General features: G+C 49.2%; 43 protein-coding genes, 1 tRNA gene and 3 pseudogenes. 23 read left to right on the forward strand and 24 right to left on the reverse strand.

The genetic code is table 11. The features are described 5' to 3' along the window. Positions 1–488: 488 nt before the first annotated feature. Entirely contained in the window at positions 489–1,271 is a 783-nt protein-coding gene (locus BZG77_RS09485; protein ID WP_077647060.1) for a winged helix-turn-helix domain-containing protein, read from the reverse strand. A gap of 190 nt (positions 1,272–1,461) precedes the next feature. On the opposite strand from BZG77_RS09485, the gene BZG77_RS09490 reads away from it, so the two are divergent. Then, positions 1,462–2,511: a hypothetical protein gene (locus tag BZG77_RS09490; RefSeq protein WP_077647061.1), complete on the forward strand. Its 1,050-nt coding sequence runs from the start codon at positions 1,462–1,464 to the stop codon at positions 2,509–2,511. A gap of 122 nt (positions 2,512–2,633) precedes the next feature. Continuing rightward, complete coding sequence (locus BZG77_RS09495; RefSeq protein ID WP_077647062.1) at positions 2,634–3,689, forward strand: hypothetical protein; 1,056 nt, start codon at positions 2,634–2,636, stop codon at positions 3,687–3,689. A 28-nt stretch (positions 3,690–3,717) separates the two neighbouring features. Here BZG77_RS09495 and BZG77_RS09500 read toward each other — a convergent pair whose 3' ends face one another. Next, the gene (locus BZG77_RS09500; protein ID WP_077486300.1) at positions 3,718–4,611 is read right to left on the reverse strand and encodes a LysR family transcriptional regulator; all 894 of its coding nucleotides are present in this window, start codon (positions 4,609–4,611) and stop codon (positions 3,718–3,720) included. A 180-nt stretch (positions 4,612–4,791) separates the two neighbouring features. On the opposite strand from BZG77_RS09500, the gene budA reads away from it, so the two are divergent. From budA to BZG77_RS09515, 3 genes are all read left to right on the forward strand, one after another. Beyond that, complete coding sequence (budA, locus tag BZG77_RS09505) at positions 4,792–5,568, forward strand: acetolactate decarboxylase (protein WP_077647063.1); 777 nt, start codon at positions 4,792–4,794, stop codon at positions 5,566–5,568. A gap of 41 nt (positions 5,569–5,609) precedes the next feature. Next, positions 5,610–7,292 carry an acetolactate synthase AlsS gene (gene alsS, locus BZG77_RS09510; protein ID WP_077647064.1) on the forward strand — a complete coding sequence of 561 codons (1,683 nt, stop codon included), beginning with the start codon at positions 5,610–5,612 and terminating at the stop codon, positions 7,290–7,292. 138 nt (positions 7,293–7,430) lie between these two features. Further along, positions 7,431–8,540 carry a glycerol dehydrogenase gene (locus tag BZG77_RS09515; protein ID WP_077647065.1) on the forward strand — a complete coding sequence of 370 codons (1,110 nt, stop codon included), beginning with the start codon at positions 7,431–7,433 and terminating at the stop codon, positions 8,538–8,540. Positions 8,541–8,968: 428 nt separating this feature from the next. On the opposite strand, the gene BZG77_RS09520 is transcribed toward BZG77_RS09515, so the two are convergent. After that, on the reverse strand, positions 8,969–9,844 hold the full coding sequence (locus BZG77_RS09520) for a U32 family peptidase (RefSeq protein ID WP_077647066.1): 876 nt from the start codon (positions 9,842–9,844) through the stop codon (positions 8,969–8,971). A gap of 9 nt (positions 9,845–9,853) precedes the next feature. Next, positions 9,854–10,849 (reverse strand): ubiquinone anaerobic biosynthesis protein UbiU, encoded by a 996-nt coding sequence (ubiU, locus tag BZG77_RS09525; protein ID WP_077647067.1) that lies wholly within the window; start codon positions 10,847–10,849, stop codon positions 9,854–9,856. 219 nt (positions 10,850–11,068) lie between these two features. Here ubiU and ubiT point away from each other — a divergent pair, with 219 nt between their 5' ends. Next, a complete protein-coding gene (gene ubiT, locus BZG77_RS09530; protein WP_158011432.1) occupies positions 11,069–11,575 on the forward strand; it encodes a ubiquinone anaerobic biosynthesis accessory factor UbiT in 507 nt (168 codons plus the stop codon). 156 nt (positions 11,576–11,731) lie between these two features. Here ubiT and BZG77_RS09535 read toward each other — a convergent pair. Further along, positions 11,732–12,364, reverse strand: a pseudogene (locus tag BZG77_RS09535) (cation transporter); the annotation flags it as partial. Between the two features lie 270 nt (positions 12,365–12,634). Here BZG77_RS09535 and BZG77_RS14840 point away from each other — a divergent pair. Then, positions 12,635–12,781 carry a hypothetical protein gene (locus BZG77_RS14840; protein ID WP_158011433.1) on the forward strand — a complete coding sequence of 49 codons (147 nt, stop codon included), beginning with the start codon at positions 12,635–12,637 and terminating at the stop codon, positions 12,779–12,781. A 21-nt stretch (positions 12,782–12,802) separates the two neighbouring features. Here the strand turns inward: BZG77_RS14840 and BZG77_RS09540 are convergent, their stop codons facing one another. From BZG77_RS09540 to BZG77_RS09560, 5 genes and pseudogenes are all read right to left on the reverse strand, one after another. Next, positions 12,803–13,729, reverse strand: a complete 927-nt coding sequence (locus BZG77_RS09540) for a YeiH family protein (RefSeq protein WP_077647069.1) — start codon at positions 13,727–13,729, stop codon at positions 12,803–12,805. A 232-nt stretch (positions 13,730–13,961) separates the two neighbouring features. Continuing rightward, positions 13,962–14,840 carry a LysR family transcriptional regulator gene (locus tag BZG77_RS09545; protein WP_021023944.1) on the reverse strand — a complete coding sequence of 293 codons (879 nt, stop codon included), beginning with the start codon at positions 14,838–14,840 and terminating at the stop codon, positions 13,962–13,964. A gap of 86 nt (positions 14,841–14,926) precedes the next feature. Beyond that, entirely contained in the window at positions 14,927–16,876 is a 1,950-nt protein-coding gene (locus BZG77_RS09550; RefSeq protein WP_198532406.1) for a methyl-accepting chemotaxis protein, read from the reverse strand. Between the two features lie 312 nt (positions 16,877–17,188). After that, a tRNA-Leu gene (locus BZG77_RS09555) sits at positions 17,189–17,275 on the reverse strand. 198 nt (positions 17,276–17,473) lie between these two features. Next, a pseudogene (locus tag BZG77_RS09560) lies at positions 17,474–18,851 on the reverse strand (multidrug transporter). Between the two features lie 787 nt (positions 18,852–19,638). Between BZG77_RS09560 and BZG77_RS09565 the strand changes: the two are divergent. Beyond that, positions 19,639–20,787 carry an efflux RND transporter periplasmic adaptor subunit gene (locus BZG77_RS09565; RefSeq protein ID WP_077647071.1) on the forward strand — a complete coding sequence of 383 codons (1,149 nt, stop codon included), beginning with the start codon at positions 19,639–19,641 and terminating at the stop codon, positions 20,785–20,787. Continuing rightward, complete coding sequence (locus tag BZG77_RS09570; protein ID WP_077647072.1) at positions 20,780–23,908, forward strand: efflux RND transporter permease subunit; 3,129 nt, start codon at positions 20,780–20,782, stop codon at positions 23,906–23,908. The genes BZG77_RS09565 and BZG77_RS09570 overlap by 8 nt, the downstream gene beginning before the upstream one ends. Before the next feature lie 18 nt (positions 23,909–23,926). On the opposite strand, the gene BZG77_RS09575 is transcribed toward BZG77_RS09570, so the two are convergent. The 3 genes from BZG77_RS09575 to sohB all read right to left on the reverse strand — a co-directional run bounded on the left by BZG77_RS09575 (position 23,927) and on the right by sohB (position 29,078). Continuing rightward, positions 23,927–24,850 carry a TIGR01212 family radical SAM protein gene (locus tag BZG77_RS09575; protein ID WP_077647073.1) on the reverse strand — a complete coding sequence of 308 codons (924 nt, stop codon included), beginning with the start codon at positions 24,848–24,850 and terminating at the stop codon, positions 23,927–23,929. Positions 24,851–24,984: 134 nt separating this feature from the next. Beyond that, positions 24,985–27,615 carry a type I DNA topoisomerase gene (topA, locus tag BZG77_RS09580; protein ID WP_077647074.1) on the reverse strand — a complete coding sequence of 877 codons (2,631 nt, stop codon included), beginning with the start codon at positions 27,613–27,615 and terminating at the stop codon, positions 24,985–24,987. Between the two features lie 410 nt (positions 27,616–28,025). Next, entirely contained in the window at positions 28,026–29,078 is a 1,053-nt protein-coding gene (gene sohB, locus BZG77_RS09585) for a protease SohB (protein WP_077647075.1), read from the reverse strand. Positions 29,079–29,203: 125 nt separating this feature from the next. Here sohB and BZG77_RS09590 point away from each other — a divergent pair, with 125 nt between their 5' ends. Next, entirely contained in the window at positions 29,204–29,947 is a 744-nt protein-coding gene (locus BZG77_RS09590; protein WP_077647076.1) for a YciK family oxidoreductase, read from the forward strand. 95 nt (positions 29,948–30,042) lie between these two features. Here the strand turns inward: BZG77_RS09590 and rluB are convergent, their stop codons facing one another. The 3 genes from rluB to rnm form a co-directional block, all read right to left on the reverse strand. Next, positions 30,043–31,020 (reverse strand): 23S rRNA pseudouridine(2605) synthase RluB, encoded by a 978-nt coding sequence (gene rluB, locus BZG77_RS09595; protein WP_021023931.1) that lies wholly within the window; start codon positions 31,018–31,020, stop codon positions 30,043–30,045. Positions 31,021–31,308: 288 nt separating this feature from the next. Further along, positions 31,309–31,929: an L-threonylcarbamoyladenylate synthase gene (locus BZG77_RS09600; RefSeq protein ID WP_077577260.1), complete on the reverse strand. Its 621-nt coding sequence runs from the start codon at positions 31,927–31,929 to the stop codon at positions 31,309–31,311. Between the two features lie 90 nt (positions 31,930–32,019). Further along, complete coding sequence (rnm, locus tag BZG77_RS09605) at positions 32,020–32,922, reverse strand: RNase RNM (protein ID WP_077647077.1); 903 nt, start codon at positions 32,920–32,922, stop codon at positions 32,020–32,022. 569 nt (positions 32,923–33,491) lie between these two features. Between rnm and aroF the strand changes: the two genes are divergently transcribed. The 7 genes from aroF (at position 33,492) to trpA (ending at position 41,323) form a co-directional block, all read left to right on the forward strand. Continuing rightward, complete coding sequence (aroF, locus tag BZG77_RS09610) at positions 33,492–34,505, forward strand: 3-deoxy-7-phosphoheptulonate synthase (RefSeq protein ID WP_077461176.1); 1,014 nt, start codon at positions 33,492–33,494, stop codon at positions 34,503–34,505. Then, positions 34,502–36,106: an anthranilate synthase component 1 gene (locus tag BZG77_RS09615; protein WP_077647078.1), complete on the forward strand. Its 1,605-nt coding sequence runs from the start codon at positions 34,502–34,504 to the stop codon at positions 36,104–36,106. Before aroF ends, BZG77_RS09615 begins: the two co-directional genes overlap by 4 nt. Further along, positions 36,103–36,726 (forward strand): aminodeoxychorismate/anthranilate synthase component II, encoded by a 624-nt coding sequence (locus BZG77_RS09620; protein WP_077647079.1) that lies wholly within the window; start codon positions 36,103–36,105, stop codon positions 36,724–36,726. Before BZG77_RS09615 ends, BZG77_RS09620 begins: the two co-directional genes overlap by 4 nt. A gap of 102 nt (positions 36,727–36,828) precedes the next feature. Beyond that, positions 36,829–37,848, forward strand: a complete 1,020-nt coding sequence (gene trpD, locus BZG77_RS09625; RefSeq protein WP_443216240.1) for an anthranilate phosphoribosyltransferase — start codon at positions 36,829–36,831, stop codon at positions 37,846–37,848. Then, entirely contained in the window at positions 37,845–39,233 is a 1,389-nt protein-coding gene (trpCF, locus tag BZG77_RS09630) for a bifunctional indole-3-glycerol-phosphate synthase TrpC/phosphoribosylanthranilate isomerase TrpF (protein ID WP_077647080.1), read from the forward strand. The genes trpD and trpCF overlap by 4 nt, the downstream gene beginning before the upstream one ends. Positions 39,234–39,308: 75 nt before the next feature. Further along, positions 39,309–40,499 (forward strand): tryptophan synthase subunit beta, encoded by a 1,191-nt coding sequence (gene trpB, locus BZG77_RS09635; RefSeq protein WP_077461030.1) that lies wholly within the window; start codon positions 39,309–39,311, stop codon positions 40,497–40,499. Further along, complete coding sequence (gene trpA / locus BZG77_RS09640; protein ID WP_077647081.1) at positions 40,499–41,323, forward strand: tryptophan synthase subunit alpha; 825 nt, start codon at positions 40,499–40,501, stop codon at positions 41,321–41,323. The genes trpB and trpA overlap by 1 nt, the downstream gene beginning before the upstream one ends. A 74-nt stretch (positions 41,324–41,397) precedes the next feature. Here trpA and cls read toward each other — a convergent pair whose 3' ends face one another. Beyond that, positions 41,398–42,858 (reverse strand): cardiolipin synthase, encoded by a 1,461-nt coding sequence (gene cls / locus BZG77_RS09645; protein WP_077647082.1) that lies wholly within the window; start codon positions 42,856–42,858, stop codon positions 41,398–41,400. Between the two features lie 517 nt (positions 42,859–43,375). Here cls and BZG77_RS09650 point away from each other — a divergent pair. Then, the gene (locus BZG77_RS09650; RefSeq protein ID WP_077647083.1) at positions 43,376–44,719 is read left to right on the forward strand and encodes a sodium-dependent transporter; all 1,344 of its coding nucleotides are present in this window, start codon (positions 43,376–43,378) and stop codon (positions 44,717–44,719) included. Positions 44,720–44,833: 114 nt separating this feature from the next. Further along, positions 44,834–45,232, forward strand: coding sequence for an acyl-CoA thioester hydrolase YciA (gene yciA, locus BZG77_RS09655; RefSeq protein WP_021024595.1), 399 nt, complete (start codon positions 44,834–44,836; stop codon positions 45,230–45,232). A 53-nt stretch (positions 45,233–45,285) separates the two neighbouring features. On the opposite strand, the gene BZG77_RS09660 is transcribed toward yciA, so the two are convergent. Then, positions 45,286–45,573, reverse strand: coding sequence for a YkgJ family cysteine cluster protein (locus tag BZG77_RS09660; protein WP_021024594.1), 288 nt, complete (start codon positions 45,571–45,573; stop codon positions 45,286–45,288). A 105-nt stretch (positions 45,574–45,678) separates the two neighbouring features. On the opposite strand from BZG77_RS09660, the gene BZG77_RS09665 reads away from it, so the two are divergent. After that, complete coding sequence (locus BZG77_RS09665) at positions 45,679–45,876, forward strand: hypothetical protein (RefSeq protein WP_077647084.1); 198 nt, start codon at positions 45,679–45,681, stop codon at positions 45,874–45,876. Positions 45,877–45,951: 75 nt separating this feature from the next. Here the strand turns inward: BZG77_RS09665 and BZG77_RS09670 are convergent, their stop codons facing one another. From BZG77_RS09670 to BZG77_RS09690, 5 genes are all read right to left on the reverse strand, one after another. Continuing rightward, positions 45,952–46,215, reverse strand: coding sequence for a Txe/YoeB family addiction module toxin (locus BZG77_RS09670; RefSeq protein WP_077647085.1), 264 nt, complete (start codon positions 46,213–46,215; stop codon positions 45,952–45,954). Next, positions 46,208–46,468: a type II toxin-antitoxin system Phd/YefM family antitoxin gene (locus tag BZG77_RS09675; RefSeq protein ID WP_021024591.1), complete on the reverse strand. Its 261-nt coding sequence runs from the start codon at positions 46,466–46,468 to the stop codon at positions 46,208–46,210. The genes BZG77_RS09670 and BZG77_RS09675 overlap by 8 nt, the downstream gene beginning before the upstream one ends. Before the next feature lie 159 nt (positions 46,469–46,627). Further along, positions 46,628–47,125: an ASCH domain-containing protein gene (locus BZG77_RS09680; RefSeq protein ID WP_077647086.1), complete on the reverse strand. Its 498-nt coding sequence runs from the start codon at positions 47,123–47,125 to the stop codon at positions 46,628–46,630. A gap of 75 nt (positions 47,126–47,200) precedes the next feature. After that, positions 47,201–47,587 (reverse strand): hypothetical protein, encoded by a 387-nt coding sequence (locus BZG77_RS09685; protein ID WP_077461021.1) that lies wholly within the window; start codon positions 47,585–47,587, stop codon positions 47,201–47,203. 187 nt (positions 47,588–47,774) lie between these two features. Continuing rightward, on the reverse strand, positions 47,775–48,257 hold the full coding sequence (locus tag BZG77_RS09690) for a DUF1456 family protein (RefSeq protein WP_077461019.1): 483 nt from the start codon (positions 48,255–48,257) through the stop codon (positions 47,775–47,777). Between the two features lie 647 nt (positions 48,258–48,904). Between BZG77_RS09690 and BZG77_RS09695 the strand changes: the two genes are divergently transcribed. The 3 genes and pseudogenes from BZG77_RS09695 to BZG77_RS09705 all read left to right on the forward strand — a co-directional run. After that, the gene (locus BZG77_RS09695) at positions 48,905–49,147 is read left to right on the forward strand and encodes a type II toxin-antitoxin system ParD family antitoxin (protein WP_077647087.1); all 243 of its coding nucleotides are present in this window, start codon (positions 48,905–48,907) and stop codon (positions 49,145–49,147) included. Further along, positions 49,144–49,443, forward strand: a complete 300-nt coding sequence (locus BZG77_RS09700) for a type II toxin-antitoxin system RelE/ParE family toxin (RefSeq protein WP_077577371.1) — start codon at positions 49,144–49,146, stop codon at positions 49,441–49,443. The genes BZG77_RS09695 and BZG77_RS09700 overlap by 4 nt, the downstream gene beginning before the upstream one ends. A 50-nt stretch (positions 49,444–49,493) precedes the next feature. Beyond that, positions 49,494–49,829 (forward strand): annotated as a pseudogene (locus tag BZG77_RS09705) (transposase); the annotation flags it as partial. Between the two features lie 249 nt (positions 49,830–50,078). On the opposite strand, the gene BZG77_RS09710 reads toward BZG77_RS09705, so the two are convergent. Then, on the reverse strand, positions 50,079–50,996 hold the full coding sequence (locus BZG77_RS09710; protein WP_077647088.1) for a hypothetical protein: 918 nt from the start codon (positions 50,994–50,996) through the stop codon (positions 50,079–50,081). Positions 50,997–51,340: the final 344 nt, after the last annotated feature.

Raw genomic sequence — 51,340 nt, forward strand, 5'->3', positions numbered from 1 at the left:
CCTTTATGTTGATTATTATATCTATTTAAATTTCAGATGCATAGTTGAACATCTAAAAGTGATTCTATCAAGGTAGGCTTTCACCCGAGCTGCCCACTCACTAATGAGCACTGCGACGATAGAAAGATTCATGATTGTTGTACGTATGATTGTCGCTATTTTATGTCTCTCTTTTTTCCGTATGATTAGACCCCGCCAGCTATTCGAAAGCTGACCCTATTAACTTTCTCATAGCCAACAAAAAAACAAAACAAAACAATATGATTTAATTTCCCTACACTTTTCATATATTTAAGTTACACCCGAATATATTTTCATAACGTAAAATGTGCTATTTATTCAGGAGTGAACGCCCCAAAAAAGAAAAAAATAATTAGAGTTAATACTCTATTATTTGAATAGCGGTTGCTATGATAGGAAGTTAACGTGATAACACGTCGGATGTGGCGTTAGGTAAAGCTGATTAAAATAAAGCAAATACTCTTTTTTTATTCCTCAGCAAGAAATTGCTCAATTTTACTAGTGGCATGCTTGATATTAAAAGGCGAATAGCGGATAGACACACTGCGTTTGGTCTTTCTTGATACAAAAATCATCTTTGTTAACTTATGCCTGTTTTCTACATATACAAGGCAATCACACTGGCTGTGGCTCAAAAACTGCTCCATCGGAAAGTCAAGTCGTGTTTTTTGAGGATAAAAAACATAAAGGCTACCGACACGTTTCTGTGTCAGCTCGCCTCGCTGTACCAGATCACTCCAAAACCAGCCATTGATTTTTCCTACCACAAACACGCTGCTCGCCACACAGGCCAATAACATCAACGCCATCATGACACACTGGCGTATCGGTTTACTCGATACTGCCTTATTGTCAGCATCATGCCTCGACTCAGCAGCAGAGAGACCCGTTACCGCATTCGTCTTGACGGGGGCTACCTTAGTTTGCTCTACGGTTGTTAGTGACTCGCCGACAGTCTTGGTTTCTACCATGCCCGCGACCATGCGATAGCCTTGCTTCGGCACGGTGACTACCAAAGTCGGATCTGCGCTAATCGTCATTAAGCTTCGTCTTAGCGCACTGATCGATTTGGCTAACGATGTTTGACCAATGTATTCATTTCCCCATGCGTAACAAATCAAAGTTTGCTTACAAACGGTCTTAGGGGCATGCCGTAACAGGCACTCCAACACCAAGGCTTCGCGGAAGCCAAGTCGGGTGGATTTGTTGTGATGATAGAGCTTCCTCGCAACGACGTCGAAGTAAATCATAGGCTTTTTCTTTTGATTATAAAAAAATCAATAATTCATTGCGATAGTAAACGTTTTAATTAGAAACAAGATCACACTTTACATAAAATTATGATCCAATCTATTAATAGAAAAAATTATCATTGTGGCACTTATTGTACAATCCGCTACATAATACTGAGTGTTTACTCAAAACAACTTGGCTACAACAATGAAAAATATATATCGCGCATTACTCATGCTGGCGGCCATATTTTCCGCTTCTGCCTTCGCCGCAATCGGCCCCTATAAAGTGGTACTGATTCACGGTTTTCAGCCTGATCAACTACAAAGCCGCCCCGATCACGATCAAGTCGTGCAAGATGGCGCTAACTATTGGCAAGATTACTGGCTGCAGTACGCCGAAGCACGTATAGATTGGCCGGCCAATGAGCGTATTGAAGGAAAAATCGCCTCAGATTACCTTTGGCCTGCGCTAAAAGCCCTTTCAGAGCAAGAAACCTGTTTGTCCGGCTGCCTTTTAGTCACCCACTCTACCGGTGATTTGGTTGCACGCTACCTGTTAGATAACCAAGAAAATTGGTTGATTAACGCAGGTCTTGAGCCGCTCAATATTGTAGGGACTTTCGATTTTGCCGGTGCAGGTGGTGGTGTCGAAATGGCAAACATTGCTGTCAATGTGGCACAGGGAGGCGGTTGGCTTAATCACGCAATGAAAAAAGCGGTATCGCTTTGGATAGGTCAGTTACCGAACAAAGACAATATTGGCGTTCTGAACGATTTAAAAGTCGCCAACGCACGCCAATTATCGAACTGGCCCGACAACCGTGTCCCTCGTATTCGCTTTGTTGGCAATGGCTCTGACTTCTTGGGGGCGACATCTCCCTTTATTCCAGGCAGTGATGACGGTGTGGTTGCCGCGCATTCTGCATGTGGCGCTGCCGATGTCGATGCATTTGATAGCTGTTCGACCGCGATTGAGTTCGATGGCAAGTTAGATTATGTCCATAAAGGAGTGAGACGCTTTATCCCCATGCACTACCCGTTGCTAATGGGGAATAAATACAGCCACCTCACGATCTTTAAGTCAGCGCATCGAGGTAAAGTTACCGCCACCGATCCAGAGCTCAAGCTTGACGATCAATCACGCATCTCAGTTGAAACCTTTGATAAGGATGGTTGGTTTGGCAAAAAATATCGATATGTCCGTGATTCGGACCGTGACACATTGTCAGAGATCGTGTACGCCCTACCGCAATAAGCACAACACACTGTGACAAAATCGGCAAAGCTGCTTTTTTATGGTGAGGAAGCAGCTTGTCGGATTTCTTCACTTTTCTCACTCATGATAGTTTGTTCGTTACACGTTAATTAGGGGTTACAATGACAAGACTGATCCTGGCAGTCACTCTGATAAGTGCTATCGGCATTACCGGCTATTTGTGGCTTGATACACCAGAACCAGCGTCTATGGCGCTGGCGACCAACACGATAGTGCGTACCAACGAACAGAGTGCGTCATCATTGAGCCAAACAACAGACGAAGAGGTCACAACGTTCGCACAACAAACCCAACCCACTGAGCCAGATATTGTACCGGTTAGCATGCGAAACTCGCTTAGCTACATTGCATCGGATTATGCAGAAAAAATCCAACACCCGCCTTATTCAATGCCCATCGCCTCGCCGCAAAGCCCTTATTTGCACTGGAATCGGCATATCAGTACACCCGTTCCTATACTTGATGGCACCGAGAAAGCCGCGCTCAAATTAAGTCAATACCGCTATTTTTATCCCAATCCGATACAAGCGTCATTGGTTGCCTCTTTACCTGTTAATCAAACCGTCTTAGAGATTATTGATGTCAGGACCAACCAGGTGATTAAGACAAAGACCGTGTCGGGAGACACATGGCAGATTGAGCCAGACGAAAGCTGGCCGATGGAGTTACGTCTCAAGGCGATCCTAGACTTTGATTCTGGGCATGATGTGCTCACTGCCGATTTTAGGCTATATCAGCCGATTGCCCAGTTAGCGCAAGTAAAACCCGTCTTTGGTCGTGATGCCGATATGATTATCCCTTTACAACTTAATGTCGATAAGGGCGGAATCTATCGTTTTCGCGCCAATCTGTTCACCCAAAACGACGAACCCGTTGCGTTTCTCACCACCAAAAAACGGCTTCAGGAAGGCGATCACACTGTTGAATTAAAAGCGTTTAAGCAAACGTTACTCGGCTTCGATAAGCAGTGGCAGCTAAAAAATATCGTGATTGAACGCATGTCAGGCTCCCCCGGCGAGCGAGCACAATTTGGTATCACTCCGAAAGACACCTATTCATTGGGCGTCTTTGACATTGACCAATTGTCGGACACACCCTATCAAATGTCCGAGCAAGAGCGTATGCAACTCGAATTTTTACAACACGCCGCACGTTAGCGTTGAACACGATGACGATCTGGGTGGCTTACTGAGCATTCGCCCATTCGCGTGCCGTTGCAATACAGCGACGCACCACTTGGGCAGTATTCGTGCGTTGCCAAGCCAGCACCACTTGGCTACTCAAAGGCATCTGTACCAGCGACAGCACAGACACGTGGTCGCTCAACTGGGTGGTTAGCGAAGCGGGAACCAAGGCTACGCCAAAACCCGCGGATACCATTGCGGTTGCGGAATGGAGTTGTGGCGCAAGCGATGCAGAAGATGGTGTCAATCCTGCGCTTTTTAATGCATCAGATAACGCGTCATGGAGCCCAGGCCCGATATCACGAGGGAAGAGAATGATCGGATCATTGCCGAGCTGTGACAACGTCACGCTGTGACATGTCGCGAGAGGATGGTCAGCCGCGACAACCAGTTTAAAGGGATCATCAAATAAGGCGGTATGCGCCACATGTTCACTGGCATAACAAGGCAAACGTAAGAAAGCTAAATCCACCTCTTGTTGACGAAGTGTCTCCACTAATGATGGCATGGGCTGCTCGACCGGCTGAAAATCAATATCGGGATGATGTTCTTGTAACCCTCGCACCAGCGCTAACACTTGTTGGCTGACGACCGTCGAGCTGGCAAAACCGAGGCGTATTTGATTACGTTCCCCGCGGGCAACCTGCTTTGTGCGCTGCACGGCTTGATCTAACTGACTGAGAATTTTTACCGCATCTTGATAAAGCACCGCTCCTGCTGGTGTCAACGACACACCTCGCGGTAGGCGCTCTAATAAGGGCACACCTATCTCTTGTTCTAGCTTTTTAATTTGCTGGCTCAGTGGCGGCTGAGCAATACCTAGTTTCTCAGCCGCGCGCGTAAAGTGCTGACACTCGGCCACTGTGACGAAATACCGTAAATACCTAAACTCCATCGTCATGCCTTAATGCTGCGCATTATCAACTGTTTGGATTCAATATCTTACCACGTTTTCCATGTGCCATATCTTTTAGATATCAAAACCAACGTTATTTGTATTGGTGTCTCCTTCTTCAACCTCGCATCATCAATATTCGGTTTTAACCTAACTGACTTCGGTTTATAAGGACGCTTTATGAGCACCCAAACCTGCCACTGTGCAGAACATGTCGCCGCCGCCTATCTCAAGCATCACCAACAAACAGGAGAAGGTGAGGTTTATCAAACCTCATTGATGAGTGCCTTGATTGATGGCGTGTATGAGGGCGAGACCACCATGGCCGACCTGCTCGAGCATGGCGACTTTGGCCTAGGGACCTTTAACCAATTGGACGGTGAACTCATCGCCTTTGATCAGACGATTTTTCAACTACGCGGCGATGGTTCGGCAAGGCGCGCGGATCCTGAGCAAAAAACACCATTCGCCGTTATGACCTTTTTCAAACCAGACATTACACAACAGTTTGATCATCCCATGTCGCGCCAAGAGCTGCACGACGTAATCGACACACTGGTGCCAAGTGACAATCTGTTCTGTGCCGTTCGAATTGATGGTGCCTTCGAGCATGTGCGTACGCGCACCGTGCCCAAGCAAACACAGCCATACAAGCCCATGCTCGAGGCCATCGATGCCCAACCAGAATTTCGTTTTGATCACGTTAATGGCGTAATTGCTGGTTTCCGTAGCCCGCAATATACCCAGGGCATCAATGTCGCAGGCTATCACGAGCACTTTATCACTGACACTCGCGCAGGCGGCGGCCATGTCCAAGACTACGAGTTGGCATGCGGCACCTTGCAAATCGGCCGCGTCTCCAAGTTGGTGATTGACCTCCCCACCAATGCGGAATTTTTGGGCGCGAACTTAACACCAGACAATATTCACGCCGCTATCGAAAAAGCAGAAAAATAATATCACCTCCCATAGGGAGCTAACCTCACGAGGAGCCCAACATGACAACAACAACGCATTGGGACACAGGCGCACAACTGGTCGCAACCCACTTAGAACGTCAAGGCGTCGAGTATATTTTTGGTATACCGGGCGCAAAAATTGATCGCCTCTTTGATGCGATTGAAGATACCAATATCAAAATGATCCCGGTCCGCCATGAGGCGAATGGCGCCTTTATGGCCGGTGTTATTGGCCGCTTAACCGGTAAAGCGGGCGTCACCATGGCAACGTCCGGCCCGGGCTGCACGAACCTGGTGACTGGACTGGCGACTGCTAATTCTGAAGGCGATCCTGTGGTTGCTTTAGGTGGTGCGGTGAAACGTGCCGATCAACAAAAACAAACCCACCAAAGCCTAGATACCGTCAGCATTTTCAATTCGGTTACCAAATACAGTGCCGAAGTCCAAGCCGGTTCAGCGACCTCTGAAATCCTTGCCAACGCTTTTCGTGCAGCGGAAAGCGGTCGCCCGGGTGCCGCGTTTGTCAGTTTACCTATGGATATTCTTAACCAACCGGTCGACAGTGGCGTGCTTGCGCCTTCATTTCCGGCACCATTAGGGATGGCTGATACGCGCGCTATCCGCGAAGCGGCCAACAAAATCAAAGCGGCGCATAATCCGGTATTCTTACTGGGGTTACAAGCCAGCCGTCCTGAAAATGCCGCAGCCATTCGCGCCCTACTCAATCGTACCCAGCTTCCCGTCATCGGGACCTACCAAGCCGCTGGTACCGTCGACATCACCTACTATCAGCGCTTTGCGGGTCGGGTCGGCTTATTTAATAATCAACCCGGTGATCTCTTGTTAGCGAACGCTGATCTGATCGTCACTATTGGTTTTGGCCCAATTGAATATGATCCAGAGCTTTGGAACACGCAACACACCGATATTATCCATATCGATGTGGCACCAGCAGAAATTGAGCACTATTACCGCCCTAGCGTGGAACTCGTTGGCCAGATTGAGCCCACTCTTAATGCGCTCACCGAACAACTCGACCATCAATGGCTGATGCCCGCATCAACAGTTGATTTACTTGAAGAAGTGGCCCACCAGCGCCAAGCTATTCGAGCATACAGTCGTTCACACCAAGATTTTGCCATGCATCCACTGCATTTGATTAAAGCCATGCAGGATGTGATCACGCCAGACACCACCTTGTGCTTAGACATGGGCAGCTTCCATATTTGGATTGCGCGCTATCTTAATTGCTTCCGCTCTCGGCAATTATTGGTCTCTAATGGCCAACAAACCATGGGCGTCGCCTTGCCGTGGGGGATTGGTGCGAGCTTGCTCAACCCCGACCGTAAAGTGGTGTCCGTATCCGGAGACGGTGGATTTATGCAATCAAGTATGGAGCTAGAAACGGCAGTGCGTCTCAAGTGTAACTTGCTGCACATCATCTGGGTCGATAACGCCTATAACATGGTGGAAATGCAGGAAGTTAAAAAGTACCAACGTTATTCAGGGGTGAAATTTGGTCCGATTGATTTTAAAGCCTATGCCGAATCCTTTGGCGCCAAGGGCTATGCAGTCACACGACAAGAAGATTTAGTCACCCAACTTAAACAAGCCATGGATACCCAAGGCCCAGCGGTTATCGCTATTCCCGTGGACTACAGCGACAACTTTAAGCTAATGGCCCCACGCGAGGCCGGCAGCATGGATCCGGTATTTGCGTAATAGATAACGCATTGGATAAAAAAGGCCGCTCGGGAATTTATCAATAATCGATTTAGATCATATACTTATTCTATAAAACTGCGTAAGATTATATCTTTCTTAGCATAAAGAAACTTTACGATAACAATGGAGCTCATTATGGCAACGACCCCTCGCACGGTAACGTCTCCGAAACAATTCATCATTGGTACAGGCTTACTCGCACAATTGCCGGAAAGCGTTCAAGACTTTGGTTCTAACGCGTATATTATTTGTGATGAGTTCTTTCTTAATCAGGTTAACCAAACCTCAGTGCCTGCCATTGAGCGCGCAGAGGGCTTGGCGGCCCATGTCGAGAAATTTCAGTACGAATGTACCCAGCAAGAAATCGATCGTAACCTTGGTATCGCTGAGCAACAAAAAGCCAATGTGATCGTCGGTATTGGTGGAGGTAAAACCCTCGATTGCGCCAAAGCCGTCGCTTACGAGCGAAAAGTGCCGGTTATTTTATATCCCACTATTGCCTCAACCGATGCTCCTTGCACCGCCTTGTCAGTGATCTACAAACCTGACGGTGAGTTTGATCGCTACTTATTCTTGCCACAAAACCCGGACGCAGTGATTGCCGATACAGGCATTATTGCCGGAGCACCTGCACGATTTTTTGCTGCGGGGGTGGGCGATGCGTTGGCGACTTATTTTGAAGCACGCGCCTGTTATCGTGCCGACGGCGTTAACTTGGTCCAAAAGCGCCCTTCACGTACTGGCCTCGGCCTTGCTCAGCTTTGTTATGAGCTGCTCAGCGAAAACATTGATGCCGCCATGGATGCACTCGCCAGTAAAGTGAGCACGCCAGCACTGGAGCAGATGATCGAAGCAACGATTTATCTAAGTGGTGTGGGCGCAGAAGCTGGCGGTCTCGCCGCCGCGCACGCCGTAAATAATGGGATGACCGCCGTGGCTGATTTGCACCATGCCCAGCACGGTGAAAAAGTCGTCTTTGGGTTGTTGACGCAATTGGTACTGGAAAACGCCCCTAAAGATGAAATTGATAATGTGGTTAGAATTATCAAAACAGCGGGTTTGCCACTCACGCTAGAGCAAATGGGACTAAAAACCTTTATTGAAGAAGAGTGGCGTGAAGTTGCGCGTATCGCTTGTGCAGAAGGTGACACCATGGGCAATATGCCAATGACGGTCAGCGAAGAGGATGTCTATCACGCCATGTTAGCCGCGAATAATATGGCAAAACGTTACTCAGCGGCCTAAACCTATCAGTCAACTGACTCACCAAGCGTCCGTTTATCGGGCGCATTTTTAATGGCGCGCTACGATTAAAAACGCCCGCGAGCACTTGCACGCGTCAGTTGGCCGCGCAACCCGCATCACGGTATGTTTATCAATCATGATGTTGGCTCCTTTGGCTTAAAACGCCCGACCGCTTGGCCAGGCGTTGCAAACAGATGCGGCGCATGTTGATGATGCATGTCACCAATTTGTACATTCAGGCAAAATTCACATCCAAGCCCTCAACCGAGGTACGCCCCACCTGCATCCTTGTGTTCCTATCCGAGTGTTGAGTCGCCCTAATTCCCGATAGCCCGATGCAACCATTTAGCTAAGCGATAATAGTAGACAATGCCTTAAAAACCATGTTGATGAAGTGATTCATCCCGCACCTTGAAAGGAAAAGTCAACTACCCGATGACTTGTGCCATGCCCGCCAAATGGTGCCAATAGCCATTGCAATCGTGGTTGAGCGGTTGCGGCTGGGTGCCTGCTTGGTTAGCACGGAATTTGTCTACCCATTGCAAGGTGTCAAGCGACAGTGGGCTTAATCGCACCACGTCCACCAGCCCTTGCATCGACGGTAAATCGTTAACGAGATTGGCGCATTGCCCGGACTGGGTTTGAATGCCATTCAGCACAAATACCGCTTGACCCTCTTGGGATTCCGTTAACCGTCCATTGGGGTATTTTAGGCAGCACAGCTCGCAGTCATCTTTGGCACGGTTTTCTGAGCGCGCGGTAAAACAGCGTGCCGAATAAGCCAGTGGCAAGTAACCATAGCCAGTGACCTCCACCTCAAACTGGTCGCGAATACCCAGTGCATCACAGCCGTTCAACATATTCACCAACCAATCGCGCGAAAGCTCCACCGGCATCACCCAGCGTGTCATGCCAAGGTCAACAAATTGCTTTAATGTTTGCGGGTTATAGCAATTGATGGCCGCCCCCACCACAAAGGGCTGCCGACGCTCGCTTAAAAACTGCACCGCGCTCACGTCATTCGCTTCAATGCGAATATCATCATTGTCACAGTAGCGTTTTAGCATGGTCAGCTCTGAGGGCGCTTCAATCAGCGCCATGGTCGAGAGCACCACTTGTTTACCAGACTCAGCCAGCTCACGCGCGAGCCCGATCCAGTCTTTGGTTTTCAGCTCTCGCCGCTTAGCACAGACGGTTTCGCCGAGATAAATCACATCGGCTTGGCTGTCTGCCGCCGCTTGATAAAAGGCTTCAACCTCAGCCTTGGGCCAGTAATACAGGATTGGCCCGAGAGAAAATTGCATCATAATTCCTTATTGCCACTTGCGATGGTAAGCACCCAAACTGGTTTGCACCCCTTCAGAAAGACTATCGAGCGAATGCGCCCAATCCGGTGCAATATCAAACGCCTCGGGGTTTGCGACACAGCGATCAATCGCTTGACGCCATACCCGTGCAACTTGCTCCACATATGCAGGGCTGCGCTGACGACCTTCGATCTTGACCGATTTGATCCCGGCGCGATAAAGCTCAGGCAGGACACTTAAGGTGTTCAAACTGGTGGGCTCTTCCAGTGCGTGATAGCGATTGCCGTCGACACAGAAACGGCCTTTGCAGAGGGTGGGATACCCCGCTTTTTCGTCGGCTTGATACCGATCAATCAAGACACCATTTAAGCGCGACTCCAGCCCTTGCTCAGTATCTTGCCAGCGCACGAATGCCGCCGGTGAGCAAGCGCCCACGGTATTGGGCGACTGGCCGGTAAGATAAGACGATAAATAGCAGCGCCCTTCGGCCATAATGCACAGGCTGCCGAAGGCAAATACCTCTAAGTCAACATCGGTATCGCGTGCTAGTTGTTTAACCTGATGAATAGACAGCACCCGTGGCAATACCACTCGCTTAACGCCATATTGCTGCTGATAGAAACGGATCGCCCCAGAGTTAGTGGCGGATGCTTGAACAGAAAGGTGTATATCCAAATCGGGATAAGTGTTGGCGGCGTAATCTAAACAGGCCATATCAGCAAGGATCAGTGCATCAGCGCCATTTCCGGCGGCGCTATCAATCGCATATTGCCAGCGGCGCCAACCATCGGGGTGAGCAAAGGTGTTAATGGCAACGTGCAAGTCTTTGCCGTGGTCATGCACATACTGACTGGCACGCTGCAATTTGCTGTCGGTGAAGTTCAGCCCAGGAAAATGGCGCGCATTGGTATCATCTTTTAAGCCGACATACACCGCATCGGCGCCATGCTCGATCGCTTTTTTAACCGCCGGAATATTGCCCGCCGGACAAAGGAGCTCCATAACATTGCATTCCATTTTATGATTGTCCGGCTAAGATAAGGGCGTTGCCAGTGTGGGGGGTTGATATGTATCAAGCTCACTTCCCCATGAGGATAAAAATCGCGATAAATGACGCTGTTGCCACAAAAATCCTCCTCATTTTTGACTCGGATCCAATGGCAGCGCCTCCAACCTCGCTACTCTAGTGGCACTCAACCATTGGCACCAAAGGAAAGCCAAATGCTCGTTAACCCAATCACACAACAACCCCTTGCTCTGCCACTGCCTCAGCCCAATCTGATTACACCAGGCCTAAAAGCGATCACTCAGTTACCACAAGGGCTACAGGCCCAGGTGTTGACTAAATTGATGAATACCGCTTTTGCCGTGCCGCTGGCGGAGGAAGAGTTCGACTTTCTTGCTGGCCGTACCATTCGCATTGGTTTGCGCGATCTCAACGCCAATTGGTTCGTGTCGCTGAACGAAAGCAACCAATTATTAGTGGGTTTATCGGGGGAAGAAGACGCCAGTATCGAGGGAGATTGGTTAGCGTTTTTAAAAATGGCGACTCACTATTGCGATCCGGATACGCTGTTTTTCCAGCGTCAACTCAGTATCAGTGGTGATACCGAACTCGGGCTGCATGTGAAAAACCTGCTCGATAGCCTCGAAATCGACACCCTGCCCAAGCCGCTGGCACGCTCACTGACGTTAAGCCATCACTACCTCACTAAACTCGCGTTGTAGTGACTTGGCTATTCGGACGGGTGCACGACAGGCTGTTGATAACGGTGCGATAGATATACCGCCTAGATGGCATAAAGAGGCGGCTAAATGCCGCCATATGTATTGCAGTCAAACTGTCATCGTTCGGGTGCGATACCACTTTACCGTGACAGGTGCGAGCTCTTTTAACGCGTTACGCACCATGATGAACGGCACTTTGATAAAGTAGAACGACATCAATACCATCATCATAGGGTCCGCATAAACCGCATAATCCGACCAAGGTGAATGCGCCACTAACCAAGCACCTAAAAAGCCTAAGGTGACTGCGAGACTTAATAAGGTGTCCATTTGCCACTGGCGCGATTCCGCCTCCACCAACTGGCTTTGCCCTGCTTGATTTTTACGCGCAATCATCCACCATCCGTAACCGCAACCCACCACGTTGACGATACCAAATAACACCGCCAATGACGGATTAACCGCACGTCCGCCCTCGACCAAGGATGATACCGCTTCGTAAAGGGAATAACTCACCAACAGCATAATCACGGCACCTTTAATGGCGACAACAAGCGGAGTGAGCAGCGCACGTGTGATCGGCCTTGCATAGCGCGAGTGGATATACCATGACGCGCCCAGTGACAACAAAGTTAACACTAGGCTAATCAACGAGTAGATACCGTCGAACATAATCACTAAAGAGCCAGCAAACCACCCCACGGCCAGGCCGGTGATGGCAAACCCTAATGCTAAAAGGGCTGAAAACACTAAGACTGACTTTTCATTGATCACGTTTTGAGGAGACATAAAACACCAAAAGTAGAAAACACGCACACATTCTTGGTGCTACTGCGCCGCTTTACAAATGCGAACTTGCTGGCGCTTTCATCATCCCGTTAGGTGGAAAATGAAATGCATTTAATTTCAATAATTTATAACACAAATCAGCTGTCAGCATTTCTGACACTCAGTGTCCCAAACACATTTTAGTTATGAGATAGCGCAAAATCGCATTTTGCTCTTATATAACTATTGCGCATACTAAACGCACATTTATATTCTTTATGGACTAAGAAGATGAGGAAAGGTATTTTGCTTGCTGCCATTACCTTGCAGCTTTTTCTCGCAATGACCAGCACGGGATGGTGGCAGTTTGCTGCGGCACTCAGTGCTTTTTTATTGGTCGCGGTACTCCGTTTGCCTCAGGACACACCGCACGAGTGATCCTGAAGCAAAACCGGACAACTAAGCAGCAAAGAGCAGCCAAGCAAGCGACGAGCAAGAGATAATCACCCATAGCGCAATGCCAAAAAACAGGGGCTTGGGGCCTGCGGCACGTAGCTGGGCGATAGAGATACTGCAGCCTATCAAGAACAAGCACACCACCAACACTTGCTTAGCCACCGCGAAAATCACATCGTAAATCGGTTGTGCTTGCACAAACACATCACTGATGCCGATAGCTAAGCAATAAAAGATAATAAAAAATGGGATAGTGATTTTTTTGGCGTGACTACGAAACATCAGTGCACTGACAAAGGCGACAGGCACAATCCATAATGCACGTGCAAGCTTGAGTGTCGTGGCGGTGGTTAATGCTTGCTCACCATAGGCAGACGCCGCCCCCACCACCGATGATGTATCGTGAATCGCGATCGCCGCCCAAGTCCCAAAGGTATGCTGATCAAGCCCTAACGCATGCCCAATCATCGGAAATACAAACAGCGCTAGCGAGTTCAGTACAAACACGGTGCCCAGCGCGAGGCCAATTTGTTCATCATCGGCATTGATGGCGGGCGAGACGGCCGCGATGGCACTGCCGCCACAAATAGCTGTTCCCGAGGCAATTAAATGACCCGTTTTTCGATCCAACCCGATCAGCTTGGCCAGTATCGTGCCAAACACCAGAGTGCCCGTAATGGTGGCAATAATCAGCCCTATCCCGTCGCCGGTAACCGCCAACGCCTCTTGCAAAGGAATACCAAACCCCAGTCCAACGATAGAGTACGCGAGGAGCTTTTTAGTGATCTTAGTGAGCGGTAATCCGCTGGGTACCCCGCCCAAAGACGTAAGTAAAAAACCGAGTACTAAAGCGATGGGCGAAGTGACCCAGGGGGTTAAGCACGCGAGGACCGCGAGAGAAAAAGGCAGATAACGAGGATAGGCAGTCATAATTAGGCTCGATGACAATAAGTGGGCTAGATGAAAATAAGTAGGCTCGATGAAAACAAGTAAGCTCGATGACAATCAGCCGGGTTGATGAAATCAAGTGCAAGCATTCTAGCGCTATGTGTGCGCTCAGAAAATCTTAAACTTTTTCGAGTCAGTTAAAAACGCCCGAAAAAGCAGCCTAAGACAATGATATAAATCACTTTTAATAGACGATTTAGAAATTAAACAAGATCTAGAAATCAAACAAATAGTTAGTAATGCTATCGTTCAGCCATTGGATCCCAGGGTGTTCGGCCATACCAGACGCCGTAAACAGGCAATAGTCTTCTTGCGTGAGGCCGTAAGTATGCTTGATCACAGCCAAGCGCTGCTCGCGGAGGTGTTTGCGGATCAGCGGCTCAGGTAGCACGCCCCATGCCTCTTCTTGCAAAATAGTATTGAGCATATATTCAAAGCTAGAAAAGCCAATATAGCGGCGTGAGAAGGGTTGAAGCTCGGGATTGTCTTTTTCGTTGAGGTAGACCATTACCGCTTGCATGGCGTTACGTAGTTGATCATCACTGACCCGACGTAGTCGACTCAACGGATGCTCACTGTTACATACAGACATCATGCGAATTTTACCCAGCGGTTGGTAGTTGATACGTGGGTCGTCAATACGCTCGTAATCGACCCCAAACGCAAAGTCGACTTGTTGGGTTTCAACCAAGTTGGCCAAATCACCGCTCGAGGCCAGCACAAGGTTAAAGGAGGTCGCGGTAAAGCGCTTGTTAAGCTGATGGGCCCAATCCTGCCAAAGTTGATCGGGAATGGCATCATCACGCGCGATCCATACCTCGGCATTAAATCCCGCGTTCGCTTGCTCGCAAGTACGGCGAATACGCGCCGCCGTGACCGATATGCTCTCGAAATCTTTGTACACAGCTTTGCCGATTTCCGACAGTGTTAGACGGTTACCGGTGCGATAGAACAACTCGGCGTTAAGTGACTGTTCTAGCGCTTTAATTGCCATACTTAAACGTGAGCGATTCACATCCAGTTGACGTGCTGCTTCAGACACTGATCCGGTGTCTGCCACTGCACAAAACGCATCAATTTGGGTTAGATTCATGCCGCCCTCCTCGCGCTATCCTACCGGAGCACGGCAAAGACACAAGCAATAAAGGCGTTAGCATTTGTGTGCGACACCTCGTATAGTTACTTGCTCAACCCATTAAAAGCACTGACTTTTTTGGTTAACTCCTTCATGCGTTGATCAAAACTGGTCACTGCTTGTTCACTTTGTTCAAATACCTCTTGGGTGCGACTTCCCTGCTGCGCTAACTCTTCAATACTTTGATTAATCTCATTCACGGCGCTGCTTTGTCGATTAGCACCATCAGCGATCCGCGCATTGTGCTCAAATAATTTTTGTAGGTTGCTATCCAAGGTGTCCATATTCGCAACCGCTTTTTGGTGAGTATCAAGACTATTCTGACTATCTTGGCTCACTTGATTAATTTGTCCGGTTACATTGTCGGATGCAGCACGAAGCTGATTGATGATTTCTTGGATCTCACTGGTCGACTCACCGGTACGTTGTGACAGCGAGCGCACTTCATCAGCAACCACCGCAAAGCCGCGGCCATGTTCCCCCGCGCGTGCGGCTTCTATCGCCGCGTTAAGTGCCAGTAAATTGGTTTGTTCGGAAATGGCACTAATCACTTCAAGCACTCGAAGAATATTCTCAATATGGTGATTGAGCTCATCCAAGCTAGTTTGGCTCGAGGTCATGTTTTCACCCAGTTGCTCAATATGCCGCAAACTGGTATGCATACCACTTAAGGCCTCTTTAAGCGCCGCATTCCCAGCTTGGGACAGCTCGCCGGCGTGATTTGCCGAATCCGTCACCTCAGTGGTAATTTCAGTAATATCTTGGCTGGCCGCAGAGATAGTTTGCAGCGATTGTTGCTGCACCATCCCTGCCTGATTCACTTCGTGGGCTTGTTGTTTTAGTACCCCAAATGCGGATTGCGACTCGTCAACGGTATAGTTCACTGCCTGCAATGCGTCACGAATACGCGCTAATAGACCGTTAATTTTATTGGCAAGACGTCCGACTTCGGCCTGATCTTTTACTGATATCTGATGACCCAAATCGAGTTTATTGGCAATTTCATCGACTTCAGCTGAGAGTTGCTTGATCGGTTGGGTCAAATTACTGATCACCCAGTGCGTGACAAGCAACGCAATGGCAATAAACACCAAGGTTACTAACAAAGACTGGATAAACTGATTCAAGATGGGTTCCGTAATTTGTGCTTTAGGGATTTCAACCACCACAAAGCGATCTAAGTCTGCTAGCCAGTAAGATCCAACAAAAAATGCTTTATCATCAATAGTTACTTCGCTAATAACCGGTTTATTGGCTCCTTTCGTCACCGCTTGCTGAAAGCGATTGGCGTTGTCTGCATTCAGTGCGGAGTCCGTTGGTGCCACCTCTACGCTGCCGTCGCGCGCGGCTAACATCGCACGCCCTTGCTCTCCAATGCGAAAACCCTGCACGAGATTAACCAAACTGCTGACATTAAAGCCGACACCCGCCACCACATAAGGCTGACCGGTAGCAGCGTTGACAGGGACACTCCGATAATTAATAAAAATCACATATTCGCTGTTATTCACATCGCGATTCATATTCAGCTCATAAGGTTGATTTTTATTCAAAAAATTGGGGTAGAAATCACGATAAGGGTAGGTCTGCATCGAGCTGCTCCGATGCTCACCATCATAGGTAAAAATATACTTGCCTTGCTCTGTGTCTATCGTCGCAAACGCATTATCTGCACCAAGACGCGTTTTCGCGTTGGAAAGTGCCTGATGAATTGGCGCGAGATTAGATAAGTCTCCGCCATTATCCACCCAATCGATTAGCCCCGAATGGTGAGCAAGAAAGTTAGAGCCCGTAATTGCTGGCTGCAGTTCATTACTGATCTCAAATGCCAACCCACGTAACTGACTAGGCAGAATGATATTTTTTAAATCTTCAAGCTGTTTGTTTGCTGATAACATCGCTTGTTGCACCATCGCAATCAGCGTGCTGAGCACTAAAATGGTGGAGAGAACGATATAAATCCGCTTTCTGATTGAAAGAGTTTGCCAACGCATACACTGTCCCTTTTTATTATCACTACTAACCAACATATCAATATTAGTCAGCAATCTAGACAGCGGTGCCGATTATGATAGAAAAAATAGAATATATCGCTTAATGAGCGTATGAGGCTTCTTTTTAACTAGTTTACGGGAGAAAATGGAGTAATAAGGAACGATAAAAGCGAATAAGAAGCACAATTAATGGCCTAACAACATCATGGCAATACAGCTGATTTGTTGCTTAATATGAATGAGTGCTTCGATAAAACAGAAATGGAACTTGGAAGGGATGTGACATGATGATGTCACAGGCTATGAGTGCTATGGTGCCCCGGGCCGGACTTGAACCGGCACAACGCGAACGTCGAGGGATTTTAAATCCCTTGTGTCTACCAATTCCACCACCGGGGCGCACCTCATAGACGCGGTTTAATTTAATGATTTGCCAATATAAATCAATCTTTTTTTTGCTAAATCGATATCAGGCGAAGACAAAAGCAGCAAACTGTTCAAACAGCCACCAAATCGAATGTCCTATGCGGTGGTTTTGTGCGCCAATGAAAAAAGCTGAGTACAGGGCTCAGCTAAAAGGCAGTATTAAAAAAGACGTTATTTAATTGAAAAAGGAATCGCTAATGTTAGCTTAAAGTCATCTTCATCTTGGAAGAGATTGGTGTAAGGTGCCCAGTTACCGACATCCGTATCATTGAAGTACTGCGTGAAGTAAAAGCTAACTTTTGCGTCTTTAAGGGCACCGGCTTGAATCGCATAATCAGCAAACAAGCTGTACGAGTACTCAGTTAAATCCTCATACCCTTGAGCCGATGACCCAAACCCATAAGCACCGCTCAATCCTGCGCTAAAGCCAGTCGCGCCGATATCAGAGAAATCACGGGACAATGAACCAAATACTGCTAATTCTTCGTCATGGTTAAAATCGGAACGATTATTCCACCAAATGTCATAAGTACCGTTCGAACCACCGTATTGACTTGTCAGACGATACGCTAGATTTTGCACAACAGCAGGATCTCCAGAGTCGGCTTCGGTATAAGTGGCCTCTGCACGATAAGAGTATTGACCTGATGACATACTGGTAAGCATAGCTAGCTGGAATGCCGTGCTATCATATTGTTCATCGTCATCAACCACATAGAGTTGCGGCGACCAATACACGCCACCCTCTGTGGTACCTTTCACTTTAAGGTGTGCATTCCAACGATCACCATCACTTAACGCGCCGTAGGCCGTATCGAGTGAAATACCGTTATCGAGCTCATAACGCGCACCTAGCGAATACGCTGTGCCGGCATCTTCACCATTGGTCGTTTGAAATTCATAGGTTTCTTTAAACCAAGGCGCTTTATAACGCTCTGACACCACAAGACCCACATTAAGCTTGTCAAAATTAAGACCTAATTCACCCCCAAGATGCGTGCCTGGCGCAAACGACCAGTTAATACCTATGGTACTTGGGACGGAAGGCTGAAAGTAACCAAGCTTCGCGGTGGCTGTGTCTCCAAACTTAAATTTTGCTGCAGCCGTCGCCAAAGAAACACCGTTATCTGTACAGTCTTCCTCCCACGCCCCACTGCATTGACTGTCATCTGGCACTTTATCGTATGGGTTATTCACGCCCCARAAGTTCATTTCATGATCAGGGCTGCCGTTTTGCCACATATCAAAGGTGGCAAATGCCATCAGATCTAGACCTACAACATCCGCGGCATAGCCAGAATTAAAGGCGAGATTGGTAAATATAGAACCGTGATCTAGATTGGTTTCCTTTTCTCCATTCTTATCATAATTTCCTCGATCTCTGGCTCTTGTCCAGATATTGAGATTGCCGTTAATTGTTGAATCAGCAAAAAAAAGGCGATACATTTTCTGCATAGTCGGACGTTGTATCTTGTGACATTGCTGGTGCCGCCACGACTGCACTCAAGACCGCTGCAGCCAATGTCGATACACTAAACATCTTTTCCATGAAATACTCCTGCTGCCTGCAAGATGAGGTCTTGCCCCGTTGGGTTATTAAGTTTTATCGAGTGCAAAACCGATTCGAAAACATAAACATTCATGTCATGTTTTCACCCCGCTGCTTACACATTTCGTGTAACCACATCTCCAGACTAAATACGCAGAGAAAAATATCAATCACGACTTAATTTTTAATACGAATAATATGACGGCGAGCATATTTTAGGCATTTTTATGACATAGATCTGACATTGAAATGCAACACTAAAAACATAAATACCTGAATAATATATTTTTTTATTTTGTAGCTCACAAAGACACCTTAAAACAAGCGTAATCATACTTATTCCCATAGGTATATAAAACAGCCTCTCTTATTCAATAAGCCCCTATAACGCTACGTTAAAATCGTAAAAAATCCCTTTCTTTTTTTATTGTCGAAATTAACAAGATTACATACATGTTCAACGCTTGTTTTTTACCAACAAAATCAGAGAAATCACGTAAAAAACGTAAAAATAAGTGAGATAAAAACTAACTATGTAATTATCTATTGAAAAAAAAGAACAGGTTTACGTTTTAGCAAAAGACACATGCCGGATGACCGAAACGAGGCGATCGGGAGGACACACTCAGTCGTAACGTGTTGAGTGCAACAAAAAATGATGAAATTCAAAAGATCAGTTAGCGTGTCATCACAGTACTGACGTTACATGATAAATTAGTTAATAGACATATAACCCGAATCGGCTGTTACACTACACATGGCGACGCACAGAAAGGACTCATCATTAATGAAAGGACTACGTTGGATTCTGCCCTTAGTGGTATTAGGGCTCGGCTACCTTGGCTATACTGCTATTGCGGCAACAGAATCAGAGACACAGGTCGATAATCCCGCTCCTCCTCCGCCGATCGTCGATACGCAGTTCATCACACCTACGCAACATCAAGTAGTCATCACGGGGCATGGTGAATTAATGCCGCTGGAAACCACGCAAATCTCCGCGCAAGTATCGGGAAAAGTCATGGATTGGCACCCGAATTTTGTCGCCGGTGGCATCGTAAAACGTGGCGACGTGCTCTTCTCTATTGAGGCGGATAATTATCAGGCGGCGGTGCTCAGTGCAGAGGCCGATCTCGCCAGCGCGCAAGCCGCTCTCATTGAAGAACAAGCGCAAGCCGCAGTGGCAAAGCGCCAAGCAAAAAGCTTGCCTCCGACACAGGTCACCGATCTCTATTTACGCAAACCACAACTATTAACGGCCAAGGCGCGGGTGAAGTCGGCCCAAGCGGCATTAAAACGCGCTCAACGCGATCTTGATAACTCTCAAGTCACCGCCCCCTATGATGCCCTAGTGGTCTCACGCGATATCGGTGTGGGTCAATATATTAGCGCAGGCACGACTGTGGGTACGATCAACAATGTTGAAGTGGCGGAAGTCCACGTACCTGTGGCTGGGTTTGACAGTGCATTTCTGCCCGAACAACTCGAAGGGATTCAGGCCTCGCTGACACGAAATGGCACATCGCCGATTCATCGCGAAGGCACCGTGGTGCGTGATTTAGGGATTGTGGAACAAAGTACACGGATGATGCGTGTGGTGGTGCGTCTTGATGACCCCTACGGTATCAGCTCGCCTAAACCAACTCTGCCCTTCGGCAGTTATGTTGAGGTGGCCTTTAACGGCACCACGTTAGACGCAGTATTTAAACTTCCCCAAGCCTTGGCAAATAATCGACAAGTTTGGGTGGTCGATGGCAAGGGCCAGCTTTCATCTCGCGCCTTGAATATCGTCCGTGCCGAAGGGCAATACCTTTATGCGGACCAAGGGCTAAGTGCCAATGACCAGATTGTGACAACGCCCCCCGAGTTTCCTGAAGCGGGAATGACGGTACGCGTGGCATCGCAGGTTGCGCAGGAGAACGACGACGATGAATGAAGCCCCTACGCCACCTCGTGGTCTCATTGCGTATTTTGCACATAACCCTGTCGCGGCGAATCTGATCATGATTTTTGTATTGATCATGGGGATCGCGAGCTACTTCTTTATTCAACGTCAGATGTTCCCCAACATCGAAATTAATTATATCCATATCACTGCTGACTACCCAGGCGCCTCGCCACAAGAGGTTGAAGAAAGCATCCTCGTAAAGGTTGAAGAAGCCATTAAAGATGTCACCGGCATTGAGTCTGTGGTATCGACAGCACGCCGAGGCTTTGGCCGTGTCGAAATCGAAGTGGATGTTGGCGAAGACCTCAATGTGGTGTTGGATCGGGTGAATCAGAAAGTCGATGCCATTTCTAATCTGCCCGCGTCTATGGAGCCGCTCAATGTGTCGCAAGTTGAGTTTCGACAAACAGTGATACGCATGGCGGTGGTGGGCGACAAGCCACTGACCGAGCTAAAACCCGTCGCACAAAACATCGAAGACGAGTTACTTCAACTTAACGATGTGACATTAGTCGAGCTCAGTGCCCCTAACTACGAAATCGCCATTGAAGTTGCACCGCAACAATTAAGAAAATACGACCTCACTCTGGGTCAAGTCAGTGATGCCATAGCCCGCTATTCAGCCAACTTCTCAGCCGGTGAAGTGCGCACCGATAGCGGTATGATCGCCATTCGCGTGGAAAACCAACGCTATCGCGGCGACGAATTTCGACAGATCCCGATTAAAATTGGTCCAAATGGTAGCCGGCTACGACTGCAAGATATCGCGACCATTAAAGATGGCTTTACCGAAGGTGAGCGCTATTTTAAATACTCTGGGCAAAATGCCATCTTTCTCTCGGTGAACGCGACAGCGTCGCAAAACATGGTTACCGTCGCCTCCGCAGTCAAAGATTACATCGAGACGAAAAACAACACGCTTCCAGCCGGCTTGGCGCTAAAGTCCGTGGTTGATATGACCCACTACTTAAACGCGCGCTTGGACATGATGCTCAAAAACTTGCTGCAAGGGGCAGTGCTCGTCGCGTTGTTACTGACCCTCTTTTTACGCTTTAAGCTAGCAATGTGGGTGCTCGTTGGACTGCCCGTTTGTTTTCTTGGCGCGGTTATGCTGATGCCAGTGATAGGGGTCAGTATTAATATTGTGTCGTTATTTGCCTTTATTATGGTGTTGGGGATCGTCGTTGATGATGCCATTGTGATAGGCGAAAGCGTTTATACCGAAGTCGAGCATAAGGGCGGTGGTGTGAATAACGTGGTTGCCGGTGCTCAACGGGTTGCAACGCCCGCTACCTTTGGGGTATTAACGACCATTGCAGTGTTTGCCCCTTTTTTGATGTCTAGTGGACCAGAGCGTGCCTTCTTCTTTGGTATCGCCGCCATTGTCATCTTGTGTCTGGTATTTAGTTTGATTGAATCCAAACTCATCCTTCCCGCACACCTTGCTCATACCCACTTTTCTACCCCTAAACCAAATAGCTTACGCCAACGCTTTAACCGCCGTTTTCAGCAATTCATTCACGGCCCTTATCGCCGTACAGTCACCCGAGCCACACACTGGCGTTGGTCTGTACTTACCGTATTCATTGCCCTATTGGCAATCAGTATTGCTTTGGTGGTGGCCAGCCACGTTCGTATGGTGCCGACGCCGAAAGTACCACATGACTTCCCCAATATTCGTTTAGAGATGAATAACAACGCATCGAGCGAACAAACCATCGCTGCCCTAAAAGCTATCGAGCGTATGGTCTACGACGTTGATAACAACACTCAAGCGGAAACCGGCCAAGCCATGATCAAAGAAACCCTGGTATTTAATGAGGGCCGAACCACTGGGCAGCTGGTGATTCCCTTGGTGGATGATGCCGTTCGCCCCTTTACCACTTTTGAACTCTCTCGGCGCTGGCGCGATGCCATGCCTGATATTCCGGGGGTGAAAAAGCTCACCATTCAAGACGATGTCAACGGCGGAGAACAAGGTGATGAATTTGGTTACCTGTTATTCGGCCCCGATATTGATACCCTCAATGCCGCTGGGCGGGCGCTGATGTCACGCCTTAATCAGCAACCAGGGCTTTTCGATATATCCTCTTCGATGGATTCTGGCAGCCAGGAAATTCTGATCTCGCTCACTCCCGTCGCCCATGATCTGGGGCTGGATCTGACGACCATTGCCCAGCAAGTTGGGGGCAGCTTTTATGGCGGTGAAGCACAGCGATTGATCCGAGACGGTGAAGAAATCAAAGTCATGGTGCGGTATCCAAAGCGCACGCGAGAAACCTTCTCATCGCTACGCTATGCCGTGATCACGACGCCAACGGGGCAACAAGTAATGCTGGGTGATGTGGTCAACTTTGAGCAACAGCCTGGGATCAGTAGCCTTCGCCGTGAAGCAGGGTTTCGCACTGTCTACGTCTATGGCGCTATTGATGAAGAGCAAGTAGAACCCAACCAAGTGGTTGAAACGATTCGACAATCGGTAATACCTGATGTGTTGGCCGATTATCCTGAAGTCACCAGTGAGCTCAGTGGCTCGATTGAGGAGCAACAAGCTCAGCAAAGTGAGCAACTGCTGTTTTTTATCGCTGGCATGATCGTGGTCTATGCATTGCTTGCCGTACCATTAAAAAGTTACACCCAGCCATTAATCATTATGTCGGTGATCCCATTTAGTCTCACCGGCGCCATTTGGGGACATTATTGGTTTGATATCGATTTGAGCTTGATGTCGACCTTTGGCTTAATTGCCGCGGCAGGTGTGGTGGTCAACGATTCACTGGTAATGACCGATTACATCAACCGGGCTCGGCAAGCGGGCGTTGCAGTCAAACAAGCGGTGATTGACGCCGGCTGCGCGCGTTTTCGTGCCATCACTCTCACCTCCATCACCACCTTTGCCGGGGTACTGCCGATCATGTTTGAAACTAGCTTACAAGCACGGTTTGTGATCCCCATGGCAGTGGCGTTAGGCTTTGCCGTGATGTTCGCAACCTTGCTCACACTGATTCTTGTGCCTTGCTTGTACCTGATATTGCAAGATATTGGCAGAATGTTGCAAAGACTGATGCAACGCGTCTTGCCAACGGCATCAGAGGATCAACCCCGCTAGTTCAAAAGATTCAATCGGCTAGCGCCCCACAAAGGGATGGCCCAGCGCGGCCCCTTGTGCGCCTGTTTGTGTGAGTGTCTCGGCGATCGCTGTCATCGCAAGCCAGCGATTTTCACACCAGGCAGGTGCTAACAATGTGGGTGGACGTGCACTTGCCGACACCCGATGGTAAACCACCTCTGGTGGCGTTCGCTGAATCATCATCGAGGCGCTAGCGATGTAATCGTCGAACGAAATTTCCCTTTGTCGCCCAGCTCGCCACGCTTTTGCCATGGTGCTTCCTTCAACGATGTGCAGCGGATGCAATTTGATCCCATCGGTGCCCGTATTTACCACAGTATCAATCGTCTGTTGATGGGCCGTTATCTCCTCACCGGGCAGGCCGACAATTAAATGGGTGCATACTTTGATCCCTAAAGCACGGGCCTTTGTTGCGACCTGTTGGTATACCGCGACGTTATGTCCACGATTAATGCGTTTGAGCGTTTTATCATGGCCGGTTTGTAAGCCAAGCTCTAACCACACCTCAAAGCCTTGTTGATAATAATCTGCAAGCAAATCGAGCACGGCATGCGGCACGCAATCAGGACGTGTTCCCACACATAATCCCACCATGTGCTCTTGGGCCAGTGCTTGCTCGTAAAACACTTTTAAACGGGCGACTTCATCATAGGTGCTGGTATAAGCCTGAAAATACGCTAAATAACGGCGGGCACGATCCACTTCTTTGGCGCGTTGACTGAGTTGTTGACTGACCGATGCATGTTGTGCTTTTTCATCCGCAAACGAGGCCACATTACAAAACGTGCAACCGCCCCGTCCCAACGTGCCATCGCGGTTTGGGCAGCTAAAACCACCGTGCAACGTCAGTTTATGCACCCGTTCGCCATAGCGGTGCTTGAGATCTTGGCCAAGTGTATTAACTAACTGGTGCAGCTCCATGGTGCCTCGTGGCTCAATACAAAGTCGCATCTTAGCAGCACAAACCAGAGGCACTTTGGTAGAGATCAAACGTCGGTATCACGGCCGCTAAAAACGACGAAAAAAAACCCGCCGTGATGGCGGGTTGAATCTCATTAGGCTTTGGCCTTCTTCTTGCGCTTGTCAGTGACTTCCCACTGACCATCGACAAAGAAAGCTGACCAGCCGGATGGCTTACCGTCTTCTTCACTTCGCACGTAGTTTTCTTTGGTTTTACGTGCAAAACGAACTACCGTCGGTCGTCCATCAGGATCCTGTTGTGGTGCATCCGCAAGGTATTGGAATTTCTCCGAGATACGATCTCTAAAGCGATCGAGCTCTTCCACCAGCGGCGCGCGAGTTTCACGCGATTTAGGGAAGTTACTTGCCGCCATAAACAGCCCCGAGGCGCCGTCTCGCAGCACAAAATAGGCGTCCGAATTTTCGCAAGGCAGTTCAGGGAAATGCACAGGATCTTCTTTCGGTGGTGCAACATCACCGTTTTTCAAGATCTTGCGCGTATTCTTACATTCATCATTGGTGCAACCCATGTACTTCCCGAAACGGCCATTTTTCAGCACCATATCGTTACCACATTTGTCACACTCAACGACCGGACCGTCATAGCCTTTCGGTTTAAACTCACCCTTTTCGACCACATAACCTTCACAGCTTGGGTTATTACCGCAGACATGAAGCTTACGATGTTGGTCAATCAGGTATGAATCCATCGCCGTTTCGCAAATCGGACAACGTTTCATGGCACGAAGATCCGCGGTTTCAACATCCTCTTCTAGGACATTAACAATGCCGTCTTCATCCATCAGATTGATGGTGGTTTTGCAACGCTCTTTCGGCGGTAATGCATATCCTGAGCAGCCCAAAAAGACGCCAGTTGATGCAGTACGAATACCCATTTTACGGCCACATGTTGGACAATCAATATCCGTCATGACCATATTGTTCGGTTTCATCCCGCCTTCTTCTTCGTCTTGTTCCGCTTGCCCTAGCTCTGCGGTGAAGTCGGCAAAGAAGTCGTCAAGCACGCCTTTCCAATCGGCTTGACCTTCAGCGATTTTATCCAGCGACGCTTCCATCCGGGCGGTAAAGTCGTAATCCATCAAGTCTGCAAAGCTCTGGGTCAGACGATCGGTGACGATCTCTCCCATTTTCTCTGCGTAGAAACGACGATTTTCGACGCGCACATAACCACGATCTTGAATGGTCGAAATGATCGACGCATACGTGGACGGACGGCCAATACCCGCTTTTTCCAGCTCTTTAACCAAAGCCGCTTCCGTGAATCGCGCCGGTGGCTTAGTGAAGTGCTGTTTCGGATCAAGCTGACTCAACGTCAGTGATTGTCCCACTTCCACAGCAGGCAAGATTTGATCTTCGTTTTTACCCGTCGGGCGCTGTACGCGCGTCCAACCATCGAAACGTAAAATCCGCCCTTTTGCTTTCAAAGAGAACTCACCGGCCTCTACGGTCAATGTGGTGGAGTCGTACTTAGCCGGTACCATTTGACACGCCACGAACTGACGCCATATCAGGTCGTACAGTCGATGCGCATCAGGATCCATACCTTGCAAATCGCTCGCCGTCACGCCAACATCCGATGGACGGATCGCTTCGTGGGCTTCTTGCGCATTGGCTTTTGCCCCGTAGACGTTCGCCGACTCAGGTAAATATTGTTCACCGTATTCGCTAGCAATATATCCCCGCGCTGCGTCCACCGCCTCTTTGCTAAGGTTGGTCGAATCAGTACGCATATAGGTGATGTAACCCGCCTCATAAAGACGCTGCGCTAACATCATGGTTTTCTTCACCCCAAAGCCTAACCGCGTACTGGCGGCTTGCTGAAGTGTTGAGGTGATATAAGGCGCAGATGGCTTACTGGTTGAGGGGCGATCTTCACGATCACGTACCACATAGCTCGCGTTTTCCAACGCGGACACCGCGGCCATCGCCTCATCGCTGTTTTTCGGCTTAAAGGCTTTTCCGTTTTGCTGTGCAACGAGCAATCGAAGCGCCTGCTCGTTAGGGGTGAGCGTGTCCGCATGCACATCCCAAAACTCTTCAGGAATAAACGCTTTAATTTGATGCTCGCGTTCGACCAACAATTTCACCGCGACCGATTGCACACGCCCTGCCGACAAACCGCGCGCCACTTTTTTCCAAAGCAGCGGAGACACCATAAAGCCCACCACACGGTCGAGAAAACGCCTGGCTTGCTGTGCATTGACGCCATCAATGTTAACGTCTCCCGGCGCTTCAAACGCCTGGGTGATGGCATTTTTGGTGATTTCGTTAAACACAACACGCTTAAAACGATCTTCATCGCCACCGATCAGTTCCCGCAGGTGCCAAGCTATAGCTTCCCCTTCGCGGTCCAAATCCGTTGCGAGATAAACATGGTCAGCTTGCTCGGCCAGTGATTTGAGTTCGGCAACGACTTTTTCCTTGCCCGGCAGCACTTGATATTTCGCCTGCCAACCGTTGTAAGGATCGACGCCCATCTTATTGATGAGCGCCTTCTTTTCTTTTTGTTTCTTAATTTGCGCTTTTTCTTCGGCGCTGAGCCCTTTCGTAGACACAGGTGCAGCTTTTTTACCGCCCTGGGTCGCTCCAGTAGGCAGATCACGCACATGCCCGACACTCGACTTCACAATGAAATCTTTGCCGAGATATTTGTTGATCGTTTTCGCCTTTGCAGGGGACTCCACGATAACGAGAGATTTGCCCATAATGACCTAATTGACGCCCTTTGCGCTAAAACTGTCGAAAATTCGTTGCGTTGCACTCCGATATTGGAATGCCGCTATCTGTTTTACAATATTGAGCGAGTCTAGCCGAATATCAACTAAATTCGCAGTAAAACACGCTGATTGCTCGCACCTTCCACAATTGTTAACCAGTTGTGATAGTAGTGTATCGGTTATTCGCTATGCCACTTTTCGGCAAAAAGCGCGCTAATCATTACCATTGCCGCCTGTAAAATAGCTAAGTGGATACGGTAATTTTTGGCTTGGCTCACATTATTCTTGATATTTATCCCATCATAGCGTGATTTCGCCAAGCCAAAGGCATGCCAGCAGTCAATGCGACGATGCCCTATTTTATGTGCAATATACCGATATCATGCACGCGCGCTTGCTTATACCAGCGGACGCTGGCCTCGGCTAATCCATTTAAGTAACACACGATCGGCCACCTCAGCGGAGGTGCCTGCTAATTTCTCAGCGATATTTTTGCGCTGCTGATAAGAGACCGATAGCACTTTACGATCCTTGTTGGCTGCCTCAAAAAGATACTCGTCGCTAGTACAGACTTGATCAATCAAGCCAAGCTCTAATGCTTGGTTGCYAAACCAGTGCTCGCCGGTTGCGACCTCATCAACATTTAACGAAGGGCGGTGCTCGGTGATAAACGCTTTGAATAGACCATGCGTTTCTTCCAACTCGGCTTTGAATTTTTCACGCGCTTTATCGGTATTTTCACCAAACATGGTCAAGGTACGTTTAAACTCCCCTGCGGTCAGCTGCTCAAACTCAATATCGTTTTTCTTGAGCAACTTATTAAAGTTGGGGAGCTGGGCAATCACACCAATCGAACCAATGATTGCGAAAGGCGCAGCGATCAGCTTATCGGCCACACATGCCATCATATAGCCACCGCTAGCCGCGACTTTGTCAACCGCGACAGTCAGCGGTACGCCGGCTTTACGAACGCGTGCCAGTTGCGAGGCGGCTAACCCATAGCCGTGCACCATGCCGCCGCCACTTTCCAGTTTAACCAAGACTTCATCTTGTTCGGTCGCTACCGACAAAATGGCGGTCACTTCCTCACGCAATGCCTCGACTTCACGGGCATCAATACTGCCTTTAAAAGTCAGAACAAAAAGTTGCGGATCGCGCTGTGTTGGCTGCGCCGTTTGCTTCTTCGCTGCGGCCTTTTGTGCCTTTTCTTCTTTCTTTTTCGCCTTTTTCTCGTCTTTATCGCGCGCTTTTAACGATGACTCATTGTAAAGATGATGTTCGAGCGACTGCCGGTAGGTCTTAAAGCTATCGGTTAAATCGGTAAGCTTCAGGCTGCCTTTCTGTCCGCCTTTATCATTCGCCGCGCGTAGCAGTGCCACTAACACCACCGCTGCCATTAAAAAGGTGACGACTTTCGCTAAAAAAAGCCCATAATCCGCAATGAATTCCAATGTTGTATCCTCTTTTTATCTCTGAGTTTGCAATGCCTCAGCCCAGTGCATCACGCACTTGGTTGTCACACATTACCCGCAACCTTACAATAATCTACGTTTAACAATAAATAAGGATTTGTACTGTGGACTATCAAGTAACCTCCGACGCGCTTCAAGGGCGTGTAATTTTGGTCACCGGCGCCGGCGCTGGTATTGGTCGTCAAGCGGCACTGAGCTATGCTGAAAAAGGCGCGACGGTGATTTTGCTCGGCCGCACCGTGAAAAAACTTGAAGCTGTGTACGATGAAATTACTGCCACGGGTGCACCACAACCTGCCATTATTCCCTTAGACATGCTGGGGGCAACCCGGCAGCATTACCTCGACATGGCGGATACCATTGACCAACAATTTGGTCGTTTAGACGGTGTACTCCATAATGCAGGCCTACTTGGCGTGCTAAGCCCTTTCGATCAAATCGATGAAAAATCGCATGACGATGTGATGAAAGTGAACGTCAAAGCCACCATGTTGATGACACAAGCCTTGCTGCCACTGCTGAAAAAATCTGATGATGCGCGCGTGGTGTTTACCACGTCTACCGTGGGTCATCAAGGCCGCGCTTACTGGGGCAGCTACGCGATTTCTAAGTTCGCCACGGAAGGAATGATGCAAGTACTGGCCGATGAAATGTCAGACACCAAGGTACGAGTGAACGCGATTAATCCAGGTGGCACGCGAACTAGCATGCGCGCCAGCGCCTTCCCAGGCGAGGATCCCGACACATTAAAAACGCCACTCGATATTATTCCGCTCTACGTCTACCTCATGGCCCCGGAAGGTGTTGAAGTGCATGGCCAGTGCATTGATGCGCAACCCAAGCGATAAACAAAAACGCCCCCATTGACGGGGCGTTGTTTTTCTGCGCAAAACAAAAAACCCGACACAAGGCCGGGTTTTCATTGATTAATGCTGAAAGCGTTTTATTTACGCGTCCGAGGCTTTCCTTTCCCTCTTGGCGCGCCAGGGCGTGGGCTACCTTTTTTTGGCCCCGACCCTTTTGGTCCTGCTGCCGGGGCATTACCACGGCGAGCTTGACGGGCTTTCTTTGGCTTATCGTTCGAGTCGATACGCTCTTCATAGCGGCGCACTGCTCGACGAATTTTCTGACGCGACTTTTTACGCTTTTGGTCTTCTGGCGTGATCACTGTTTGCGATTCAGGCTTCATTTCCACCATCTCGCGCAAATAGTTAACTTCTTTAAGTTCCATCTCGCGCCAACCACCACGTGGCAGGTCTTTCTCAAGATAAATGTCACCGTAACGCACTCGCTTCAAGCGGCTCACAGTCACACCTTGAGTTTCCCAAAGGCGACGCACTTCGCGGTTACGCCCTTCGGTGATCACAACATAAAAGGTGTGGTTCATCCCTTCGCCACCCGCGTAAACCACGTCCTCAAAGCGGGCAACACCGTCTTCAAGCTCGACACCGGCCACCACGTTGCGCACCATGTCTTCGTTCACATCACCAAAAACGCGCACCATATATTCACGCTGTACTTGGCGGCTTGGATGCATCAAGCGGTTTGCCAGTTCACCGTCAGTGGTAAACAGCATGAGACCGGACGTGTTGGCGTCCAAGCGGCCAACAGCGACCCAGCGGGCATCTTTGAGCTTTGGCAACCGGTCGAACACGGTACGACGACCTTCTGGGTCGCTACGCGTACATAGTTCGCCCTCTGGCTTGTTGTAAGCCAGCACGCGACATACTGACTCAGAAGGCGCATTGAGCGGCACTGCATGGCCATCGACACGCACCAGCGCACTCGGATCGTCAAGACGGTCGCCCAGCTTGGCCACCACACCATTGACACTCACTCGGCCGGCTTGGATATAGCTTTCCATTTCGCGGCGTGACCCCGTGCCAGCACGCGCTAGCACCTTCTGTAATTTTTCGCTCATGTTTGTCTTACCTTACTGTCGCCTTCACAGGCGTCATTATTGTCACGGTTGGCATTAAATGATGGGCTAGAAAAACACTAGCCGGTCAGCGATGATACCAATAAGCAGCGAGATAGAGAAACAGTTTCGACCTTTATCACCACACGACACGGGGATCATAAAAAAACGCCCAGCAAGGTGGCTGGGCGGGAATGGAAGGTCAACCACTGGCTGACGCAACATCAGAACGAGAACATTGCATTGATAATTACGCAGTGCAATGTTTATTGGTTCACTGGCGATAAAGGATTAATCAAACGGCGTCGAATCACCACGACCCTGGCGTCGAATTTCAGGCGCACCGTCGCTAAAATCGACCACCGTCGTTGGATGCTCACCCAACACCCCACCGTGCATGATCAAATCCACACTGTGCTCTAAATGATCGCGTATCGCTTCGGGATCGGATTCGGTGAAATCATTACCGGGCAGAATCAGCGAGGTCGACATTAATGGCTCACCCAAAGCTTCGAGCAAATCTAGGGCGATTTGATTATCGGGAACACGAATGCCAATGGTCTTACGTTTTGGATTCATCAAACGTTTTGGCACTTCTTTGGTCGCTTTAAAAATAAAGGTATACGACCCTGGGGTGTTGTTCCGGATTAGCCGAAACGCAACATTATCCACCCGTGCATACAGTGAAAGCTCAGAAAGATCGCGACATAGCAACGTAAAATTATGATCTTTATCGAGATCACGAATACGGCAAATACGCTCTAGCGCTTGTTTATTCTCAAGCTGACAGCCAAGCGCATAGCCCGAATCAGTCGGATAAATAATCACCCCACCGTTTCGCACAATTTCCACCGCTTGCTTGATCAGCCGCGCTTGCGGATTCTCTGGGTGGACATAAAAAAACTGACTCATGGTTCCTCCTGCTGTAGCTTGACCACGTTTTGGATGCGCACCGCAACCCAGCGATAGTAGCCGACGCGCCGGATAATCCTTATTATCCTTCTATTGTAACGCGTCTGACTGGTTGCTATCTAGTTGATTTATCGATTGCTGTTTCTGCTCGGCAGCCTCTAACCATGCCCAATTCCACCAAAGCGGCTGGCAGTCTTTAGGCAGCCATAGATTTCGGCCTAGCTCTGTCCATGGTGAAGGGTAATGAAAATCCGAGCCCAATGAGGCCAATAAGCCATAATCCCGCGCGTAGTCAGCGAGCAAACGACGTTCTTGTTGCGACTGCTGAGGGAGTGCAACTTCCATGGCATCGCCTTTCGCCTCAGAAAACGCCGTTAGCAGTCGCTTCAACCACTTAGCCTTGAGTTTGTATCGGCCCGGGTGAGCGAGTACTGCCTGTCCACCGGCTTGGTGAATCACCTCAACGGCCTCTGCAATCGAACACCAATTTGGCGGCGCATACCCCGTATTGCCTCGAGTTAAAAAGCGCTTAAAACAAGCCTGCATGGTTTTCGCGTGGCCCTGCTCTACCAGCCAGCGGGCAAAATGCGCACGAGTTAGCGGTGCATCACCGGCCAGCTCACGTGCACCCGCTAACGCGCCTATATAATGCGAGCGCTCTAGCCGTGCAGCAATCAACTCCGCCCGTTGTTGGCGTCGCTCAGCTTGCTCGGCAATCAGCGCGATTAATGCCGGATGGTGCGGATCGATATTTAAGCCCACAATATGAATATCAAAGTTTTGCCACAGAGTAGAAATCTCAATACCGCTGACCAAGGTGAGGGGCAGCGCTTGGCGGTCAATTTCTGCTTGCGCATCCACCAGCCCGGCAGTGGTGTCGTGATCGGTAATCGCCAACACCCCCACACGGCGCTCAACCGCACGCTGCACTAAATCTTGGGGCGATAAACGGCCATCTGAGGCCGTCGTGTGACTATGTAAATCAATGATCATGGTGTATCGGGTTTCCTTAATATGTCCACGCACTCTGGTGATGCTAACGCAAGCAAGTTAATGCACGTACGCGAACACTATTGATTCATTTGTTATTTTTTATGGTGCGCTTTTTCAGCACTTTTTCTGCATTCTTTTGGTTTTCCCCGTTGACACAGAGATAAAATATCAGTTTACTAGTACACAAGTTAACGCGCACCGTTTCTCGGTCTCGGGGAGCAAGATGGCGCTAAGGGTAACAGTCACAACGGAGTCTCGCAGCATGTATTTCAATACCTCGCCTCGTACAAAGGGCATTGACACGGCACCCACTGCAGTACTGGCCGTCAGCGCGCTAGCGACATCTATGACCTCTGTTGCGCTTATTGGGTGGCACGGCTCCTTACGGGCGGTGTGACGGGCTGTATCAACAGCTACCTTATTCACAACGCCCGCCACTGACGCGGGCGTTTTTGTCTCTGAGCTTTGCCATTAAGCGTTATCGTGCTACTACGCATTCAGCCACTAAGCATTTGGCCACTAAGCATTCAGCCACGGTAATCCACAACCATAGTTTAAAAGGATATTTGATGATTATTGTACTTAAACCCCAAGCCACTGAGCAGGACGCCAAAGGGCTACTCAACCAAATCGAGCAGTGCGGATTAAAACCGCTTTACATGCCAGGGGTTGAGCGCATTGTACTCGGCGCGTTGGGCGATGAACGCGTTTTGCAACAATGCCACTTTGAGGCCAACCCGCTGGTTGAAGAAGTGAAACCGATTTTAACCAAGTACAAACGCGTCAGCCGTGATGTGCAGCCGCACGATAGCGTAGTAAATATCGGCAATGTGCCTGTCGGTGGACAAGACTTTGTGGTCATGGCTGGCCCCTGCTCGGTGGAGTCGGAACCTCAATTGCTTTCCGTGGCAGAGCGAGTTAAAACCCACGGCGCTCGCGTGTTACGTGGCGGTGCCTTTAAGCCGCGCACCAGCCCTTATGATTTTCAAGGCATGGGAATAGAAGGGCTTAAGCTGCTAAAAAAAGCCAGTGAGCTCACCGGCATGCCAACCGTGTCAGAAGTGATGGAAATCAGCCAAGTCGATGCCGTGTGTGAATACATTGATTGCTTGCAAATTGGCGCACGTAATATGCAAAACTATGGCTTACTCAAAGCAGTGGGAGAAACTGGCAAACCGGTCTTGTTAAAACGCGGCCTTTCCGCCACTATCGAAGAATGTTTGCTGGCAGCGGAATATATTGTCGATGCGGGCAACCCTAATGTGATTTTGTGTGAGCGCGGCATTCGCACTTACGAAACCGCCACAAGAAACACCTTGGATTTAAACGCGGTGGCCTTTATGAAACAACGCAGCCACCTGCCAGTACTGGTCGACCCGAGCCATGGAACGGGTGTGCGAGAGCTCGTCACGCCGCTATCACGCGCGGCTGCAGCCGTCGGTGCAGATGGCATTATTGTGGAAAGCCATCTGAATCCAAGCGAGGCGTTGTCAGACGGTCACCAAGCATTGACCGGCGATATGTTCGCGCAGCTAATGCAAGAATTAACCCCCTTTGTTCAAGCGGCAGGGAGAAAGCTGTGAACACCCATCACCTCCAATACGGTGAGCTCGATACGCTCCAACTGTCGGTGCCTTATGTGGCCGATCCGACCGAGCTGTATGCCGCCGTGTGCCAAGATAAACCCTTTAGCATGTTGCTGGAGTCAGCTGAAATTGACTCAAAGCGCAACGTGAAAAGCCTGATGCTCGTTGACGCCGCGGTACGGATTGAATGCCGGGCGCAAACCGTAACCTTGCAAGCGCTGACCCATAATGGCGCCCATTTGCTCGACAGCATCAGGCAAAGTGCGGCGCTGCAAGCGTTACCCTGTGAGGCAGAAAGCACTGAGCGTAACAATCAGCCGGCACTGACACTGACATTCCGCCATCCTAACGACAATGGTGCCCTATTGGATGAAGACGCCCGCCTGCGCCAAGCGTCGGTGTTTGATGCGCTGCGCGTCGTTAAACAAAGCGTCGCGTTGGAGAACCAACCTGACGATGCGCTGTTTATCGGCGGCTTATTTGCCTATGACTTAGTCGCCAGTACCGAAACACTGTCCAGCGTAGACGGCACCGAGAGCTGTCCGGATTATCTCTTTTATGTCGCCGAGAGCTTACTGGTGATTGATCACCAACACCGACAAGCACGCTTACAAGGCACCTTGTTTGGTGGCGATAATGCAAGTGCCCACTACGTGGATTTATCGCGCCGCTTGCAACGCATCAAAGAAGCCTGCTTATCGCCTGCGCCACTTCCCGACGCGCCCGTGATGACTGAACACTCGGTCGCAGTTTCAGTCTCCGATTCAAACTTTTGTCAGCAAGTTGAAGCGCTAAAAAAACACGTGATCGCCGGGGATGTTTTTCAAGTGGTGCCCTCGCGCCGTTTTACACTCGCGTGCCCGTCGCCGCTCAATGCCTATCGCGCGCTGAAACACGGCAATCCTAGCCCGTATATGTTTTATCTGCGCGATAGCGAATTCAGCTTATTTGGTGCCTCACCAGAAAGCGCACTCAAATATACCCAAACGACCAATCAAGTCGAAATTTACCCTATTGCCGGTACTCGTCGACGCGGAAAAACGGCCCAAGGCAGCATTGATCACGACTTAGATAGCCGGATTGAACTTGAGCTGCGTAATGATGAAAAAGAAAATGCTGAGCACATGATGCTAGTCGATTTGGCCCGTAACGATGTTGCACGCATTAGCACGCCCGGCAGCCGCCACGTGGCCGATTTGCTCAAAGTGGACCGCTACAGCCACGTCATGCACTTAGTCTCTCGGGTGGTAGGTCAACTTAAACCCGATCTTGACGCGCTGCATGCCTACCAAGCCTGTATGAACATGGGCACGCTCACCGGTGCACCGAAACTTAGAGCGATGCAACTGATCCGTGATACCGAGCAGTGCCGCCGCGGTAGCTATGGCGGTGCGGTGGGATATTTTACCGGTTCAGGCGACATGGACACCTGCATCGTGATCCGCTCCGCCTACGTTGAAAACGGCCTTGCTACCGTGCAAGCCGGCGCAGGCGTGGTGTTTGATTCTGACCCACAAGCGGAAGCGGACGAAACCCGCGGCAAGGCGCAAGCCGTGATCCATGCGATTCAAGCTGCTCACCAAGGAGGCCAACCATGAGCACCCCGAAAATGGACATTGTCTTGCTCGATAACATGGACTCCTTTACCTATAACTTAGTGGATCAATTTCGCGCATTGGGTTACCCGGTCACGGTGTTCCGGCACCATTTAGATGCTGATGCCATTGTCAGCCACATTCGTGCCCTGCCCCAGCCGCTACTGGTGCTCTCGCCCGGCCCGGGTGCACCCGCCGATGCCGGCTGCATGCCCGCATTGATTGAGGCCTTACGCGGCCACGTGCCGATGCTGGGGATTTGTTTGGGCCAACAAGCCATCGTTGAAGCCTACGGCGGTACAGTGGCAGGCGCCGGCACCATTATGCACGGCAAAGCCTCAGCCATGCACCATCAGCAACATGCGGTATTTGGTCCACTTGCCTCACCATTAACCGTCGCCCGTTACCACTCACTGGTTGCCACTGATGTCCCTGCCAACTTGGATGTCATCGCCACAACCTTTGATGGCAAAGATCAGAAAGTGATGGCCGTGGTGAGCAATACCGACTATGTAGTCGGTTATCAATTCCACCCCGAATCGATTTTAACCGCGCAAGGGGCGGCGCTACTCACCCACACCATTGATTGGGCGAGTGAATTTTACCAAGGCAATCGTGATTAATAGCTAAACAAACCAATAAATAAAGAAACGAATAGAGATACAACACGTACAGCACCAATAAGTACGGACGTCAGGACAGACACATCGAGGTTAAATGCAGTGATGGATCAAGCAACCGTGGATCACCTACTAGAAGCGCTCTACCAACAGCAGTCGCTCAGCCAAACGCACAGTGAACAACTATTTAGCGCCATTATTCAAGGCGAGCTCGAGCCTGCTCAATTAGCCGCCGCGTTAACCGCATTGAAGATTAAAGGGGAAACCCCCGAAGAAATCGCCGGCGCCGCGAAGGCACTCACCGATAACGCCGAGCCTTTTCCACGTCCCAGCTATCCGTTTGCCGATATCGTCGGCACGGGTGGCGATGGCGCGAACACCATTAATATTTCTACCACCGCCGCATTTGTGGCCGCTGCCTGTGGCGTGAAAGTCGCCAAGCACGGCAATCGCGGGGTCTCGAGCATATCCGGCTCGTCGGATCTACTCGCCGCGTTTGGGATTGATTTGGCCATGCCTGCCGAGCAAGCGCGTGCGGCACTGGATACACTTGGCGTGTGCTTTTTATTCGCCCCGCAATACCACACCGGTGTGCGCCATGCGATGCCTGTGCGCCAAGCCATGAAAACGCGCACCATCTTTAACCTGCTTGGGCCGTTAATCAATCCAGCCAAGCCCAGTATTGAGCTGATGGGTGTGTACGACCAAGCACTGGTGACGCCAATTGCGCAAACCATGCAAAACCTCAACATGACGCGCGCGGCCGTGGTTCACGGTGACGGCCTGGATGAAGTGGCGATCCATGGCCCTACGACGGTGGCAGAAATCACGCCAACGCAGATTGAGCATTACACTCTGACCCCCAGCGACTTTGGTGTATCCCAATACCCGCTGGACAGCATTGCCGGGGGCTCGCCCGAGCAAAACCGCGAGATGATCCGCGCGATTTTGCAAGGTAAAGGCACAGATGCCCAGCAAGCGGCGGTCGCGGTCAATGTCGCCCTATTGCTACGCTTATTCGGACAAGAAGATTTGAAAGCAAATACCCAACAGGCCTTGGACGTGATGGCGTCGGGCAAGCCTTACACCATTATGCAAGCGTTAGCACAAAGGAGCGCAGTATGACCACGTCAGCCCTCAACGACACCATTTTAGGCCGCATTGTCGATGACAAAAAACGCTGGATCGCCGCCCGCAAAAAAGCCCAGCCGTTAGAAAGCTTTGTCGACCAACTGACGCCGAGCGATCGTGATTTTCGTGCTGCGTTAGCCGCACCGGGCTCGCAGTTTATCTTGGAGTGCAAAAAAGCCTCGCCCTCGAAAGGAGTGATTCGAGACGATTTTGATCCAGCAGCCATTGCGCAAGCATACAAGCCATTCGCCACGGCGATTTCGGTACTCACCGATGAAGACTACTTTCAGGGCAGTTTTGATTTTCTCCCCATCGTGCGTGACCAAGTTGATGCGCCGGTGCTGTGTAAAGACTTTATTATCGACCCGTATCAGGTTTACCTCGCGCGTCATTATCAAGCCGATGCGATCTTGTTGATGCTGTCAGTGCTCGACGACGCCGAATACCGTGAGCTAGCCGATTTAGCCGAGTCTTTAAAGCTTGGCGTGCTTACCGAAGTGAGTACCGAAGACGAGCTGGCGCGGGCCAATGCCTTAGGGGCGGTGGTGATTGGCATTAACAACCGTAATTTGCGCGATTTAAGTATTGATCGCGATCGCACCAAACGCTTAGCACCGCAAGTGGGGGAAAAAGCGATCGTGATTTCAGAAAGTGGCATTCATAGCCACCGCCATGTGCGCGACCTCGCCGATTACGCCGACGGCTTTTTGATTGGCAGTGCCTTAATGGCAGAGCCCGATCTCACGCTTGCGCTACGTAAAGTGATCTTGGGCGATAACAAAGTGTGCGGGTTAACCTCAGCCGATGATGCCCTCGCCGCCTATGACGCGGGCGCGGTTTATGGCGGGCTCATTTTTGTTGAACACTCGCCGCGCGCGGTAACCCCAGCCGTGGCCGAACGTGTACAGCAAGGCGCGCCGCTTCGCTATGTGGGCGTGTTCCAAAACCACGCAATAGAGACAGTCGCAGCGCATGCCCATCAGCTCAACCTACACGCGGTGCAATTACATGGCGATGAAGATGCTGCGTACTTACAAGCACTACGCGAAAGGCTTCCGACCCACTGTGAAATGTGGAAAGCGCACGGTGTGTCTGATGTCGCCCCAGCGTTAGACGGCATCGACGCAGACCGCCACCTCATCGACAGCCGAGTCGGTCAGCAATCTGGCGGCACCGGCAGAACCTTTGATTGGCACCTGATCCCAAAAGCGGCCAAAGACAAAGTGATGATTGCGGGTGGTTTGACGCCCGACAATGCCGCAAAGGCCGCTGCACAAGGCTGCTTAGGGCTCGATTTTAACTCCGGCGTCGAACATGCGCCCGGAGTGAAAGACGCCCACAAGCTTAACGCGGCGTTTCGTGCCCTACGCCGTTATTAATTGTCCAGAGATGAGTGATTACGCCGGGGTGAACGACGCACCTCGGCACCAAATTAAAGACGTAAAAGGATTATTATGAGCAAGCTTAACCCCTATTTTGGTGAATTTGGCGGCCAGTACGTGCCACAAATTTTGGTGCCTGCGCTCGATCAACTCGAGCAAGCGTTTATTGATGCGCAAGAAGATCCCACCTTTAAAGACGACTATATTCGTCTATTGCAAGAATACGCGGGACGCCCCACCGCACTGACGTTATGCCGTAATCTTACCAAGGGCACCAAGACTAAACTCTATCTCAAACGTGAAGATTTACTCCACGGTGGCGCGCACAAAACCAACCAAGTGCTTGGCCAAGCGATGCTCGCTCAGCGCATGGGCAAATCAGAAATTATTGCCGAAACCGGCGCCGGACAACACGGCGTGGCGACCGCACTCGCATGTGCGCTGTTGGGGCTAAAATGCCGCATTTATATGGGTGCCAAGGATGTTGAACGTCAAAGCCCCAATGTGTTTCGCATGAAGCTGATGGGCGCAACGGTGATCCCCGTGCACGCCGGCTCCTCGACCCTCAAAGATGCCTGTAACGAGGCGATGCGCGACTGGTCTGCCAACTATGATACCGCGCACTACTTGCTCGGCACCGCGGCCGGCCCTCATCCTTTCCCGACCATTGTGCGCGAGTTTCAACGCATTATTGGCGAAGAAACCCGCGAACAAATCCTGCGCGCAGAAGGCCGCTTGCCCGATGCGGTGATCGCCTGTGTCGGCGGCGGCTCAAACGCCATTGGCATGTTTGCGGACTTTATTGAAGACAAAGACGTGCGCTTAATTGGCGTGGAACCGGCCGGTAAAGGACTCGATACCGATCAGCACGGCGCACCCTTAAAACACGGCAAGCCCGGGATTTTCTTTGGGATGAAATCGCCATTAATGCAAGATGAATATGGCCAAGTAGAGGAGTCGTATTCCGTGTCTGCGGGGTTAGATTTCCCGTCCGTGGGACCTCAACATGCCCACCTCAACGCCATTGGTCGTGCTGAATACCCGGCGGCCACGGATGACGAGGCGCTGGAAGCCTTTCAATCACTGGCGCGTAATGAGGGGATCATTCCCGCATTAGAAACCGCCCACGCCCTGGCACACGCGCAAAAAATGATCGCCGCCGACCCCAATAAAGAGCAGATATTAGTGGTTAATTTATCGGGCCGAGGCGACAAAGATATTTTTTCGGTTTATGAGATTTTAGAAGGCAAAGGAGAGCTGTAATGGTGGCACCATCAACGCGATACTCATCAATGTTTGCAAACTTGGATGCCAAACAGCAAGGCGCCTTTGTTCCCTTTGTGACCTTGGGGGATCCGAATCCTGAGCAATCGCTCGCCGTGGTCGATGCCTTGATTGAAGGTGGCGCGGATGCCCTAGAGCTCGGCATGCCATTTTCCGATCCGCTCGCTGATGGGCCGACCATTCAAGACGCCACCATCCGAGCACGAAAAGCAGGCACCACACCCGATACCTGTTTTGACATGTTAGCGACCATTCGTGCCAAGCACCCCACGATTCCCATTGGGTTATTAATGTACGCCAACTTAGTCTATGCACGGGGTATCGAAACATTTTACACCCGCTGCGCTGAGGTTGGCGTCGACTCGGTGCTTATCGCCGATGCCCCGATTTCTGAATCTGCCCCCTTTCGTGATCACGCCCTAGCGCACGGTATCGATCCGATTTTTATCGCCCCACCCAATGCGGACGATAAAACCCTCGCCAAAGTGGCCGAGCTGGGTCGTGGCTATACCTATTTGGTATCGCGCGCCGGGGTAACAGGTGCGGAAGCCAAAGCCGGCACACCGGTCGAGCACTTGCTAGGCACCCTACTTCATCATCAAGCACCGCGCCCGCTACTTGGGTTTGGTATTTCAACCCCTGAGCAAGTCAAGGCAGCCATTGTGGCCGGAGCCGCCGGTGCAATATCAGGCTCAGCGGTGGTGAAAATTATTGAAACCCATCAGCACGACGTGCCGACTATGCTCAACGCGCTTACTGAGTTTGTCCGAGCCATGAAAGCGGCAACAGCACACGCCTCGTAGCTTTCAGTCGCTTGTCGTCATCAGTACCGATAGCAAAAAGCCCACCAGGCAAGTCGTGCCATGGTGGGCTTTTTTTACAACAGCGGACTAAACATATAAAAAAACTGCTCGATAGGTTTGAGGTAAACCGGCCTTTGTTGCCAGCTCTCAGGGTTCACGCGCGAAGACTGAGCCAGATAATCCTGATGTAATTGGTTAATAGCAGCACAAAATTCAGGGTCATCGACAGTCAAAGTCAATTCAAAGTTTAACCATAGGCTGCGCATATCGAGGTTCACCGTGCCCACGAGGCAGTACTGCTCATCCACCAGCACAGATTTGGTATGCAATAAGCCACCACTGAAGCGATAGATGTCTACCCCGGCTGACATCAAGTCCTCAAAAAATGAGCGACTCGCCCACTCCACCATCAGCGAATCATTTTTTTCCGGCACAATGATCGTCACTTTCACACCGCGTTGCGCCGCGGTTTGCAGGCTGACCATCAGGCCTTCACTGGGGACCAAATAAGGCGTGGTAATCGTAATACTGGTTTCCGCTTGGTGAATGGCCAAGGTGAGCACTTGTTGGATCATTCCCTCAGGCAATCCAGGCCCCGACGGAATCGCTTGTACGGCATGATTGGCATGTTGATGATCTTCTATCATCAAGCATTCGGGCGCACTGGGCAGGTCACGAATGCCGGTTTCAACTTCCCAGTCCCAGGCAAATACGCTGCTAAGCACCGATACCGTCGGCCCCGACACGCGAACCATCACATCGACCCACTGACCAACACCCGCATTTTGCTTGAAAAATCGTGGATCGACCATATTCATCGAGCCGGTATAAGCCAGTTGGTTATCGATAATAACCACTTTACGATGCTGGCGAATATCGAGGCGACGAAAGAACATCCTGAACGGGTTCACCGCCAGTGCTTCTATCAGCTCAACCCCGGCCTCGCGCATCGCATGAGGCCATTTACTACGGAAAAAAGCTTTACTCCCTGCAGAATCCAACATGATCCGCACTGGAATGCCCTGTTTTGCTTTATCGCACGCCGCCTGCGCCACCTCATCAGCGTGCCCGCCCGGATGCCAGATATAAAACACCATATCCACACTTTTTTGCGCCTGACGAATGTCGAGTGCCACAGATTTAAGGATCTCTGCCGGTTCCGTTTTCAACGCCAATTGATTGCCCGTGAGCTCAGGGACACCAATTCGAGCATGACAGAGCCGGTTCACATGGTGGGATTGCTCATTAATATGATGGGGGCGGTGCGCGGGACACGCTTGTAAACTTAACAGCCACTGACGATAAGGCTCAAACATCGCTTTCGCCCGCACGGCTCGGGTTTTCCCCAAGTTCAATTCTCCAAAAAGCAGGTACGCAATCACCCCCACAATCGGCAGAATATAGATAATCATCAGCCAAGCAATCGACACGCCCAGTGCGCGTCGCTTGAATACCACGCGTATCGTTACACCCGCAATTGTTAACCAGTACAGTAACAACAACAGTACGGTAAGGATTTCGTAGACTTTTTCCATGCCCAAGTGCACACCTTGATAGTCATTAATAAAGGGTTAACCCGCTAGCTCTTCCATTCTGCCTAGGTTTTGAGCGGGTGCAAGCAATCCCTTGTCTTTAGGTTATGACAAAATCAGACTCGACAGTGAGTTAACGCACATCATTGGCGCTTATATTAGCGCAGTCATTCATATAATTGTGACAACTCACCGCAATGTTGCTAGATTGTTAAATCAGTAATTGCAGCAGAGAAAGTCACTGTGATACTCACTATAGGTAGCGAATCGCGCTTATCACTGTCGAAGAAGTCATCACAAGCAGGAAGAATATGGGGAAATTATGCTTATTTTAGGCATTACATACGGCAAGATCTTCAAATTCTACGCATAAACTGTTTTACTTACGAGTCTTTGAGCTGGGAATCACTCATCCAAGTTCGTAATAAAAAGTTTACACCTTTGACAGTTTCATCAACGACGACATCCTGAGGTGTCGTTAAAAAAATCAATTAATTATCGCAAACGATAACGAGTAGGTATGGCAAACACACAACGCGCACAATTTTCATCCCGCATTGGGTTTATTTTGGCGGCAGCAGGCTCAGCCATTGGGCTAGGCAACATTTGGGGATTCCCGACCCAAACCGCCTCTAACGGCGGCGCCGTTTTTCTATTCATTTATCTGCTAATGGTTTTTATCCTAGCGTACCCTCTTTTAATAGCAGAACTCACTATTGGCCGTTACGGTAATGCCAACCCTGTTCGCTCTTTGTCGTCGGTTGCCGGCGGACACAAGTGGTTGGGCCGCCTGCTCGGCTTAGTCGGTATGCTGGGAGCGACGGGTATTCTGAGCTTCTATGCCATTGTCGCTGGCTGGCTGGTCGGGTTTATGGTCTCGCCTTTACTGACCGCATTGGGCTTTACCGAAACAGCAACCTGGTTAGAATCATTTAGCGATACCCGAAATCTGGTATTGATGCTGTGTTTTATGGTGCCGACCATCCTGGTTGTGCGCAATGGCATTGCTAACGGCATTGAACGTTGGTCATCCCGCCTTATGCCCGTCCTGTTTTTGTTGTTCGTGGTCATGGTGGTGTACATTTTGTTCCAACCGGGTGCGATCGACGGTTTAAAAATGTACCTGATCCCCGATATGTCACACCTGTCACCTAGCCTGGTTGTGAGTGCCATGGGACAAGCCTTCTTCTCGTTATCGCTCGGTGTCTGCGTGATGATGGTCTACGGCTCTTACTTATCCAAATCTGCCAGCATTCCTAAAACGGCCGCGCAAGTTGCGTTACTCGATACGGGCATTGCCTTTACCGCGGGGCTACTGATCATGCCCGCCATGTTTGTGGCACAGCACAATGGGGTGGCGATATACAGCGAAGCGGGCGAATTGCTGAGCAGCGACACCCTGGTATTTAGCGTATTACCGGCCATGTTTGACACCATGGGCTCGGCGGGCTTATTCATCGGTTTTGCCTTCTTCCTGCTCATGGTGATTGCGGCACTCACCTCGGCGATTTCCATGCTTGAAGTGCCTGTCGCCTGTGCGACCGAAGAGCTGAAACAATCACGAGAAAAAGCGGTCTGGTGGATAGGAAGCCTGATCACCGCCGCCTCGGCCATCATCGTCTACAACTTTGGCGAGCTGTTTGGCTTGGTCGTCACCGTGACCACCGAATACGCACAGCCAATTCTTGGCCTACTGTTTGCGCTTGTCGCCGGTTGGCTATGGCACCGCAACGAAATATTAAAAGAGTTGGTGCAAGGCAGTCCTGAACTGGGCGACACCTGGTTCTGGAAAATTTGGCCCGGCTATGTGCGTGTTATTTGCCCCATTTTAATGCTGTTGGTCTTCGGCTGGGATTGGGTTTAACGCTTATCAGACCAATAAAAACTTGCCCGAATACTGTGTTAGCGGTCACAATTCTTATCTTGTACTGTAAAAAAGGGGCGCATTGCCCCTTTTCAATAAGATGTGAAGAGAGCCATGTCTGACAATAAAAACAACTGCCCACGCGGCCAACTGCTACTTCGTACATTAGCGATGCCTGCGGACACTAACGCCAATGGTGATATTTTTGGTGGCTGGATTATGTCTCAGCTCGATCTGGCCGGCGCCATTTTGGCGAAAGAAATCTCAGGCGGTCGCGTTGTGACTGTCTCAGTCAATGACATTACCTTTAAATCACCGGTGAGCGTCGGCGATGTGGTCTGCTGCTACGGTACCTGCCAACGTATCGGCAATACGTCGATAACCATTGAACTCGAGGTATGGGTTAAGCCCGTCAGCCATGATGAAATTGGTGATCGTAATAAGGTCAGTCATGCAACATTTAACTATGTTGCCATTGATGAGAACGGCCGCCCTCGCGCGATCAAAAAATAAAAAAAGAGGGCCAGTTTGTTCAACAGGCCCTCTTTTTTCACGGTGAATCGTGGTTACATGTTTTTACGCTCATCGATGCATTCATCTGAGCCCATTTCAAACTCTCGACAAATCCAAGGCCGATTTTCATAAATCGTGCACATAAACGTGTCTCGATCAACCGCCGAGCACCAACCATCGTCAAGCCGTTTCATTACCTCTCCGCCCCAAGCATCGATTTCAATATGCTCTCTCGGTACACCGGTATCGGTAATCAGCATCACCTCTAAGCGACAGCAACACGCTTTACACGTCGCGCAGGTAACATCGGAGGTTGGCACGTTTGTTACTTCAATAGTCATAAACAGCTACATGTGACTGGATTACTGGCATCCTACGCTAAATTGACCGTGTTGACGAACCAAGGCCCTAAGATAGAAGGGAGTTTAAGATAGAAGGGAGTTTATGTGTTTGACTCACTGAATTGCTACACTTGGGATCACAACGCATTCAATTCCCACGGCAAACGCGCTGCCTACATCATGCGCTTGGTACCTAAAGACGCTAAATTTAGCAAAACACGTTTGCTGGCACTGAGAAAGCTCGGACAGAACCTGGCGGTAGTCGAAGAGTTACTGAAAACACACTATCCAGAGGCATTATAAGGCGTGACTTTTATTGAGAGTGGTGAGCATGACGCCTCAACCATTGTGCCATTATGCACCGTAGGCGCTAGGTGACTAATAGTGATATCGGCAAGATAGGATCGTAATAGACCTATCATCCACGGCGTAAACCAGCCGATTGGTATCATCAATACGCCGCGACCAAAAGCCGGTCAGGTTTTCTTTTAGTGCTTCGGGCTTACCTATTCCCTCGAATGGCGTTCGTTTTACATCGAGGATAAGCTTGTTGATTCGCTTGAGTGTTTTTCTATCCTGACTTTGCCAGTACACGTAGCCACTCCACGCATCATCCGTCCAACAAAGTAAGCGACTACTCATCGTCGTCGACTAACGCGTGCTCCATCGCTTTCCCCATCTTGTACTGAGTAATGGAGCGATTTAGGTGCTCAGCATTGGCGGGCGAGCGCAACAGATGGACGGTTTCCATAAGGCTGTTGTAGTAATCAAGCGACATCACCACCGCATCCTCTGCATCACGTCGGGTAATGACAGCGGTATCAGCGTCATCAACCACTCCATCTAATACCGTTTTGAGGCCATTTCTCGCTTCAGTAAACGAAATAATTTTCATCGGATCACTCCTATTCGTACAACATCGAAGTATAGAGCAACAAACAAGACATGTACAACTTAAAGAACATGTTTAGTGGTTATTCGCTTAACACAACCGCCCCGCAGTGACAGCGGGCCAAGTGTTCGGGTTGGATGGATGTTTGACCGACTTGTTTTATCATGCGCTTACCTGCTCAGTTTCATGGTTATCAAGCGGATAGACTTTCTCAAAGCGCTCTAACACCAAAGGGGATTGGGTTGTAAACGGCACGCCGAGTGTTCGCCCTTCCTGCTCAAAAAATGCAAGATGTGCCTGCCGCCACCACGCATAGCTCTTGTCGCCTTCACCTTCCGCTGCGGCAAATTCAGCAGTCACTTGATCAAACGGGCACTCGCTCACTTCAGTTACTTTAATAATACAAACCGGCTGCTGCGCCCAGTTAAGCACCACAGTTAAACGGCCCACTTGTGGGTAGGGTTCGTTTTCTATCTCATAGCAGACTTTTAAGCTACACGATGCGCGTTTAATGCCTTGGTCAATCAAACGAGCGCATTCATTGGCGTTGTATTCATCCGCGCAAAAGTACTCGGCAATGGTTTCAGGCACGGCCTGACGTTCTTCGTCACTTAAAGTGGCAAGGTAGGCGTTTAAGTATTCCTGTTGTTCTGTATTCATTAGCATCCTTGATCTTTCTACCTAATTCGCGGTTTGGCACGTTGCGCGAGTTATCAACAAAGTAGTTTTAGCCGTTTAATTCGCACGTTTGTTTCTTTTACATTGCCAGCTATCGTAGTCATCGCCGATTTGCATACGTGATGCTGACAACGCTTCAACGTCGTACTGAAATCGTCGTGTGCCATTCCATGCCGGTGTAATGTATACGGTTTCAATATCGGAGATATAATCTTGACTGAAGCTGTCTTTGCTCTGAAACTCAAACGGATTGTAAACCAACTTAATTGTCTCGTTGATTAACTCCCATTCACCTGTCGCATCATATAAAAAGTGCGCATTCTTTTCGCCAAGAAAATATTCAACACGTCCTTGTAGTGAGAACGCGTTGTTATCTTTTAATGTCCATTGCTCTTTGTAGACTTTATCACCTTGCATGGTAAACGAGCATGTCCACTGCCCCATTAGGTTCTGCTTTTTAATGGGGAGCTCTGCAGCCACAGTACTAAAACATGGCAGCATTACTGTGAATGTTAAAAATAGAACACAATTACTTTTCACACAAACATTCCTTTTATACGTGTTYCTGGTAAATAGTCATCCTCATGCTGCTAGGCACGCAGATGAGGAAGCTATTTGACAGTGTTATCGCTTATTCCACATCGAATTGGTCACTACTTGGACGTAACTGACGCTGGAGGCCTGATAAGAAGTTTCGCAGCACTTGGTCTTTGCACTCTTTATAGTGCTTATTATCCGGTTTACGGAAAAAGGCACTGAGCTCATGCTTACTTAAGCGAAAATCGGCAAGCTGCAGAATATCTAAAATATCTTCTGCTTTTAAGTTCAAAGCAATGCGTAATTTTTGAAAAACGATATTATTACTTAGCCTTTGCTCTGGCTTAGGCTGCTCACCGTCTCGTTTACCACGTTTAAGATTGATAAAGCCATTCAGAAATATCGCTAGTTCTGTATCGCTAAGTTTAACAAAATATTCATCGTCTTCTTTTTTCAGCCAGCGACTGACTTGATCATTGGTCACTGTATAATCGGCTAAAGCGAAGATCTCAGTTGTTACATTATCTTTTAAATCAAATGTATAGCGTACACGGCGTAAAATGTCATTATTGGTCAAAATAGTTCCTAGTCTTAGGTAAATCCAGTGGTATCAACGTGAAAACTGGAAGACATGGATCATATCAGGTTTACTCTCTATTCCCTATCAATTGTGTTCATTTAAGGCAAAGTCATCACTTCAGGCTTGACTGATCCTCATCGTCCTTCTTCGATAGCAGGCGATCCAAATTGCGTAATAAATCGCATTAAAAGAATGAACCTGCACCGTTGGTAATATGACGGTGATCGTAAGTTCAATGCTCAGAGACGGCGCAATGTGAGATAAAAACCTCGCCAAAAACGAGTGATTGACAACGTACTAAAAAAACATAGATCAGCAGCCTAATTAGCAAGCGCCGAAATGGTAATAGTAAGGTTGCTTTTGCTGGGTAAGTTCTCGTTCTAACTTCTCACCACAATATGGACAGCACTGAATCTCCCGATGTCAGGATAGTTGTTCAGATCTGGCCCATTGAGGCGACCTCTGAGCAGCATTCGACACGATGTTATCCTTCATGCGGGGAGCGGCTCATGGTCTGCGTGGGCGTGACAGCCTATCTACCCACTTTTTGGCTGCGCGACACTTATTCTCGTTTGTTGTGCGCCACTTGCGATCACCTCAAATTAATACCATAATTAGGTACTATTTGGTATTAGGAGATTGCAATGGCTAAAAATACTAGCATCACTCTCGGCGAACACTTTGATAGCTTCATCAGTAACCAAATCCAAAGTGGACGCTATGGCTCAGCAAGTGAAGTAATTCGTTCCGCTCTACGTTTACTCGAAACACAAGAAACGAAAATAAACACTTTGCGACAACTACTCGTTGAAGGTGAAGAAAGTGGTATGGCTGATTATGACCTCGATTCGTTTATCAGTGAACTAGATAGCGAAGAGGGAAAATGAAACCATTTCAACTAACCAACAAGGCAAAGTCTGATTTAAAAGACATTGCCTTGTTTACCTCCCGCAGGTGGGGCCGCGAGCAACGTAATATTTACCTCAAACAATTCGATGAATCATTTTGGCTACTCGCTGAAAATCCTGATATTGGTAAAACTTGTGATGAAATCAGAGATGGCTACCGAAAATTTCCACAAGGAAGCCATGTTATTTTTTATCAACAAATTGGTAGCCAAAACATCCAGATCATCAGAATCTTGCATAAGAGTATAGATGTGAACCCAATCTTTGGCGTATAACGCCTATGTTTCTTCCTACTCTGCCAATCAACAGTATCTTTATCCGCACGCCCGACAAAGATATCATCGACATCAGTGACCATCAGGTGACCTTCCGGTACACCGACAGCCAGACAAATCAATCGGCGACCCGCTCGTTGCCTACCAATCAGTCCCTGATGTTAATACTTCAGCATGTCTTACTCAAAGGGCTACAACGCGTGCGTGACTATGGCTTATTGCATGGCAGCGCCAAACACAAGCGATACCATATTCAACGTATGTTGCTTCACATGGTACACCAGACCTTGCCCGTTGAGGCGGCCCCTGAGCAGCATACGACACGATGTTGTCCTACATGCGGGGAGCGGCTCATGGTCTGCGTGGGCGTGACACGACCGAGGTAGCCGAAAGGCGAACAGAATAAGGAGAATGGCGTTCACTCAAACACAGGAGAGCAAACCAACAAAAACCACATCGTTAACGTAACGTATTGAAGTGATGTCTTATCTGCTCACTTCTTGGCTGCGCTCGCGCTGAAAAAAGTGCCAGACGCAGCACCCACCTATGCGCATTCGAGCTATTTACTTAATAAAGCAACGGGCTTGTTCAACACCCAAATAAAGTGTCGGCTGCGCGACACTTATTCTTATTTGTTATGCAACTTCGCACGCAAACCTTTTTACACGTTTTGTAATTTCCCATACTGCAGTGTCAAAACCTGAGTTAATTACCTCGGCGTTACTTCGATTTATTACTGATAGCCAATTGATCGTGTCTTGAGGATAGGGGTCTACAACAAGTAAAGTTGCACTACTTTCCTCTAAAGCTTGCCAAATATGAGTATCGTGCTCAATGTACTTAATGCCGACAAGAATAATAAACTTAGAGTTAGCCACAACATTACTGTACTGCTTTTGAATATTGTCTATTAAACTTGAGTTAACAACTACGCGTTTTCCTTTTTCATACATCGACAAGGCGGGACTTAAATCACTATTACGTGGATCATTGCACCATTGAACGACCTCTTGGTTTGTAGCCACCGCATCAGTTGGAAAGCCATCGAAGAACGTCCCGCAATCAACCATTACGTTGCCACTTATGTTCCAACTACTTGGCATCCTAGGCAAAAAATTAGATGAACCATGAGGTTTAAGAACAGTAACACCTTCTCCAGTACCATTGTAATCAACGGGATAACCCACTGATGCTATAGCCTGCTCTATCAAAGTATCGTAATTAAGTGTAACTATATTTATTCGAGGCATTAACTTTTGAATTTTGTTAAATAGCCTAACATAAGCATTTTCAGGTGTTATTTGAAATTTTGACAAATAACACGCTATTTCTTTTTGCAATGGATTAATTATTCGGCTGTCGTTAGACACCGTTGCCATTCCTGCCTCAAAACCTTGTAGTTGAAACACCTCGTGAGATTTCTCTGGTAACTGTCCAAAGCTACCTTTTTGAGAAACAAGATTATCGTATAGGTAATTACCTAATGGAGGATTGTAAGGCTCGGTTTTACCCGAACCATAACTAGCCCCTGCACCAAATAAAAATGTTATCAATGTTACTCCTTAGTTGCATAACGCCCAATTAAGGTGTGAAGCACGCAAGCACAACACTTAACTTGACCACCGTAATCACTGAATTAGGCCCAAACCAAAAATGCCAAGCGTGCTGAATCACTCTTAAATTGTTTGTATGGATAATCTCACCCGTATTTGGGTAAAGTGAGACCCAGGCTTTAGCTGCAACTAAAGCTTTCTAATGTGCAGTTCGATTGAACGCTGGCTCCTCTGTCGAGAGACCGATAACAAACATGAACGCACCTTAGAACTCCAAGCACCAAACTCGAATACTCGACTGGGTCTCGAACCCGTATTACGCAAACAAGAGTTAGCTTATTATG

The organism is Salinivibrio sp. IB643 (assembly GCF_001996105.1).
GTDB classification, from domain to species: domain Bacteria; phylum Pseudomonadota; class Gammaproteobacteria; order Enterobacterales; family Vibrionaceae; genus Salinivibrio; species Salinivibrio costicola.

Coding starts and splice junctions, on each gene's coding strand:
- BZG77_RS09485 (WP_077647060.1), bottom strand. CDS start 1,271: ATGATTTACTTCGACGTCGTTGCGAGGAAGCTCTATCATCACAACAAA.
- BZG77_RS09490 (WP_077647061.1), top strand. CDS start 1,462: ATGAAAAATATATATCGCGCATTACTCATGCTGGCGGCCATATTTTCC.
- BZG77_RS09495 (WP_077647062.1), top strand. CDS start 2,634: ATGACAAGACTGATCCTGGCAGTCACTCTGATAAGTGCTATCGGCATT.
- BZG77_RS09500 (WP_077486300.1), bottom strand. CDS start 4,611: ATGGAGTTTAGGTATTTACGGTATTTCGTCACAGTGGCCGAGTGTCAG.
- budA (WP_077647063.1), top strand. CDS start 4,792: ATGAGCACCCAAACCTGCCACTGTGCAGAACATGTCGCCGCCGCCTAT.
- alsS (WP_077647064.1), top strand. CDS start 5,610: ATGACAACAACAACGCATTGGGACACAGGCGCACAACTGGTCGCAACC.
- BZG77_RS09515 (WP_077647065.1), top strand. CDS start 7,431: ATGGCAACGACCCCTCGCACGGTAACGTCTCCGAAACAATTCATCATT.
- BZG77_RS09520 (WP_077647066.1), bottom strand. CDS start 9,844: ATGCAATTTTCTCTCGGGCCAATCCTGTATTACTGGCCCAAGGCTGAG.
- ubiU (WP_077647067.1), bottom strand. CDS start 10,849: ATGGAGCTCCTTTGTCCGGCGGGCAATATTCCGGCGGTTAAAAAAGCG.
- ubiT (WP_158011432.1), top strand. CDS start 11,069: ATGCTCGTTAACCCAATCACACAACAACCCCTTGCTCTGCCACTGCCT.
- BZG77_RS14840 (WP_158011433.1), top strand. CDS start 12,635: ATGAGGAAAGGTATTTTGCTTGCTGCCATTACCTTGCAGCTTTTTCTC.
- BZG77_RS09540 (WP_077647069.1), bottom strand. CDS start 13,729: ATGACTGCCTATCCTCGTTATCTGCCTTTTTCTCTCGCGGTCCTCGCG.
- BZG77_RS09545 (WP_021023944.1), bottom strand. CDS start 14,840: ATGAATCTAACCCAAATTGATGCGTTTTGTGCAGTGGCAGACACCGGA.
- BZG77_RS09550 (WP_198532406.1), bottom strand. CDS start 16,876: ATGCGTTGGCAAACTCTTTCAATCAGAAAGCGGATTTATATCGTTCTC.
- BZG77_RS09565 (WP_077647071.1), top strand. CDS start 19,639: ATGAAAGGACTACGTTGGATTCTGCCCTTAGTGGTATTAGGGCTCGGC.
- BZG77_RS09570 (WP_077647072.1), top strand. CDS start 20,780: ATGAATGAAGCCCCTACGCCACCTCGTGGTCTCATTGCGTATTTTGCA.
- BZG77_RS09575 (WP_077647073.1), bottom strand. CDS start 24,850: ATGGAGCTGCACCAGTTAGTTAATACACTTGGCCAAGATCTCAAGCAC.
- topA (WP_077647074.1), bottom strand. CDS start 27,615: ATGGGCAAATCTCTCGTTATCGTGGAGTCCCCTGCAAAGGCGAAAACG.
- rluB (WP_021023931.1), bottom strand. CDS start 31,020: ATGAGCGAAAAATTACAGAAGGTGCTAGCGCGTGCTGGCACGGGGTCA.
- BZG77_RS09600 (WP_077577260.1), bottom strand. CDS start 31,929: ATGAGTCAGTTTTTTTATGTCCACCCAGAGAATCCGCAAGCGCGGCTG.
- rnm (WP_077647077.1), bottom strand. CDS start 32,922: ATGATCATTGATTTACATAGTCACACGACGGCCTCAGATGGCCGTTTA.
- aroF (WP_077461176.1), top strand. CDS start 33,492: ATGATTATTGTACTTAAACCCCAAGCCACTGAGCAGGACGCCAAAGGG.
- BZG77_RS09620 (WP_077647079.1), top strand. CDS start 36,103: ATGAGCACCCCGAAAATGGACATTGTCTTGCTCGATAACATGGACTCC.
- trpD (WP_443216240.1), top strand. CDS start 36,829: ATGGATCAAGCAACCGTGGATCACCTACTAGAAGCGCTCTACCAACAG.
- trpCF (WP_077647080.1), top strand. CDS start 37,845: ATGACCACGTCAGCCCTCAACGACACCATTTTAGGCCGCATTGTCGAT.
- trpB (WP_077461030.1), top strand. CDS start 39,309: ATGAGCAAGCTTAACCCCTATTTTGGTGAATTTGGCGGCCAGTACGTG.
- trpA (WP_077647081.1), top strand. CDS start 40,499: ATGGTGGCACCATCAACGCGATACTCATCAATGTTTGCAAACTTGGAT.
- cls (WP_077647082.1), bottom strand. CDS start 42,858: ATGGAAAAAGTCTACGAAATCCTTACCGTACTGTTGTTGTTACTGTAC.
- BZG77_RS09650 (WP_077647083.1), top strand. CDS start 43,376: ATGGCAAACACACAACGCGCACAATTTTCATCCCGCATTGGGTTTATT.
- yciA (WP_021024595.1), top strand. CDS start 44,834: ATGTCTGACAATAAAAACAACTGCCCACGCGGCCAACTGCTACTTCGT.
- BZG77_RS09660 (WP_021024594.1), bottom strand. CDS start 45,573: ATGACTATTGAAGTAACAAACGTGCCAACCTCCGATGTTACCTGCGCG.
- BZG77_RS09670 (WP_077647085.1), bottom strand. CDS start 46,215: ATGAGTAGTCGCTTACTTTGTTGGACGGATGATGCGTGGAGTGGCTAC.
- BZG77_RS09675 (WP_021024591.1), bottom strand. CDS start 46,468: ATGAAAATTATTTCGTTTACTGAAGCGAGAAATGGCCTCAAAACGGTA.
- BZG77_RS09680 (WP_077647086.1), bottom strand. CDS start 47,125: ATGAATACAGAACAACAGGAATACTTAAACGCCTACCTTGCCACTTTA.
- BZG77_RS09685 (WP_077461021.1), bottom strand. CDS start 47,587: ATGGGGCAGTGGACATGCTCGTTTACCATGCAAGGTGATAAAGTCTAC.
- BZG77_RS09695 (WP_077647087.1), top strand. CDS start 48,905: ATGGCTAAAAATACTAGCATCACTCTCGGCGAACACTTTGATAGCTTC.
- BZG77_RS09700 (WP_077577371.1), top strand. CDS start 49,144: ATGAAACCATTTCAACTAACCAACAAGGCAAAGTCTGATTTAAAAGAC.